Origin of the sequence: Pseudomonas sp. NPDC090233, from assembly GCF_044772285.1 — a bacterium.
GTDB lineage: Bacteria > Pseudomonadota > Gammaproteobacteria > Pseudomonadales > Pseudomonadaceae > Aquipseudomonas.
In genome coordinates this window covers 455,808-512,386 of record NZ_JBIVYQ010000006.1, presented here as the reverse complement: position 1 = coordinate 512,386, position 56,579 = coordinate 455,808, and the positions used below count along the sequence as shown (strand labels likewise).

Genomic DNA, 56,579 nt, shown 5'->3' with positions numbered 1-56,579 from the left:
CTTCACTTTGCTGGTGGGCTACCAGGGCTGCGCCGACAAGGGCCTGTGCTATCCGCCGGAAACCGAACGTCTGAGCATCGATGGCGTGGGTGGCGCTGCGAACAACGCACCCGGTTGGGACTGGAAATCGCTGCTGCTGTTCTTCCTCGCCGGCGTCGGCCTGACCTTCACCCCCTGCGTGCTGCCGATGCTGCCCATCCTCTCCGGCGTGGTCCTGCGTGGGCAGGTGGGCGGCCTTCGCGGCCTCTCTCTGTCGCTGGCTTACGTCATTCCGATGGCCGCCAGCTTCGCCGTGCTGGGCGCGCTAATGGGCCTGTTCGGCGCTGGCCTGAACCTGCAGGCGCGTCTGCAATCGGCCTGGGTGCTGGTGCCGTTCGCGCTGTTCTTCGTGCTGTTTGCGCTGGCCATGTTCGGCCTGTTCGAACTGAAGCTGCCGCAAGCCCTGAACAGTCGCCTGGACAAGCTGGCCCTCCGCACCAAGGGCGGCTCGCTGTTGGGTGCGGCGATACTCGGCGTGCTCTCCAGCCTGCTGGTGTCGCCGTGCGTGTCAGCACCGCTGGCTGGGGCGCTGCTGTACATCAGCGCCAGTGGCGATGCCCTGGGAGGCGCGCTCAAGCTGTTTGCCCTGGGCCTGGGCATGGGCGCGCCGCTGTTGCTGGTAGCCACGGGCGGTGCGGCCTGGTTGCCGAAAAGCGGCCCCTGGATGAACACTGTGAAGAACGCCATTGGCGTGCTGCTGCTGGGCCTGTCGATCGGTTTGCTCAGCCGCGTGCTGCCGGGGCCGGCGACCTTGCTGCTGGTCGGTTTCCTGAGCGCTGGCGTAGCGCTGTTCCTTGGTGCTCTAGAGTTCGTGGTCAAAGCCCCACGCCAGCGCCTGGCGCAACTGCTCGGCCTGGCGCTGCTGGTCTACGCCCTGGCCTGCTGGTACGGCGCGCTGAACGGCCAAGGCGACCCGCTGCGCCCTTTGCCCCCGCCAACGCTGGCTGCCGGCAGCGCCAGCCCCGCAGCCAAGGCAGATGCCTGGCAGACCGTCACCTCCCCGGCAGCGCTGGACGCCGCCCTGGCACAGGCCAAGGCGGCCGGCCAACCGGTGCTGCTGGACTGGTACGCCGACTGGTGCATCAGCTGCAAGGTCATCGAGCATGAGGTGCTCAACGCACCGCAGGTCCAACCCCAGTTGGGCGCATTCAAGCTGCTGCGTTTCGACATCACCGAAAGCAATACCGAGCAACGCACCCTGCTCGACCGTTACCAGCTGTTCGGCCCGCCAGCGCTGCTGTTCTTTTCGGCGAACGGCAGCGAAATGACCACCGATCGGGTGATTGGCGAGATAAACGCCGTCGAATTTGCGAGCATTCTTACGCGCGTGCGCGGCCAACTCGGTCTATAACTTCCCGCGTGCCGGGAAAATTCTCCATTTGAGTGACCGGATTTAATCATTCGGTCACATCTTTCGCGCGAACCTCGGACATCGTGCTGGCTATTGCCGGGAACTGGACACTTGCCGTCGCTTTACGGCACACTCGCCGCGCTGTGTCGAATTGCCCTACAAATCCAAGGAATCCGCAGATGGCAACGCTACTGGTCCTTCATGGCCCCAACCTGAACCTGCTCGGTACTCGGGAACCAGGCCACTACGGCGCCATGACCCTGGCCCAGATCAACCAGGACCTGGAGCAACGTGCCCGCGCCGCAGGCCACCATCTGCAATACCTGCAGAGCAATGCCGAGTACGAACTGATCGACCGTATTCATGCCGCACGCAACGAGGGTGTGGACTTCATCCTGATCAATCCGGCTGCTTTCACCCACACAAGCGTCGCATTACGTGACGCATTGCTTGCGGTGAGCATCCCATTCATCGAAGTGCACCTGTCCAACGTGCACAAACGCGAACCGTTCCGTCACCACTCCTACTTCTCCGATGTCGCCGTAGGAGTGATCTGCGGCCTGGGCGCCAGCGGTTATCGCCTGGCCCTGGAGTCCGCCCTGGAACAACTGGCTGCCAACGCACAGCCCTGATGATTGAGACCCTGGTCCACGTGGGCCGGGGTTCGAGAGAAACGTATCGATACGTTTTTAAATTTACGCCCCCTGACCGAACCCTTTGGGAGTTGATGATTAATGGATATCCGTAAAGTCAAGAAACTGATCGAGCTGCTGGAAGAGTCTGGCATCGACGAGCTGGAGATCAAGGAAGGCGAAGAGTCGGTCCGTATCAGCCGTAACAGCAAGACCCCAGCCGCCCAGCAGTTCTACGCACCAGCACCGATGGCTACCGCCCCGGTTGCTGCTCCAGCCGCCGCCGCTGCCCCGGTTGCCGAAGCCGCCGCCGCTGCACCTGCGCTGAAAGGCACCGTGGTTCGCTCGCCGATGGTCGGTACCTTCTACCGCAAGCCGTCGCCGACTTCGCCAAACTTCGCTGAAGTTGGCCAGTCCGTGAAGAAGGGCGACACCCTGTGCATCGTCGAAGCGATGAAGATGATGAACCACATCGAAGCCGATGTCGGCGGTGTCATCGACGCCATCCTGGTGGAAGACGGTCAGCCGGTTGAGTTCGACCAGCCGCTGTTCACCATCGTTTGATTCGCGGAGAGCCAACGATGACTGGGAAGCTGGAAAAAGTCCTGATCGCCAACCGCGGGGAAATTGCCCTGCGGATCCTGCGTGCCTGCAAAGAGCTGGGCATCAAGACCGTCGCCGTGCACTCCACGGCCGACCGCGAACTGATGCACCTGGGCCTGGCAGACGAGTCGGTCTGCATTGGTCCTGCTTCGTCCAAAGATTCGTACCTGCACATCCCGGCGATCATCGCCGCGGCTGAAGTGACAGGCGCCACCGCCATTCACCCCGGTTACGGCTTCCTGGCGGAAAACGCCGACTTCGCCGAGCAGGTGGAGAAATCCGGTTTCGCCTTCATCGGCCCGAAAGCCGACACCATTCGCCTGATGGGCGACAAGGTTTCGGCCAAGGACGCGATGATCAAGACCGGCGTACCTACCGTACCGGGCTCCGATGGCCCACTGCCGGAAGACGAAGAGGTCGCCCTGGCGATTGCCCGTGACGTCGGCTACCCGGTGATCATCAAGGCCGCTGGCGGCGGCGGTGGTCGCGGCATGCGCGTGGTGCACAAGGAAGAGGACCTGATCGCCTCGGCCAAGCTCACCCGTACCGAAGCCGGTGCAGCCTTCGGCAACCCGATGGTCTACCTGGAGAAGTTCCTGACCAACCCACGTCACGTGGAAGTTCAGGTACTGTCCGACGGGCAGGGCAACGCCATCCACCTGGGCGACCGCGACTGCTCGCTGCAGCGTCGTCACCAGAAGGTTCTGGAAGAAGCGCCGGCACCAGGCATCGATGAGAAGGCTCGTCAGGAAGTCTTCAAGCGTTGCGTCGATGCGTGCGTCGAAATCGGCTACCGCGGTGCCGGTACTTTCGAGTTCCTGTACGAGAATGGCCGCTTCTACTTCATCGAAATGAACACCCGCGTGCAGGTCGAGCACCCGGTGTCGGAGATGGTTACCGGCATCGACATCGTCAAGGAGATGCTCAGCATCGCCGCTGGCAACAAGCTGTCGATCCGTCAGGAAGACGTGGTGATCCGCGGCCACTCGCTGGAGTGCCGGATCAACGCCGAAGACCCGAAGAAGTTCATCCCGAGCCCAGGCAAGGTCAAGCACTTCCACGCCCCAGGCGGCAACGGAGTTCGCGTCGATTCGCACCTGTACAGCGGTTATTCGGTGCCGCCAAACTACGACTCGCTGATCGGCAAGCTGATCACCTACGGCAAAGACCGCGACGAAGCCATGGCGCGCATGCGCAATGCCCTGGACGAGATCGTCGTCGATGGCATCAAGACCAACATCCCGCTGCACCGCGACCTGGTGCGTGATGAAGGTTTCTGCAAAGGCGGCATCAACATCCACTACCTCGAGCACAAACTGGCCAACCAGGAGTGATCGCGTTAGCGTGATGAACAAGAACCCCGGCCATGTGCCGGGGTTTTTCTTTTGTGGACACCGCGGTCTTCCAGCCCTCCTCTACAAACCCCCCGCACTCGCGTAAACTTGCAGCCTTTCGCGCAGCCTCGGGCTGCCCCTGTCGATTTACCAAAGGTGCCCGCCATGCCCTGGCTGCAAGTACGCCTGGCCATCAGCCCGGAACAAGCCGAAACCTACGAAGACGCCCTGCTCGAAGTCGGCGCCGTCTCGGTCACGTTCATGGATGCCGAAGATCAGCCGATCTTCGAACCCGACCTCAACACCACCCCGCTGTGGTCGCACACCCACCTGCTGGCGCTGTTCGAGGCCGACGCCGAGCCCGAAGCGGTATTCGCCCACCTGCAGTTGCTGACCGGCGCCGATTTGCCCGAGCACCAGGCCGAGGTCATCGAGGACCAGGACTGGGAACGCAGCTGGATGGACGGCTTCCAGCCGATGCGTTTCGGCCAGCGCCTGTGGATCGTGCCAAGCTGGCACGAAGCGCCCGAGAAGGATGCGGTGAATCTGCTGCTCGACCCGGGCCTTGCCTTTGGCACCGGCACCCACCCGACCACCGCACTGTGCCTGGAATGGCTCGACGGCCAGCAGCTCGAAGGCACCCAGGTGCTGGACTTCGGCTGCGGCTCGGGCATCCTGGCCATCGCCGCGCTGCTGTTGGGCGCGCGTGAAGCAGTCGGTACCGACATCGACGTGCAGGCCATCGAAGCCTCGCGTGACAATGCCCAGCGCAACGGCATCGCCGATGAAAAGCTGGCCCTGTACCTGCCCGAAGCCATGCCGGCCATGCAGGCCGACGTGCTGGTCGCCAACATCCTGGCCGGCCCGCTGGTCTCGCTGGCGCCACAATTGTCCGGACTGGTCCGCCCCGGCGGCCTGCTGGCATTGTCGGGCATCCTTGCCGAACAGGGCGAGGAAGTGGCCGCCGCCTACGCCGCCGATTTCGATCTGGACCCGATCGTCGTGCGCGACGGCTGGGTACGCATCAGTGGTCGCCGCCGCTGAGCGGGCCTAGAATACTTTTCTGTACAGCTCCCGGATCGCCGCATGACCGACAGTTTCGTCACCCAGTGCCCGCATTGCCAGACCAGCTTTCGCGTCACCCATCACCAGTTGAGCGTGGCACGCGGCGTCGTGCGCTGTGGCCATTGCCTGCAGGTGTTCAATGCGGCGAAGCAGTTGCTTGAGCAGAACCGCGCGGGCGCGGCGCCTGTGGTGCCACCGATACCGGTGGTCGAGCCGGTCATCGCGCCCGAGCCGCCAGCCAGCGTACGCCCCCTCGCCGAACCTGAAGACTGGGCGGCCACCGCCCAGGCCCTGGATGAGCTTGACCTGGACCAGGAGCTGGCCCGCCTCGAACGTCGCGGCAAACCTGACGAGCCTCGCCCCGTAGCACCGGCGGATGCGCTGCAGGCACGACGCGACGAGCCCGCCGCCGATTCCCATGGTGAGGAGCTGTTCGGTAACGCGACCGACGATCATCATGAGCCGCTGGAGGTTGTCGAACCTGCACCTGTCCTGCTGGAACAGGAGCCACTGGACCTTGAACCGGCCCCCGGTGATCGTACCGAACCCACGCTGGGCGGCAATCTGGACCTGGACTTCGATGAAGAACCTGCCGTACATCGGCCCGCCGAGCACCACGAGCCGGACGACTATCCCGAGCCTCTGCCTACGGATGACGAACTCGTCCATGAGAAAGGCCTGAGTGCCCGGGATGACGACGAAGACGATATCCATCTGTCGGCACGTGACGACGACACTGTCGAACCGTTGCCTGGCGAACGCCTGGAGCCAGCCTTTGCCGCCAGGGCCGAGCGCCCGTCACGCAAGGAACCGCTGGTCGACGTGGTCGACGACCCGCTGCAACTGGGCTGGGAGAAGCCCAAACCGAACTGGGGCAAGCGGTTGCTGTGGGGTGTGCTGACCCTGCTGGCCGCTGGCCTGCTGGCGTTCCAGTACGTGTGGTTCCATTTCGACGAAATGGCCCGCCAGGACCAGTACCGCCCGATCTTCCAGCAGCTGTGCCCGATGCTGGGCTGCGAGGTGCCCACCCGCGTCGACATCGGCCGCATCAAAAGCAGCAACCTGGTGGTGCGCAGCCACCCGGACTTCAAGGGCGCACTGATCGTCGACGCGATCATCTACAACCGCGCACCGTTCGCCCAACCCTTCCCGCTGCTGGAGCTGCGCTTCGCCGACCTCAATGGCCAACTGATCGCCAGCCGTCGGTTCAAGCCCAGCGAGTACCTTTCCGGTGAATTGGCCGGGCGCGGCGAAATGCCCAGCCAGACGCCAATCCACATTGCCCTGGACATCCTCGACCCGGGGCCCAAGGCCGTGAACTACAGCCTCAGCTTCCGCTCGCCGGAGTGACCGACCGTGGCTGGCCGCCGTGTTTGCGGCGCCAGCCTGCTGTCGCTAACCATCGGGCATAAGGCCGCAGCTGTTCAGATTTTATCCAAATCCATCTTTATCCGGTCACCGAGAGCGGGTATCATGCCAACCCTTTTTCGAACTCCAATGATTCGGCCCCACAACAGGGAACACCTATGTCGGCGGTACGCATCGGCCCATATACACTACGCAACAATCTGATCCTCGCGCCCATGGCCGGGGTCACGGACCAGCCTTTCCGTACACTTTGCCAGCGCCTTGGCGCGGGCATGGTGGTGTCGGAGATGGTCAGCAGCGACATGAGCCTGTGGAACAGCCGCAAGTCGAGCCTGCGCCGCATCCACGAAGGTGATCCCGAGCCGCGCTCGGTACAGATCGCCGGGGGCGATGCGCAGATGATGGCGGCGGCGGCACGGGCCAACGTCGAAGCGGGCGCCCAGATCATCGATATCAACATGGGCTGCCCGGCAAAAAAAGTCTGCAACAAAGCTGCAGGCTCTGCTTTATTGAGAGATGAAGCATTGGTCAACGAGATCCTCCATGCCGTCGTCGGCGCGGTGGACGTACCCGTGACCCTGAAGATCCGCACCGGCTGGGACCGGGCGAACAAGAACGGCCTGAACGTGGCGAAGATCGCCGAACAGGCCGGCATCCAGGCGCTGGCGGTGCATGGCCGCACACGCGCCGACCTGTACACCGGCGACGCCGAATACGACACCATCGCTGCCATCAAGCAGGTGGTGTCCATTCCGGTGTTTGCCAACGGCGATATCACCTCGCCAGAAAAGGCGCGGGCGGTGCTGGACGCCACCGGGGTCGACGGCCTGCTGATTGGCCGGGCTGCCCAGGGGCGGCCCTGGATCTTTCGCGAGATCGAACATTTTTTAGGGACCGGCCAGCATTTGCCGGCCCCGCAGTTGGACGAAGTGGAACGCATCCTGCTGGAGCACCTGGCCGCGCTGCATGCCTTCTATGGCGATGTGATGGGCGTACGTATCGCCCGCAAGCACGTTGGCTGGTACCTGGCGACACGACCCGGCGGCAAGGAGTTTCGCTCCCGGTTCAACGCTTTGGAAGACACACAAGCGCAGTGCGCCAACGTTCGCGCGTATTTCAGCGAACGTCGACAGAGCCTTGAGACAGAGGACGGACAAGGGGTGGCCGCATGACGATGATGACCGAGACATTAGTGAGTGGAACAACGCCCGTGAGCGACAACGCCAACCTCAAACAGCACCTCAACACGCCGAGCGAAGAGGGCCAGACCCTTCGCGACAGCGTCGAGAAGGCGCTGCACAACTACTTCGCACACCTGGAAGGCGCGACCGTCACTGACGTGTACAACCTGGTGCTCTCCGAAGTCGAGGCGCCCCTGCTCGAATGCGTGATGAATTACGTCAAGGGCAACCAGACCAAGGCCAGCGAGATGCTCGGGCTCAACCGAGGCACCCTGCGCAAGAAGCTCAAGCAGTACGACTTGTTGTAAGCCAGAATCCCAATCAGAAAAGGCGGCCTCTGCGAAGAGACGCCTTTTTTGCTGACTCCACCGCGTTATTGGAACCCGAAATGACCGACCAGACTACCCGCCTGCCAGTCCGCCGCGCCCTGATCAGCGTCTCCGACAAGACCGGTATCCTCGAATTCGCTCGTGAGCTGCAGCAGCTCGGGGTCGAGATCCTGTCCACCGGCGGCACCTACAAGCTGCTCAAGGACAACGGCGTGAACGCGGTGGAAGTGGCCGACTACACTGGCTTCGCCGAAATGATGGACGGCCGGGTCAAGACCCTGCACCCGAAAATCCACGGCGGCATTCTCGGCCGTCGCGGCACCGACGACTCCATCATGAACGAGCACGGCATCAAGCCGATCGACCTGGTTGCCGTCAACCTGTACCCGTTCGAGGCCACCATCGCCAAGCCTGGCTGTGACCTGCCGACTGCCATCGAGAACATCGACATCGGCGGCCCGACCATGGTCCGCTCGGCTGCCAAGAACCACAAGGACGTGGCCATCGTGGTCAATGCCGGCGACTACGCCAACGTCCTCGAAGGCCTCAAGGCCGGTGGCCTGACCTACGCCCAGCGCTTCGACCTGATGCTCAAGGCATTCGAGCACACTGCCGCCTACGACGGCATGATCGCCAACTACATGGGCACCATCGACCAGGCCAAAGAGACCCTGTCGACCGAGGGCCGCAGCGAGTTCCCGCGCACCTTCAACAGCCAGTTCGTCAAAGCCCAGGAAATGCGCTACGGCGAGAACCCGCACCAGAGCGCGGCGTTCTACGTTGAAGCCAACAAGGGCGAAGCCAGCATCTCCAGCGCCGTACAGCTGCAGGGCAAGGAACTGTCGTTCAACAACGTGGCCGACACCGACGCCGCGCTGGAGTGCGTGAAGAGCTTCGTCAAGCCGGCCTGCGTCATCGTCAAGCACGCCAACCCATGCGGCGTGGCCGTCGTCCCTGAAGACGAAGGTGGCATCCGCAAGGCCTACGACCTGGCCTACGCCACCGACACCGAGTCGGCATTCGGCGGCATCATCGCCTTCAACCGCGAGCTGGACGGCGAAACCGCCAAGGCCATCGTCGAGCGTCAGTTCGTCGAAGTGATCATCGCCCCGAAAATCTCCCAGGCGGCCCGCGACGTGGTGGCGGCCAAGCAGAACGTGCGCTTGCTGGAATGCGGCGAATGGCCAGCCGAGCGTGCCGCCGGCTGGGACTTCAAGCGGGTCAACGGTGGCCTGCTGGTGCAGAGCCGCGATATCGGCATGATCAGCGCCGATGACCTGAAGATCGTCACCAAGCGTGCGCCGACCGAGCAGGAAATCCACGACCTGGTGTTCGCCTGGAAAGTGGCCAAGTTCGTCAAGTCCAACGCCATCGTCTACGCCAAGCAGCGCCAGACCATCGGCGTCGGCGCCGGCCAGATGAGCCGCGTCAACTCCGCGCGCATCGCTGCCATCAAGGCTGAGCATGCTGGCCTGCAGGTGCAGGGTGCGGTGATGGCATCGGACGCGTTCTTCCCGTTCCGTGATGGCATCGACAATGCGGCTAAAGTGGGTATCAGCGCCGTGATCCAACCGGGTGGTTCGATGCGTGATGCCGAGGTGATTGCTGCCGCTGATGAAGCCGGCATCGCCATGGTGTTCACCGGCATGCGCCACTTCCGCCACTGATTTACGGCAATCGGCCGCACTGAAGCAGGCATCTGCTGCGTTGGGGCCGGTTCCGCTGATGCTCATTGCCAGAAGGCAACTCCGCTCATCGGAACCGGCCCCGCCTTGCATCTACCTGCTTCATTGCGACCTCGTACAGCGAGAGGCTCTGTCTCTCGTTCGACAGATTTCGAGGTTTTGACATGAAAGTTTTGATCATTGGCAGCGGCGGCCGTGAGCACGCCCTGGCCTGGAAAGTCGCCCAGGACCCACGCGTCGAAAAAGTCTTCGTCGCCCCAGGCAACGCCGGCACCGCCATTGAAGCCAAGTGCGAGAACGTCGCCATCGACGTCACCGCCCTGGAACAACTGGCCGACTTCGCCGAAAAGAACGTCGACCTGACCATCGTCGGCCCTGAAGCGCCACTGGTCATCGGCGTGGTCGACCTGTTCCGCAGCCGCGGCCTGGATTGCTTCGGCCCGACCAAGGGCGCGGCCCAGCTGGAAGGCTCCAAGGCCTTCACCAAGGATTTCCTGGCTCGCCACAAGATCCCGACCGCCGACTACCAGAACTTCACCGAGATCGAGCCGGCCCTCGCCTACCTGCAGGAAAAGGGCGCGCCGATCGTCATCAAGGCCGATGGCCTGGCCGCAGGCAAAGGCGTGATCGTCGCCATGACTCTGCAGGAAGCCGAAGACGCCGTGCGCGACATGCTCGCCGGCAATGCCTTCGGTGACGCCGGTTCGCGCGTGGTCATCGAAGAGTTCCTCGACGGCGAGGAAGCCAGCTTCATCGTCATGGTCGACGGCCACAACGTGCTGCCAATGGCCACCAGCCAGGACCACAAGCGCGTCGGCGACCAGGACAGCGGCCCGAACACCGGCGGCATGGGTGCCTATTCCCCTGCCCCCGTGGTCACCGCCGACGTGCACCAGCGCGTGATGGACCAGGTGATCTGGCCGACCGTGCGCGGCATGGCCGAAGAAGGCAACGTCTACACCGGGTTCCTGTATGCCGGCCTGATGATCGACAAGGCGGGCAACCCCAAGGTCATCGAGTTCAACTGCCGCTTCGGCGACCCGGAAACCCAACCGGTCATGCTGCGTCTGGAATCGAGCCTGGTGCTGCTGATCGAAGCCGCGTTTGCCAAGGCCCTGGACAAAGTCGAAGCGCAGTGGGACCCGCGCCCGAGCCTGGGCGTGGTACTGGCAGCTGGCGGTTACCCGGGCGACTACGCCAAGGGCGACGCGATCAGCGGCCTGGAGGCGGCAGCCAAGATCGAAGGCAAGGTGTTCCATGCCGGCACTTCGCTCAAGGATGGCCAGGTCGTCACCAACGGCGGCCGTGTGCTCTGCGCCACCGCTATGGGCAGCACCGTCGCCGACGCTCAGCAGCAGGCCTACCGCCTGGCCAAGGAAGTCAGCTGGAACGGTAGTTTCTACCGTACCGACATCGGCTACCGAGCCATTGCTCGCGAGCGCGGTGAACACTAGAAGTAACCTTTCTCAGATGGTCGCGGCGCATCGTTTATGCGACATTCGGCTCGTCGACAGGGCCCCACCGGGGCCTTGCCTTCGACTTGGCGCGCCGCGCATAGTTAGTACACGGCACATCGGCTAGGAAGGGATCTCGTAGTGCGTCGGCTTCGGATTGCCACAGCTCTGATCGTCAGCTTGCTGACTCTGCTCTGCCTTTTCCCGGCTTCGGCCGATCAAGGCGGAGGCTGGTCGGTTTTGCTCGATGAGCAGGCCAACCTGCAACTGAGCGACGTGCGCTCCGATCGCTACCGCAGCCAGTTCAGCCCGACCACCCTGGGTGACCTGGATGCCGCCCCGGCTGAACAAGCCCTCTGGCTGCACTATCGCCTGGAGCCGGGCGATCAAGAGCAACTGCTGCGGGTCTTCGCGCCCGACCTTTCGCGCCTGGACCTCTACGCCCTCGACGGTGACAAGCTGCTACGCCAGCTGCACCACGGGCGCCAAGCCGGCAATGGCAGTAGCCCGACCCTGCGCGGCAGCGACCATGTGATGCCCTTGCCCAATAGTTCGCAAGCGCTGGACATCTACTTGCGCCTGGTTTCCGAGCATCAGCTGCGCCCGGCCATCAGCCTGGAACCCGCAGCCGAGGCTGCCTCCAACCACAGCCAGCCGTTGCTGTTCGGCATGTTGTTCGGCGGCCTGGTCATGCTCATTCTGCACAACCTGATCCGCTTTCTGTATACCCGCTCCACGACTACCCTGATTCTCGCCCTGTACCACGGGCTGATGCTGCTCAGCGGCCTGATCCTGCTCAACCTCAGCGGTCCCTGGTGGCACCTGTGGCACAGCGCGCAAACCCCGGCTGCCTACCTGACCCTGGTGCTGGCAGGTATGGCCGGGCTGTATTTCACCCAGCATTTCTTCGCGGTCTGCAATTCACCTCAGCTCAACCGCTTACTGCAGGCCGAGATACTGATCGCTGCGGTCAGCGGGCTGATCCTGCTGTTCGTCGACACGCTTCCACTCAACCTGATGACTTACGCCCTGATGGCTCTGGGCAGCATGAGCATGCTGCTGGTCAGCAGCTACCACTGGTACAAGGGGTATGCGCCGGCACGGCTGTTCAGCCTGGCGATGGTGGTGTTCAACCTTGGCGGCCTGGTGCTGCTACCCGCCCTGCTCGGCCTGACACGTACGTCGACGCCCTGGCTTTTGTGCATCCTGCTCGGCTTGGCAGTGGCCAGCGGCCTGCTGCTGAACCTTGCGGTCAGCGAACGCCTGCGCAGGATGAGCGAAGAGCGCTTCAGCGCCAGCCGCGCGCTGGCCGCCAGTGACGCGGAAATCAACGCCAAAGCCGAATTCCTGGCAAAGATCAGCCACGAAATCCGTACCCCCATGAACGGCGTGCTGGGCATGACCGAGCTGTTGCTGGGCACCCCGCTGTCGGTCAAACAGCGTGACTACGTGCAGACCATTCACAGCGCGGGCAACGAACTGCTCACGCTGATCAACGAAATCCTCGATATTTCCAAGCTCGAATCGCGGCAGATCGAACTGGACGATGTGCAGTTCGACCTTAACGCCCTGATCGAAGACTGCCTGAACATCTTCCGCGCCAAGGCCGAACAGCAGAACATCGAACTGATCAGCTTCACCCAGCCACAAGTGCCGCGGGTTGTCAGTGGCGACCCTACGCGTCTGCGCCAGGCGCTCTCCAGCTTGCTGGAAAACGCCCTGAAAAATACCGGCCAGGGGGAAATCCTGCTGGTGGTGGCGCTGGACCAGCGCGGCGAAATCCCGCGCCTGCGCATCGCCGTGCAAGACAGCGGCGAACCCTTGCCGGCCGCAGAGCGCGAAGCGCTGCTGCAGGCCGAGCTGCATAGCCACCAGTTCCTCTCCAGCAACAAGCTCGGTGGCCACCTCGGGCTGATCATCGCCAAGCAGCTGATCGGCCTCATGCAAGGTGAGTTCGGGATCAAGAGCAGCACCAGCATGGGCAATACCCTGTGGCTCACCCTGCCACTCGACCCATCACGGCTGGAACAACCGCTGGCCGACCTCGACGGCCCGTTGCGCGATGCCCGGGTACTGGTAGTGGATGACAATGACACCTGCCGCAAGGTGCTGGTGCAGCAGTGCAGCGCCTGGGGCATGAATGTCAGCGCGGTGCCGTCCGGCAAGGAAGCCCTGGCGCTGCTGCGCACCAAGGCACACCTGCGCGACTATTTCGATGCAGTGCTGCTGGACCAGAACATGCCGGGCATGACCGGCATGCAACTGGCGGCGAAAATCAAGGAAGACCCCAGCCTGAACCACGACATCCTGGTGGTGATGCTGACCGGTATCAGCAATGCGCCGAGCAAGGTCATCGCGCGCAATGCCGGGGTCAAGCGCATCCTGGCCAAACCGGTCGCCGGCTATACGCTCAAGACGACCCTGGCCGAAGAACTGGCCCAGCGAGGCCGCGAACAGACCGTCACCATGCCATCGTCGGGCATCCCGCCCAGCCACGAGCTGCCCGATGATTTCCGCGTGCTGGTCGCCGAAGACAACAGCATCTCGACCAAGGTCATCCGTGGCATGCTCGGCAAGCTCAACCTCGAACCGGACACCGCCAGCAACGGCGAAGAAGCCCTGCAGGCCATGAAAGCCCAGCGCTACGACCTGGTGCTGATGGACTGCGAAATGCCGGTGCTCGATGGTTTCTCCGCCACCCAGCAACTGCGCGCCTGGGAGATCGCCAACCAGCGCCAGCGTACGCCGGTGGTGGCACTGACCGCGCACATCCTTGCCGAACACAAGGAACGCGCACGCCTGGCCGGCATGGATGGGCACATGGCCAAGCCGGTGGAGCTGTCGCAATTGCGCGAGTTGATCCAGTATTGGGCGAACCAGCGCGAGGCCAAGACCGATCCGCTGCATACCTCGTAGCCGACAACGTTTCTACAAGGATCCAGCCTCATGCTCCATGAGTTGTTCAGTGTCTACCTGAAGATGCTGGTGCTCTACAGCCCGTTCTTCGTGCTGTCGTGCTTCATCAGCCTGACCCGTGGCCACTCCAGCAAGGAGCGCAAGCAGCTGGCCTGGAAGGTCGCCTTCGCTGCGTTGGTCGCCAGCGTGCTGCTGTACCTGTTTGGGCGCGCGATCTTTGGCATCTTCGGTATCACCGCTGATGCCTTCCGTATCGGTGCCGGCAGCGTGCTGTTCATCTCGGCGCTGGGCATGGCCCAGGGCAAACCTGCGGTGCAAGCCGACAACGTGCAGCAGGACGTGACCATCGTGCCGCTGACCATCCCACTGACGGTAGGCCCCGGTACCATCGGCGCCTTGCTGGTGATGGGCGTGGGCCAGCCGCACTGGGATGACAAGGCGCTGGCCATCGTCAGCATCGCGCTGGCCAGCTTCACCGTGGGCCTGGTGTTGTACCTCTCGCACGGGATCGAGCGGCTTCTCGGCGAACAGGGCCTGCAGATCGTCAGCCGCCTGATGGGGCTGTTCGTCTGCGCCCTGGCGGCGCAGATCATTTTTACCGGGATCAGGGGCTACCTGGTTGGCTAGCCCCGCTCCTCACGGCGCGACCGGATACCAGCGAGGGGTGTAGACCCATTGCCCACCCTCGGCACGGGCGAACGTGCGGGTGGTAGACGAACCGATCAGGACCATGGTGCGCATGTCGACCATTTCCGCTGTCAATTCACCCAAGGTAACGACGTTGAGCGTTTGCCCAGGCCGGCCGATATCGCGCCCCAGCACCACAGGAGTAGCCCCCACCCGATGCTGGCGCACGATTTCCAGCGCACGCCCCAACTGCCAGGGCCGCGAGCGTGAGATCGGGTTGTAGAAGGCCAGCACCAGGTCGGCCTGGGCAGCGAGGTCGAGGCGCTGCTCGATGGTCGCCCAAGGCTTGAGGTTGTCGGACAGCGACATTACGCAGAAGTCATGCCCCAGCGGTGCACCGGCCTGTGCGGCCGTTGCCAGCGAAGCCGAAACGCCAGGCAAAATCTCCAGATCGACACGGTGCCAGGCGGGGTCCGTCGACCCGTGCAGCGCCTCCAGCACGGCAGAGGCCATGGCAAACACCCCAGGGTCACCCGACGACACCACCACCACCGACCGCCCTTGGGCCGCCAGTTCAAAGGCATGACGGGCACGCTGCATTTCTTCGCGATTGTCTGTGCAATGTTGCACCTGGTCGTCGCGGAACGGCCCGGCCATGCGCACGTATGTCTCATAGCCGAGGATGTCCTGCGCACGTGCAAGCTCTGCCTTCACTGCCGGCACCATCAGCTCGGCGGCACCAGGGCCCAGACCAATCACTGCCAGGCGACCGCGCTTGCGGCCAAGCTGCGCAACATCGACCGGTGTCGCGGCTACCGCGATGACCAGGCCTGAGTGTTCGATCAGGCGGGCATCCGGCAGGGCATCGGCTGCCATGCCCACTAGCGTACTGTCCTTGACAGCGAAACGCAGCTCGACAGCCAGCGCCAGGGCGGCATCCTGTAAAGATGGCTCGGCCATCGCCTGCTCGGCGACCAGCAAGCCGGCCAGCGATGCCTCGGCGATGCCCGCTGCAGAGAGTGCATCACGTATCCGCTCGACCAGACCGGGGCCGCAATCATCCAGAGCGACCACCACCGAGCGAGGGTGAATCAGCAACTCGTCACGGCGGGCAGGTCGCGCCTCACAACTCACATGAATGGTGTGCTGGGCAGATTCACTGGCCGGTAGCTGAGCCTGCGCCAGCCAAGGCGCATCCCCTTCGATACGCAGGGCCTCGCCGGCCAGCAGGTCGGAAACGAAGCGCTTGCCCTGCTCGATATCCGCAAGGGCGTAACCCTCAGGTGGGTTCAGCAGGCAGGTGCCGAATCGCAGCTCCCCACTGGTGGTGATTGCCGCCGCCACACCCAGCGCCGCGCCGATCTCGCGGGCCATGACGTTGACGCCACTCAGCCCACCAAGCAGCGGCACCACCGCGCTGCCGTCTTCGGCCACTGCCAGCACCGGCGGTTCTGCGCCTTTCTCGCTGAGCAGGCCGGCCAGGCTGCGGATGACGATACCTGCCGCGCACAGCGCGATGATCGGCGTGTCCTGCTGGTACAGCGCGCGCAGCGTGTCGCCGAACGCCTCATACAACCGGTCGGCCTGCTCGACCCGCCCGGCCAGGCCGTGGATCATCGCCTGCGGATACTGCTGCTGGATGCGCTGCGCGGTAGCCAGGCTGCCAGCGCCGAGCACAATGATTGCCGGTGCCTTGTGCATGCTTACCCCTGCCATTTTTCACCCGGCACAATGATCAGCGAGAAGTACGGCGACGACTGCGGGTCGACCGCGTCCAGCGCAACGATCTTCTGGTTGGCCATGGTTGCCCGCTCGACGTACAGCGCACGCCCGTCCAGGCCCAGCTCGCCGAGCACCTGCCGTACCTTGGGGAAGTTGCGGCCAAGCTTCATGATCACGGCCGCATCGGCATCGGCCAGGCGGCGCTTGAGCTCTTCGGCCGGCAGTACGCCGGACAGCACCGACAGGCTCTGGTTGCGGTACACCAGCGGTGCGCCCAGTACCGAAGCGCCACCGAGCATCGAGCAGACACCGGGTATCACTTGCGCGTCATAGCGCTGCGCCAGGCGGTCATGCAGATACATGTAGGAGCCATAGAAGAACGGGTCACCCTCGCAGATCACCGCCACATCGCGGCCGGCGTCGAGGTGTTCGGCCACCTGCACGCTGGCTTCGTCGTAGAAGTCGCTGATCACCTGCTCGTACGACAAAGGGGCCGGCAGCGCTTCGGTGGTCACCGGGTAGACCAGCGGCAGCAGCGTTTGCGCAGGCTGCAGGTGCGCCTCGATGATGCCGAAGGCATTGCCGCGCTTGCCCTTGGCCACGAAGTAGGCGACCACGGGAGCCTCGCGCAGCAGGCGCAGGGCCTTGAGGGTGATCAGTTCAGGGTCGCCAGGGCCAACGCCCAAGCCCAGCAAGCGGCCGCGCGGCGTCATCATTCCACCTCCGTGGCGAGGGCGTTTACTGCGGCGGCTGCCATCGCGCTGCCGCCCAGGCGGCCTTGCATGATCACGAACTGCACGCCACGGCTGTCGGCGGCGAGCATCGCCTTGGACTCGGCAGCGCCGACGAAGCCGACCGGGAAGCCGAGGATCAACGCAGGCTTTGGCGCGCCTGCGTCGATCATTTCCAGCAGGTAGAACAACGCAGTAGGTGCATTGCCGATCACCACCACGCTGCCTTCCAAATACGGCCGCCACAGCTCAAGCGCTACGGCCGAGCGCGTGTTGCCGGCATCCTTGGCCAGCCCAGGCACGCTCGGGTCGCGCAGGGTGCAAATGACTTTGTTGTCCGCGGGCAGGCGTGCGCGGGTGATGCCTTCGGCGACCATGTGCGCGTCGCAGAGAATCGGCGCACCCTTGGCCAGGGCTTCGCGCCCAGCGCGGCCAGCTCCTTCGGAGAACTGCAGACTGTCGATGGCCTCGACCATGCCGCAGGCGTGGATCACGCGCACCGCAAGCTTTTCAAGGTCTGCGGGAATCCGTTCAAGTCGGGCTTCCTCACGGATGATCCGGAAGGAATTGCGATAGATCTCCTGACCATCGCGGATGTAATCAATCATCAAGGTGCTCCGTCGGCAGGGCGAGCATGGCGCCTGCTTCTTTCAAGGTGAGGTTGGCCGCGCGCAGGGCTCCGAAGCCCGGCAAGCGCGCGTCACGCAAATAGAGGTCATAACGGCCCGACGAGCGGGCCAGCAGGGTGGCCGGGGCGACATGGGCCACGGCGCAGGATCGTTGGCAGCCGGACAGGTGCACGCTGGCAGGGGCGCCAGCGGGCAACATGGCGGCCAGGGTCACGGCATCGGCCTTGGTTTCGCCGTGCGCCTTGGCGCAACCGCTGCTGCCGGTACAAGCGACCAGCCGGGCCAAAGGTTCATGGTTGTGGCAAAGCAGGCCCAAGGCCGACAAATCACGTTGCGCCTCGGCGATGCTGGCGCCAGCGATATTGGGCAGGACCAGGCTCTGCCAAGGGCTCAACCGCAGGCTGCCATCGCCCTGTTCACGGGCGACTCGCGCAGCGCCGCGGAGCATGTCGGCCGTCAGCCTGCCCAGCGGCGGAGCGATGCCTAGCGCCATGCCCTGCTGTTGCTCCAGTGCACCCAGCCATGGACTGTTGCCGGCTTCGCGTCGCCAATCGAGGACGGCGGCATCGCGGCGGATATTCAGCCCCAACCCTTCGACGAAACGGTTCACCGGGCAGCCTTCAAGCAACTGGCGCATACGCGCCTGTTCCGGGGTGGCCAGGTCGAGAAAGCGTTCAAGCACTGCACGCACCAGCGCCAGGCCCTGCTCCACCGGCACCGCACCCAGTACCTGCCCATCGGCTGGGCAGCCGGCCAGGCCGAACGCAAGCCAGGTGCGCTGCTCCAGGCGCAATGCCGAGAGCCACAGATCGTGGGGGTGATCGAGCATCGCCAAGCCTTCGCCACCGTCCAATTGCAAAGCGAACTTGGCGGACAACTGGTGAAAGCGCGTTGTGCCTTGCAGCAGTTCGAGAATCTGTGCGGCCAATGGCCGCACATCCAGCACCATCGCCGGGTCATGGCCGGCCAGGGGGCTGAGCATCAGGTTGCGCACATCGTCGCTGGCGGCTTCGCGCGGGCCGAGGCCGGCGGCCAACAGGCTGTCGATCAGGCCCTGGTGATCGTTACCGATGCCACGGATTTGCAGGTTGCCGCGGTTGGTCGCCTCGATCACGCCGCTGGCGAATCGCTCGGCAGCGCCCGCCACCGCATCGGCCTGGTCGGCCAGCAGCAGGCCACCGGGCAGCTTGATCCGGCAGATCCCGCCATCACGGGCGCTGACGATGCGCCACAACCCCGGGCAAGCCGAGGGACGGGGCGATACGGTTGGGGTTTGGACCTGCTTCAATGGGGCGTCCGGCAATCGCTGAAAATGCGCTTGAGTGTAGAAGGCGCGGTATTATGCCTGCTTTGTCCGGCGGCATGAAAAACCGGTGGTCGAGCATTCATCACCACGGCCCCCAAAATGACGGATCCGAAACACATGACACCCTGGCTGACAGTAGTAGGCATCGGCGAAGACGGCTTCAGCGGCTTGGGCAAACAGGCCCGGCGCGCGTTGCTTGGCGCCTCGCGGATCATCGGCAGCCCGCGCCAGCTGGCCTTGCTGCCGCGCTGTGTAACTGCCGCCAAGCATGACTGGCCGAGCCCGTTCTCCCTGGCCCCGGTCCTGGCCCTGCGCGGTGAGCCGGTGTGCGTGCTGGCCAGCGGTGACCCGATGTTCTACGGCGTCGGCGCCAGCCTGGCGCGGCAGGTGCCAGCTGAAGAAATGCAGGTGCTGTCGATGCCCTCCTCCTGCGCCTTGGCCGCCGCGCGTCTGGGCTGGCCGCTGCAGGATGTGCAGGTGGTGTCGGTGGTCGCGCGCCCCTTGGCCACACTCAATGCCCACCTGTACAGCGGCCTGCGCCTGCTGGTGCTGAGCAACGACGGCGACAGCCCTGCCGCCATTGCCGCGCTGCTGCGCGAGCGAGGCTTCGGGCCAAGTCGGCTGCAGGTGTTCGAGCACCTCGGCGGTGCAGCCGAACGCCAGCTGGCGGGCAGTGCCGATGACTGGCCCCGCTGCGAGATTGCCGCACTGAACCTGGTCGCCATCGAGTGCCAGGCCACAGCAGACGCCCCTCGCCTTGCTCGTACCCCCGGCCTGCCAGATGACGCCTTCCGCCACGACGGCCAGCTGACCAAACGTGACGTGCGCGCCATCACCCTGGCCCGCCTTGCCCCTGAGCCCGGCGAATTGTTGTGGGACGTTGGCGCGGGCTGTGGCTCGATCGGCATCGAATGGATGCGCGCCCACCCGGCCTGCCGAACGCTGGCAGTCGAAGCTGACGAAGGCCGTCAGGGTTTCATCGAGTACAACCGCGATGCCCTCGGCGTCCCCGGCCTGCAACTGGTTCGCGGCAAGGCGCCACAAGCGCTGGCCGAGCTGGAAAGACCGGATGCCATTTTCATCGGCGGCGGCGTTACCCGCGAAGGTGTGCTGCCCCTGTGCTGGGAGCGTCTGCGCCCTGGCGGGCGGCTGGTGGCCAATGCGGTGACCCTGCAGAGCGAGCTCGCCCTGGCGCATTTCCGCGAGCAGCATGGCGGCGAACTGACCCGCATCCATGTCGCCCAGGCCCAGCCGCTCGGCGCCTTCGACACCTGGCGCCAGGCGTTACCAATCACCTTGCTCGACGTGGTGAAACCCTTCGATGCGTGAGGAAACCCGCGAACAACCCGCGCCCCTGCGCAGCGGCCTGACCACCGGCAGCTGCGCCACCGCCACCAGCCTGGCGGCCGCGCGTCTGCTGCTCACCGGCCAGGTGGATGACGCCGTCAGCATCACCCTGCCCAAAGGCAAGGTGGTGCAGATGCGCCTGGAATTCTGCCGCCGCAACGGCGAGCACGCCGAGGCCGGCACGCTCAAGGATGCCGGCGACGACCCGGATGTCACCCACGGCGCGCTGCTCTACAGCCAGGTGCGCCTGCTGGCCGCGCCTGGCGTACGCTTTGTCGCAGGCGTTGGCGTCGGTACCGTCACCCGCCCGGGGCTGGTACTGGCGGTTGGCGAACCGGCGATCAACCCGGTGCCACGGCGCATGATCGGCGAGCACTTGCAGCAGTTGGCCGACAACTGCAATTACCGGGGCGGCTTCGAGGTCACGGTGAACGTGCAGGGCGGCGAGGAACTGGCGCTGAAAACCATGAACCCGCGCCTGGGCATCCTCGGCGGGTTGTCGATCCTGGGCACCAGCGGCATCGTCCGCCCGTTCTCCTGCGCGGCCTACATCGCCTCGATCCACCAGGGCATCGACGTTGCTCACACCAATGGCTACACCCATATCGCCGCCTGCACCGGCAATGCCAGCGAAGACACCATGCGCCGGGTCTACGGCCTGCCGGAAATCGCGCTGATCGAGATGGGCGACTTCGTCGGCGCCGTGCTCAAGCACCTGCGCAAAGTGCCGGTCCCCCGTCTGACCCTGTGCGGTGGTTTCGGCAAGATCAGCAAACTGGCGGCCGGGCACATGGACCTGCACAGCCGCCATTCGAGCATCGACCTGCCGCAACTGGCCGGCTGGGCCGCAGACATCGGCGCCGATGCCGACCTGCAGGCCGCGATCATGGCCGCCAACACCAGTCAGCAAGCTCTGGCCCTGGCCCACGCTGCCGGTATCGCCTTGGGCGACGCGGTCTGCGCCCATGCCCTGGCCTTTGCCCGCAGCGTGGTGCCGACACAGGTCCAGGTAGAAGTGTTCGCCATCGACCGCCAGGGCGGCATCGTCGGCAAGGCCGGTGTGCAATGAGCCGGCGCATCCTGCTGCTGGGCGGGGTCACCGAAGCCCTGGCCATCGCCCGCCAGCTCGGGCCTGAGCATGTCTACAGCCTGGCAGGCATTGGCCGCGTGCCACAGGACCTGGCCTGCCAGGTGCGGGTTGGCGGTTATGGTGGCGCCGAAGGCCTGGCCAGTTACCTGCGCGAAGCCGGCATCACGCTGCTGATCGATGCCACCCACCCCTATGCCGCACAGATCAGCCGCAATGCCGCTATCGCCGCTCAAGCCGTCGGCATCCCTTGCTGGGCCTTGCACCGCCCGGCCTGGGTGGCGCAAGCGGGTGACGATTGGCGCGAGGTGGACGACTGGGCCGGGCTGATGGAAGCGCTCAAGCCGTTTCGGCGGCCGCTGTTCACCCTCGGGCGCGAACCGCTGCAGCACCTGGAGGAGATTCCACTGGAACAGTTCTGGACGCTGCGGGCGCTTGAGGCCTACCCTGGCAACGATCGCTGCGAAGTGATCGGTGCACGTGGGCCGTTTCATCTTGAAGATGAGCGGGCGTTGTTCTCACGGCGCAACATCGATGTGTTAGTGAGCAAGAACAGCGGCAGCGCGGCGACGGAGCCCAAGCTGGAAATAGCGCGCGAGCGCGGCGTGCCAGTGCTTATTTTGAAACGGCCAACGCTTGTGCCGGTGGACCTGGAGTTCGTGACGGCAACACAACTTCTTTCTGCACTCGATCTCCCGTAGCTTGCCGCCGGCCCTACATTCTTTTCAGAAATTTCCCTACGGCCAACAAATGGCCTAGTGCCGCCTTGCTGCCGTAAACTCGACGCCTCCCCCTTGGAAGGCGTCACCCATATGGAAATGCAATGGTGGATCTGGCTGGTCTTCGGTATCGCGCTGATCCTGCTCGAACTGGTCCTGCCCACGTTCTTCATCATCTGGTTCGGCATCGGTGCCGTGCTGGTTTCACTCATCTCGCTCGCCGCCCCCAACCTGCAACTGGATATGCAGGTACTCATGTGGGTGCTGTTTTCCTCCGTCACCACCGCCCTGTGGTTCAAGCTGTTCCGGCGCAAGCAGCCGGACGTGCGCTGGACCGCTGACAGCGTGATCGGCGAAGTCGGGCTGTTGATCAGCAGCGTTTCGCAATTCCAGAAAGGCCGCGTGCGTTTTCAGAAGCCAATCCTCGGCAACGAGGAATGGGTCTGCGTGGCCGACAGTGACATCCCGTCCGGCGAGCGCGTGCGTCTCGTCGCCATCGAAGGCAATACCGCCCGGGTCATTCGCGCCTGACCTGCACTAAAAGGAAGTTCTCAGCATGACAAGTCTCATCGTCGTCGGCACCCTTGCCGTGTTTGTTTTGATCACCGTATTCAAGGGGGTGCGCATCGTGCCCCAGGGCGAGGAATGGATCGTCGAGCGCCTGGGCCGCTACCACAGCACGCTCAAGCCCGGCCTGAACATCGTCATTCCGTACATGGACGTGGTCGCCTACCGCCTGCCGACCAAAGACATCATCCTCGACGTGCAGCAGCAGGAGATCATCACCCGCGACAACGCGGTGATCGTCGCCAATGCCCTGTGCTTCGCCAAAGTGGTCGACCCGCAGAAGGCCTCTTATGGCGTGCAGAACTTCTCGTTCGCCGTCACCAGCCTGACCATGACCTCGCTGCGCGCCATCGTTGGCGCCATGGACCTGGACGAAGCACTGTCGAGCCGCGAGCAGATCAAGGCGCGCTTGCGTGAAGCGATGTCCGAGCAGACCGAGGACTGGGGCGTGACCGTGCGCTCGGTGGAGATCCAGGACATCAAGCCGTCCGAGAACATGCAGATGGCCATGGAACGTCAGGCAGCTGCCGAGCGTGAGCGTAAAGCCGACGTGACCCGTGCCGAAGGTGCCAAGCAGGCAGCGATCCTCGAAGCCGAGGCGCGCCTGCAATCGGCCAAACTGGACGCCGAGGCGCAGATCAACCTGGCCGAAGCTTCGGCGCGGGCGATTTCGCTGGTCAAGGAAGCCGTGGGCAGCGAAACGGTACCGGCCATGTACCTGTTGGGTGAGCGTTATGTCGGCGCCATGGAAAATCTGGCGAGCAGCAACAATGCCAAGGTGGTGGTATTGCCCGCCGACCTGCAAGAGACCGTTCGAGGCCTGATGGGCCGCAACAAGGCTTGATACTGCCGCGATCAACTATGAGGCAAGCACAACCCCAGTGGGAGCGGCTTCAGCCGCGAACACCGGCAACGCCGGTGCCATCCACCGCGTCGCTCGCTTCGCGGCTGAAGCCGCTCCCACTGGGTATGCGGCGCGCCCGCCGCCTGCGTCACTTCACCGCACCCCGCTTTTTTACCTATACTCCGCCGTACAATACCCACCACGATTCCTGACCGGATCTCTCCATGCCCCCACGTCGGCACATCGCCTGGATAGCCTGCCTTGCAGTGCTGTTCAACTTGCTGGCCATGCCGCTGTCTTCTGTCGCGCCCAAAGGCCCGACCGAACAGCTGCTGTGGGGGGCTTTCTGTTCGAGCGTGGCGGGCAAGGCCAAAGTCGATGTCCAGGCCCTGGCCAAGATCGACCTCGGCACGCAAAGCGACGACCATTCCAACATGCAGCACTGCTGGTGCTGTTCCGGCGCCGCGCCGCTGCTGGCCTTGCCAGGCTACCCTCCCCAGCTGCACAACCCGCCCACGCTGTTGGCCGGGCACCCACCGCCGCTCGCCACCTACCAACCGACGCCGCGCCAGCTATGGCCCGCGCTCAATCCCCGTGCCTCTCCGCTGGTCTGAGTTCATCACGCTGTCTGCCTGAACCTGAACAGAACGGAGATTCACACCATGCTCAAGCAAGCTCTTATCGCGGCCGCCTTGCTGCTGCCCGGCGCCTTCGCCAATGCCCATGAATACATCGTGGGCGACCTGCATATCGCCCACCCCTGGTCGCTGGCGCTGCCGCCGAACGCGCCCAACGTCGCGGCCTACTTCGTCGTGCACAACAACGGCAAGGCCGATGACCGCCTGCTGAGCGTCGACACCCCGATCACCGCCGATGCCCAGCTGCACGAGCATGTGATGAGCGACAACGGCGCCATGAAGATGCAGCAAGTGCCGAGCGTGGCCGTACCGGCCGGCAAGGACCTGGTCTTCGCCCCCAGCGCCTATCATGTGATGCTCATGCAACCCAAGGACCGCAGCCTGCTGGTCGACGGCAAGCGCTTCCCACTGACCCTGCATTTTGAAAAGGCCGGCGACATCACCGTCGACGTCGCCGTGCAGAAGCAGCCGCCGGCGGAGCAACCGCAAGGTCACGAACACGCGCACTGATCCCTAGCTGACCGGCGCTCGCCAGCATGGGCCTGCCACGCTACAGCCGCAGCCGTACTACCCGCCCTGAACGCAGGCGCGTCGGTGGCGGCTGGCTGAGCCTGTTCGCCATGTGGATGATCTTCATCGGCCCGCTGGTTTCCCAGTCGATGCCGATGGATCACCACGCCGGCATGAACATGCCGATGGACATGAACATGTCCATGGAGCATCAGCATGGCGAGGCAGCTGAATGCCACACCGGCGATGGCCAGCTGCATGTCATGTGGGAAAAGTGCGGTTACTGCAGCCTGCTGTTCAACTGCCCCGCCCTTCCGCAAACACTTAGCCCGCTCAGCGCCGGCCACATCACCCCCACCTCCCTCAACGCTTTCCCAACGCACCAGGGCCATGCCCGGCAGGCCTTCTTCCCCGGTGCGCGCAGCCGCGCGCCGCCGCTTTCGATCAGCGTCTGACATCACCTTTTGTTGCACGGAGCCTGGAGGCTTCGCGCCCACCCATGACTGATCGACTGGAATCACTATGTCTGGCTGCACCCCTGTTTTCACCACCGCCCTGCGCGGGACATTCGCCGCGTTGTGCGGCTCGCTGCTCGCACCCGTGGCCCTGGCCGCCGACCCCGGCCACGAAGGCCACGAACCAACGCCGCCCGAGCTGAGCCCGACGGTGATCACCGCCATTGCGCCGAGTTCGCCGCTGACCGTGGTCACCAACCCGAAGTACCCGCGCCAGCCGGTACCGGCCAGCGATGGAGCCGATTACCTGAAGACCATCCCCGGCTTCTCAGCCATCCGAGCTGGTGGTACCAACGGTGACCCGGTGCTGCGCGGCATGTTCGGCTCACGCCTGAACATCCTCACCAACGGCGGCGTGATGCTCGGCGCCTGCCCCAACCGCATGGACGCACCGACCTCGTACATCGCCCCGGAAACCTACGACCGCCTTACCGTGATCAAAGGCCCGCAAAGTGTGATCTGGGGCCCGGGCGGCTCGGCGGGCACCATCCTCTTCGAGCGTGAACCAGAGAAATTCGGCACCCTCGGCAGCCGCGTCAACGCCAGCCTCTTGGCCGGTTCCAATGGTCGCTTCGACAAAGTGCTCGATGCCGCCGCCGGCAACAGCCAGGCCTACGCCCGTTTCGTCGGCAACCAGTCGCGCTCGGACGACTACCAGGACGGCAACGGCGACACCGTGCCGTCGCGCTGGGACAAATGGAACGGCGACGTGACCCTGGGCTGGACGCCAGACGCGGACACCCTACTGGAGCTCACTGCCGGCAAGGGCGACGGCGAGGCCCGCTACGCCGGGCGTGGCATGGACGGCTCGCAGTTCAAGCGCGAAAGCCTGGGCCTGCGTTTCGAAAAGTCCAACCTCGGCGAGGTACTCGACAAGGTCGAGGCGCAGGTCTACTACAACTATGCCGACCACGTGATGGACAACTACAGCCTGCGCACGCCCTCGGGCAGCGGCATGATGGGCATGCCCATGATCAGCAACGTCGACCGTCGCACCCTGGGTGCGCGTATCAAGGCGACCTGGCGCTGGGCCGACGTGCAGCTGATCAGCGGCATCGACGCGCAGACCAACGAACACCGACAGCGTGGTGGCATGGGCGTGGACGCGCACAAGGGCCAGCCCTGGACCAAGGACGCCGACTTCCACAACTACGGTGCCTTTGGCGAGCTGACCTGGTACGCCACCGGCGAGGACCGGCTGATCACCGGCGCTCGCCTCGACCGCGCCTCGGCCCGCGACTTCCGCTCCGGCAGTGCCACCGAAGGCGACACCCGCGCCGACACCCTGCCCAGCGGCTTCGTGCGTTACGAGCATGACCTGGCGGCCATCCCCGCCACCACCTACGTCGGCCTCGGCCATGCCCAGCGCTTCCCGGACTACTGGGAGCTGTTCTCGCCGAAAATGGCGCCACCCGGCAGCGCCAATGCCTTCGACGGCATCAAGCCGGAGAAGACCACCCAGCTCGACTTCGGCATCCAGTACCGCGATGAGCGCCTGGAAGCCTGGGCCTCAGGTTACTTCGGGCAGATTCGCGACTACATCCTGTTCGACTACCGCACCGGCATGATGGGCATGAGCACCTCCCAGGCGCAAAACATCGATGCGCGCATCATGGGCGGCGAACTGGGCGCGGCCTACAAGCTGACCGAAAACTGGAAGGCCGACGCGACGCTGGCCTACGCCTGGGGCAAGAACAGCAGCGACGGCAAGGCACTGCCACAGATGCCGCCGCTGGAAAGCCGCCTGGGCCTGACCTACAGCCGCGACACCTGGAGCGCCGGTGCCTTGTGGCGCCTGGTATCCGCGCAGAACCGCATTGCCGAGAACCAGGGCAACGTGGTGGGCAAGGACTACGAAAAAAGCGCCGGCTTCGGCGTGTTCTCGCTCAACGGCGCCTACAAGGTGAACAAAAACCTCAAGCTCAGCGCGGGGGTCGACAACCTGTTCGACAAAGCCTACGCCGAGCACTTGAACCTGGCTGGGAATGCCGGGTTCGGCTACCCGGCCAGCGATCCACAGCCGGTCAACGAGCCAGGCAGGACCTTCTGGACCAAGGTCGATGTGAGCTTCTGACAACAACAATGGGCGCGGCCACGGTTGCGCCCCTCAGCTGGTCAAACAGGAGGTTCCCATGAGCGGAACACGCGTGTCCTTCTATAACCTGGCCTGGCGCTGGCACTTCTATGCCGGGCTGTTCGTTGCCCCTTTCATGATCCTGCTGGCGATCACCGGGATCATCTACCTGTTCAAGCCGCAGCTGGACCCACTGCTTTACCGTGACCTGATGGTGGTCGAAGCCGGGCACCACCGGCAGGGCGCCGACCTGATGCTGGACGAAGTGCGCCAGGCCTACCCCAAGGGCCATGTCGCGCAGTATTTACCGCCCATCGACGCTGAGCGCAGCGCCCAGTTCGTGGTGCATGACGGCGGGCGCGAGCTGAATGTCTTCGTCGACCCGTACAGCGGCAAGATCCTCGGCCAACAGGACGCCAAGCAGAACCTGCAGGCCATCGCCCGCGCCCTGCATGGCGAACTGATGGTCGGCACGCTCGGTGACCGCCTGGTGGAACTGGCCGCCGGCTGGGGCATCGTGCTAGTGGTGTCCGGCCTGTACCTGTGGTGGCCGCGCGGGCGCAACGGTGCCGGCGTGTTGTGGCCGCGCATGAACGCGCGCGGTCGCCTGTTCTGGCGCGACCTGCATGCGGTGACCGGTTTCTGGGGTTCGGCGCTGCTGTTGCTGATGCTGCTCAGCGGCATGACCTGGACGGGCCTTTGGGGCAAACAGTACGCCGACCTGTGGAACCGCTTCCCGGCAGCCATGTGGAACGACGTACCCAAGTCCGACCAACAGGCCGGTGAACTGAACAGCGCCCACCGCCAGACCGTGCCCTGGGCGATGGAGAACACGCCGATGCCACAGTCCGGCGCGCACGCCGAACATGCCGGGCATCACATGATGAGCAGTGCGCCAGCAGCGCCTCAGGTGAGCCTGCAACAGGTCGAAGACATCGCCACCACGCGCCAGGTTGAACCGGGCTACAGCATCACCGCGCCCACCACAGCCGAGGGCGTCTACACCATCGCCGTGTTCGCCGACGACCCGCGCAACGACGCCACCCTACACGTCGACCAATACACCGGCAAAGTCCTGGCCGACGTGCGCTGGCAGGACTACAGCCCGGTCGCCCGCGCGACCGAAGTGGGCGTCATGCTGCATGAAGGCAAGATGTTCGGGGCGTTCAATCAGCTCATCATTCTGCTGGTGTGCCTGATGATCCTGCTGGGCTCGGTGAGCGGGCTGGTGATGTGGTGGAAGCGCCGACCAGCCGGTGGGCTGGGGGTGCCGCCGCTGCGCCATGACCTGCCACGGTGGAAGGCGGCGGTCGGGGTGATGCTGGTGCTGGGGGTGATGTTCCCGTTGGTGGGGGTGTCGATGGTGGTGATGTGGGTGGTGGATAGCCTGGTGGTGCGGCGTCGTCGGGTAATGGCTAGCGCCTGACCCTTGGAGTGATCTCACCGGCCTCATCGCGGCTGAAGCCGCTCCTACACCCGCGAAGAGGCCGGGACTGCACCGGGAAAGTCGTGTCGATCTGTCGCGCCCCGAATTGGGACGCCCGTGTTAGCCTTGTCGGCTTTCACAAAAAGACTGACCCGAAATGGAATGCAGCCAATGACCCGGACCTCTTCCCCCCCTGCTGATGACCAGCACCTGCAGCGCAACCTGACCAACCGCCACATCCAGCTGATCGCCATCGGTGGCGCCATCGGCACCGGCCTGTTCATGGGCTCGGGCAAAACCATCAGCCTGGCGGGGCCGTCGATCATCTTCGTCTACATGATCATCGGCTTCATGCTGTTCTTCGTCATGCGCGCCATGGGCGAACTGCTGCTGTCGAACCTCAACTACAAGTCGTTCATCGATTTCTCCGCCGACCTGCTCGGCCCCTGGGCCGGTTACTTCACCGGCTGGACCTACTGGTTCTGCTGGGTGGTCACCGGGATCGCCGACGTGGTGGCGATCGCCGCCTACACGCAATTCTGGTTCCCCGACCTGCCGCAGTGGATACCCGCGCTGACCTGCGTGGGGCTGCTGCTGTCGCTGAACCTGGTGACCGTGAAAATGTTCGGCGAGATGGAGTTCTGGTTCGCCCTGATCAAGATCGTCGCCATCCTCGGCCTGGTCGCGACCGGCCTGTACATGGTCGTTACCGGCTTCGATTCGCCGAGCGGGCGCACCGCGCAGCTGGCCAACCTGTGGAATGACGGCGGCATGTTCCCCAACGGCCTGATGGGCTTCTTCGCCGGCTTCCAGATCGCCGTGTTCGCCTTCGTCGGCATCGAGCTGGTCGGCACCACCGCCGCCGAAGCGAAGAACCCCGAGCGCACCCTGCCACGGGCGATCAACTCGATCCCGATCCGCATCATCGTGTTCTACGTGCTGGCGCTGATCGCGATCATGGCCGTGACCCCATGGCGCGACGTGGTGCCGGGCAAGAGCCCGTTCGTCGAGCTGTTCGTGCTGGCCGGCCTGCCGGCGGCGGCGAGCATCATCAACTTCGTGGTGCTGACTTCGGCAGCCTCGTCGGCCAACAGTGGCGTGTTCTCCACCAGCCGCATGCTGTTCGGCCTGGCCCAGGAAGGCGATGCGCCGCGCGCTTTCGAAAAACTTTCGCACCGTGCGGTGCCGGCCAACGGCCTGTACTTCTCCTGCGCCTGCCTTCTGCTCGGCGCCGTGCTGATCTACCTGGTGCCGAATGTGGTCGAGGCCTTCACGTTGGTCACCACCGTTTCGGCGGTGCTGTTCATGTTCGTCTGGACGCTGATTTTGCTGTCATACCTGAAGTACCGCAAAACACGTGCGGCGCTGCACCAGGCTTCGAACTACAAGATGCCGGGCGGGCGCTTCATGTGCTACGTGTGCCTGGTGTTCTTTGCCTTCATCCTGGTACTGCTTAGCCTGGAGGCGGATACCCGCTCGGCCTTGATCGTCACGCCGATCTGGTTCGTGCTGTTGGCGGCGACCTACCAGTTCGTGCGCAGCCGGCGCCATCCGCGCAGTGCTGTTCGCGAAAACTGATCAACCTTGGGGCCGCACAGCGGCCCCATTGCTGTGCACATGACACTTCCAGGCACCATCCTGGATCCGCTCAACGCCCTAATACCTCGCACACCCCCTCTATTACGCGCCTTACGTCATTCGGCACACCCCTTGCAACGCCCCTCCTCGCTTGGCCAACACGATAAAAACTCAGCGGAGAGAGCACATGAAGCGTCGCAGTCTGATCAAGGCCTTTACCCTCAGCGCATCGATTGCGGCGATGGGCCTTAGCTGGAGCATCCAGGCCGCCGAGACCATCAAGGTCGGCATCCTGCATTCGCTGTCGGGGACCATGGCGATTTCCGAAACGTCGCTCAAGGACATGGCCTTGATGACCATCGACGAGATCAATGCCAAAGGTGGGGTCAACGGCAAGATGCTCGAACCGGTGGTGGTCGATCCGGCCTCCAACTGGCCGCTGTTCGCCGAAAAGAGCCGTCAACTGCTGACCCAGGACAAGGTCGCGGTGGTGTTCGGCTGCTGGACTTCGGTATCGCGCAAATCGGTGCTGCCGGTGTTCGAGGAGTTGAATGGCCTGCTGTTCTACCCGGTGCAATACGAAGGTGAAGAGATGTCGCCGAACGTGTTCTACACCGGTGCCGCGCCGAACCAGCAGGCCATTCCGGCCGTGGAATACCTGATGAGTGAAGACGGCGGCAGCGCCAAGCGCTTCTTCCTGCTGGGCACCGACTACGTCTACCCGCGCACCACCAACAAGATCCTGCGCGCCTTCCTGCACAGCAAGGGCGTGGCCGACAAGGACATCGAAGAGGTCTACACGCCGTTCGGCCACGCCGACTATCAAACCATCGTCGCCAACATCAAGAAGTTCTCCGCCGGTGGCAAGACGGCGGTGATCTCCACGGTCAATGGTGACTCCAACGTGCCGTTCTACAAGGAACTGGCCAACCAGGGCCTGAAGGCCACCGACGTGCCGGTGGTAGCGTTCTCGGTGGGCGAAGAAGAGCTGCGCGGCATCGACACCAAGCCGCTGGTGGGGCACCTGGCGGCGTGGAACTACTTCGAGTCGGTGGATAACCCGGTCAACCAGAAGTTCGTTGCCGACTGGAAGGCTTACGCCAAGGCCAAGGGGTTGCCGGGCGCGGACAAGGCCGTGAACAACGACCCGATGGAAGCCACGTATGTGGGCATCCACATGTGGGCGCAGGCGGCCGAAAAAGCCAAGTCCACCGATGTCGACAAGGTGCGTGAGGCGTTGGCCGGGCAGAGCTTCAAGGCCCCGTCCGGCTTTACCCTGACCATGGACAAGACCAACCACCACCTGCACAAGCCGGTGATGATTGGCGAGATTCAGGATGACGGGCAGTTCAGTGTGGTCTGGGAGACCGAGCAGCCGTTGCGGGCGCAGCCTTGGAGCCCGTTCATTCCGGGGAATGACAAACGGCCTGATTATGCGGTGAAGGGTAACTGAGGGTATTTGGGCTGCTTTGCAGCCCATCGCGGATGAATCCGCTCCTACGGGCCTGTAGGAGCGGATTCATCCGCGATGAACTCACCGCCGACTCCTAGGATTGCCCGCATGCTCAGACTCCTGCTCACCCTCCTGCTCCTGCTTCCCCTGGCAACCCAGGCCAGCGAGGGCGAATTCTTCCTCACCGCCAAGCCCGCCGAACAGGCTCGCCTGCTCGAAGGTTGGGCGGCGCAACCCGATGCCGCGCGCCTGCCGCTGCTGGAAAACCTGCGCCAGGGCCGCATCGCCGAAGGCGACACGCGCAAAGTGCGCCTGAACAACCGCCTGCGCGGCCTGATCGACAACACCCTGGCCAGCCACCAGTTGCTCAGCGCCAGCACCGACACCCGCCTGGTCGCCGCCCAGCAACTGCAGAAAAGCGCGCAACCGGCGCAGATGGCTTTCCTCGACCGTCGCTTCGCCAGCGAACCCGACACCGCCGTGCACGCCGCCCTTGGCCTGGCACTGGCCAACCTGCAACTAGGCGCCAGCGAGCCGACTGTGCGCCTGGCAGCCGTGCGCCTGCTCGGTGAAACGGGCGACCCGGTGGCGCGCACGCGCCTGGAAGCCCTGCTGCAACCCGACGCAGAAACCGACGCCGCCGTGCGCACGGCCGCTGAAACCAGCCTGGCCCAGGTCAAGCGCAAACTGCTGGTCGGCGAATTGCTCGGGCAAGCCTTCAGCGGCCTGTCGCTGGGCTCGATCCTGCTGCTCGCGGCCCTGGGCCTGGCGATCACCTTCGGCCTGCTCGGGGTGATCAACATGGCCCACGGCGAGATGCTCATGCTCGGCGCCTACAGCACCTACATGGTCCAGGTGCTACTGCAGCGCTACGCGCCAGGCGCCATCGAGTTCTACCCGCTGATCGCCCTGCCGGTGGCGTTCGCCGTCAGTGCCGGGGTCGGCATGGCGCTGGAGCGCACGATCATCCGTCACCTCTATGGGCGCCCGCTGGAAACCCTGCTGGCGACCTGGGGCATCAGCCTGATCCTGATCCAGGCCATCCGCCTGCTGTTCGGCGCGCAGAACGTCGAGGTCAGCAATCCGGCCTGGCTGTCCGGCGGCATCCAGCTACTGCCCAACCTGGTACTGCCCTACAACCGCCTGGTGATCATCGCCTTCGCCCTGGCCGTGGTGCTGCTGACCTGGCTGCTGCTCAACCGCACACGGCTGGGCCTGAACGTACGCGCGGTGACCCAGAACCGCAACATGGCCGCCTGCTGCGGCGTGTCCACCGGGCGTGTCGACATGCTCGCCTTTGGCCTTGGCTCGGGCATCGCCGGGCTCGGTGGCGTGGCCCTGAGCCAGGTCGGCAACGTCGGCCCGGACCTCGGCCAGAGCTACATCATCGACTCGTTCCTGGTGGTGGTGCTCGGCGGGGTCGGGCAACTGGCCGGCAGCCTCTGGGCGGCCTTTGGCCTTGGCATCGCCAACAAGCTGCTGGAGCCGCAGATCGGCGCCGTGCTTGGCAAGATCCTCATCCTTGCGTTGATCATTCTGTTCATCCAGAAGCGCCCGCAAGGCCTGTTCGCCCTCAAGGGACGGGTAATCGACTGATGAACCAGCCACTGCTTGTCACCGCTTCGCAAAAAGCCGGGCCGCGTCTGTCGCTGGCCATCGGCGCTGTCGTCGTGCTGTTGCTGTTGGCCTTGCCATTGCTGTCGTTGCTGCCGACGGACCATTCATTGCAGGTCTCGGCCTACACCTTGACGCTGGTCGGCAAGATCCTCTGCTACGCCATCGTCGCCCTGGCCCTGGACCTGGTCTGGGGCTACGCCGGGCTGCTGTCGCTCGGCCACGGGTTGTTCTTCGCCCTGGGCGGCTACGCCATGGGCATGTACCTGATGCGCCAGGCGGCCGGTGACGGCCTGCCAGGGTTCATGACCTTCCTGTCCTGGACCGAACTGCCCTGGTACTGGGCCGGCACCCAGCACTTTGCCTGGGCGTTGTGCCTGGTGGTGCTGGCGCCCGGCCTGCTGGCGCTGGTGTTCGGCTTCTTCGCCTTCCGCTCGCGGATCAAGGGCGTGTACTTCTCGATCATGACCCAGGCCCTGACCTTCGCCGGCATGCTGCTGTTCTTCCGCAACGAGACCGGCTTCGGCGGCAACAACGGCTTCACCAGCTTCCGCACCATCCTCGGTTTCGACATCGCCGCGCAAGGCACCCGAGCGGTACTGTTCCTGCTCACCGTCGGCCTGCTGCTGGCCAGCCTGTACCTGTGCTGGCGCCTGACCCAGAGCAAGTTCGGCCGCCTGCTCACCGCTGTGCGCGATGCGGAAAACCGCCTGATGTTCTGCGGCTACGACCCACGCGGCTTCAAGCTGCTGGTGTGGGTGCTCAGCGCCGTGCTGTGTGGCCTGGCCGGTGCCTTGTACGTGCCGCAGGTAGGCATCATCAACCCCAGCGAAATGTCACCGACCAACTCCATCGAGGCCGCGGTATGGGTCGCTCTGGGCGGGCGCGGCACGCTGATCGGCCCGCTGGTCGGCGCTGGCCTGGTCAATGGCATGAAGAGCTGGTTCACCGTGGCCTTCCCGGAATTCTGGCTGTTCTTCCTGGGCGCCTTGTTCATCCTCGTCACCCTGTACTTGCCCAAAGGCGTGGTGGGCCTGCTGAAGAAAAGGAGCCAGCCATGAAAGGCGTATTGAGCCTGGAAGATATCAGCGTCAGCTTCGACGGCTTCAAAGCCCTCAATGCCTTGACCTTGTACATCGGCGTCGGTGAGTTGCGTTGCATCATCGGCCCCAACGGCGCCGGCAAGACCACGATGATGGACGTGATCACCGGCAAGACGCGCCCTGACAGCGGCAGCGCATTCTTCGGCGACACCCTCGACCTGACCCGCATGAGCGAATACCAGATCGCCCAGGCCGGGATTGGTCGCAAGTTCCAGAAGCCGACGGTATTCGAGGCGCTGACCGTGTTCGAGAACCTGGAGCTGGCGCTGAAGGCCGACAAGTCGGTATGGGCCAGCCTGGCTGCGCGCTTGAGCGGCGAGCAACGCCAGCGCATCGAGGAGGTGTTGACCACCTTGCGTCTGCTGCCTCTGGCCCAGCGCCAGGCGGGCTTGCTGTCGCACGGGCAGAAGCAGTTTCTGGAAATCGGCATGCTGCTGGTGCAGGAGCCGCAACTGTTGTTGCTCGACGAACCGGTGGCGGGCATGACCGACGCCGAGACCGAGTTCACCGCCGAGCTGTTCAAAGGCCTGGCCCGCACGCATTCGCTGATGGTGGTGGAGCATGACATGGGTTTTGTCGGCAGCATTGCCGACCATGTCACCGTGCTGCACCAGGGCAGCGTGCTGGCGGAGGGGTCGCTTGCGCAGGTGCAGGCAGATGAGCGGGTGGTCGAGGTTTATTTAGGGCGATGATTCTCCGGTGTATGTGCCGGCCACTTCGCGGCTGAAGCCGCTCCCACATGTCTGGCGCTGTACCTGTAGGAGCGGCTTCAGCCGCGAAGTGGTCAGCACAAGCACTGCAACACTTCAGGAATTCCACATGCTGAAAATCGACACCCTGCACCAGTTCTACGGCGGCAGCCACATCCTGCGCGGCCTGTCCTTCGAAGCCAAGGTCGGCGAAGTCACCTGCCTCCTGGGACGCAACGGCGTGGGCAAGACCACCTTGCTGCGCTGCCTGATGGGCCTGGTGCAGGCCCGCGAAGGCAGCGTCGAATGGGAGGGCAAGCCGATCACCACGCTCAAGCCGCAGCAACGGGTTCACGCCGGTATCGCCTACGTCCCCCAGGGCCGCGAGATCTTCCCGCGCCTGACGGTCGAAGAAAACCTGCTGATGGGCCTGTCGCGCTTTTCCGCCCGCGAGGCGCGGGAAGTACCGGCCTTCATCTACGAGCTGTTCCCAGTGCTGGAGCAGATGAAACAGCGCCGCGGCGGCGACCTGTCCGGCGGCCAGCAGCAACAGCTGGCCATCGGCCGTGCCCTGGCCAGCCGGCCGCGCCTGCTGATCCTCGACGAGCCCACCGAAGGCATCCAGCCCTCGGTGATCAAAGAGATCGGCGCGGTGATCCGGCGCCTGGCCGCGCGCGGCGACATGGCCATCCTGCTGGTCGAGCAGTTCTACGACTTTGCCGAAGAACTGGCCGACCAGTATCTGGTCATGGCCCGTGGTGAAATCATCCAACGCGGGCGTGGCGAAAACATGCAGGCCGAGGGTGTGCGCGGGCTGGTAACCATTTAATCTGCGCCCATCGACCTTGTGAGACGCTGCAATGAGCCACGAAATCCGCGACGCCCTGCCCGCCGACGTGCCGGGCATTCTCGACATCTACAACGACGCGGTGCGCAACACCACGGCGATCTGGAACGAAACGCCGGTGGACCTGGGCAATCGCCAGGCCTGGTTCGAGGCTCGGGCGCAACAGGGTTATCCGATCCTGGTGGCGGTGGATGACACCGGCGTGCTCGGCTATGCCTCGTTTGGCGACTGGCGGCCGTTCGAAGGGTTTCGCCAGACCGTGGAGCATTCGGTGTATATCCGGGGCGATCAACGCGGCAAGGGGCTGGGGCCGCAGTTGATGGCGGCGCTGATCGAGCGGGCGCGAGGGTGCGGCAAGCACGTCATGGTCGCGGCCATCGAGAGCGGGAATGAGGCGTCGGTGCGCCTGCATGAGCGGCTGGGGTTCGTGGTGACCGGGCAGATGCCGCAGGTGGGGGTCAAGTTTGGGCGGTGGCTGGATTTGACCTTCATGCAGTTGGTGTTGAATCCGGGGGGTGAGCCGGCCTGAGGTAGGCAGTGCCGGCCTCTCGCGGATGAATCCGCTCCTACAGGTAGGAGCGGATTCATCCGCGAGAGGCCCTAACAGACAAACACAATCACATCTGAGTAAACCGCCCCAACCGCTGCTTCAACATGCTGTTCTCACTGCGCAACTGCTGCACTTCCTGCAGCAGCTCCAGCGCCAGCGCCACCCCTTCCCATTCCAGTTCCAGCTCGTTGTGCAGCTTCGCCGCGCGCCTGGCCAGCAGCGGCGCCTGATCGTCGAACAGCCAGTCCTCCGGCGTTCGTCCCTGCGGTTCAACGATGCCGTGTTCGACAATCTCGATCACGTAATCCGTGGTGATGTCGGCCTCCTGGCAGAGGGTGCGCATGTCCAGTTGAACGATCAGGGTGCTGCTCATGGTCACTTACTCCATTGAGTCCTCGGATTGAACGCGGCCTTTTCGGAAAGCTTGGCCCACAGTTCACGGGTTGCGTCGTTGGATGCTGGTGGCATCACCACCTTGAGCTGCGCGTAAAGATTGCCGCGCTCGCCTTGCTTGTTCGCGAGGCCTTTGCCCGGCACGCGCAGGCGCTGGCCGCTCTGGCTGTCGGGGCGGATGGTCAGGTTGATCTTGCCGTCCAGGGTCGGCACCGCCACCTTGGTGCCCAGCGCCGCTTCCCACGGCGCCAGTGGCACGGTGATGATCAGATCCTGGCCTTCGACATCGAACAGCGGGTGCGGCGCCATGCGGATGGTCAGGAACAGGTCGCCATTGGCGCCGCCACCGCTGCCCGGCGCGCCCTGGCCCTTCAGGCGGATGCGCTCGCCGTCGGTCACGCCGGCGGGGATCTTCACGTTCAGGGTCTTGGTGGTGAACCCGGTGCGCTGGCCGGCGGCATTGGTTTGCGGTACCTGGAAGCTGATCTGCTTGGATTCCTTGCTCAGGGTTTCTTCAAGGAAGATCGCCAGTTCCAGTTCCACGTCCTGCCCTCGCCTGCCTGCACTGCGCTGTTGCTGCCGGGCGCCGCCAAACGGGTTACCGCCCCGTGCGCCGAAGATCGAGCTGAAGAAATCGGAAAAATCCCCGCCCTCGAAACCACCGCCCGCGCCACCCGCGCCGCCACGGCTCTGCCAGCCAGGCGGGGCCTGGAAGGGCCGGCCGTGCTGGCCGCCGTACTTGCGGATCTCGTCGAATTCGGCGCGTTTCTGGGCATCACCAAGCACTTCGTAGGCCTCGTTGGCCTCCTTGAACTTGTCCTCGGCGTCGCGCTCCTTGCTGACGTCAGGGTGATACTTGCGCGCCAGCTTGCGGTACGCGGCCTTGATCGCCTTGTCGTCCGCCGTGGGCTCTACGCCGAGTATCTTGTAATAGTCTTTGAAGTCCATCTATGGATCACCAGTGAGAAGTTTCGTGTTGCATCTGAAGATAGGGTCCAAGCATAGCCTTTCAAGGTTCGCTTGGCTTTGCTCCATGGCAGACGACCGGTCTTGATTCTTCAGCCAAGTGGCATAAACTGCGCGGCCGTTTTGCCTCCGGAAGCCCTTTTCCCATGTCTGACGTATCCCCGGCCCGTGCCCTTGGCATCGACTTTGGCACCTCCAACTCCACGGTCGGCTGGCACCGCCCTGGCGTCGAGTCGCTGATCGCCCTGGAAGACGGCAAGATTACCTTGCCCTCGGTGGTCTTCTTCAATATCGAAGAACGTCGCCCGGTGTACGGCCGGCTGGCGCTGCACGAATACCTGGAAGGCTACGAAGGCCGCCTGATGCGCTCGCTCAAGAGCCTGCTGGGTTCCAAGCTGATCAAGCACGACACCAGCGTGCTGGGCAGCGCCCTGCCGTTCAAGGACCTGCTGGGGATGTTCATCGGCGAGCTGAAAACGCGCGCCGAAACCGCCGCCGAGCGCAGCTTCGACCAAGTGGTGCTGGGCCGCCCGGTGTTCTTCGTCGACGAAGACCCGGCCGCCGACCAGGAGGCCGAAGACACCCTGGCCGACGTGGCGCGCAAGATCGGCTTCAAGGACGTGTCGTTCCAGTACGAACCGATCGCCGCGGCGTTTGACTACGAGTCGGGCATCAGCCGTGAAGAGCTGGTGCTCATCGTCGATATCGGCGGTGGTACGTCGGACTTTACCCTGATCCGCCTGTCGCCCGAGCGTCACCAGGTCGCCGAGCGCCAGAGCGACATCCTTGCCACCGGCGGCGTGCACATCGGCGGTACCGACTTCGACAAGCAGCTGAGCCTGCAGGGCGTGATGCCGCTGTTCGGTTATGGCAGCCGGATGAAGAGCGGCGCGCTGATGCCCACCAGCTACCACCTCAACCTGGCCACCTGGCACACCATCAACGCCCTGTACTCGCAGAAGTCGCAGCTGGCCCTGGGCAACATGCGCTACGACATCGAGGACACCCTGGGCATCGACCGCCTGTTCAAACTGATCGAGCAGCGTGCGGGCCACTGGCTGGCGATGGAAGTGGAGGCCAGCAAGATCGAGCTGACCGATCAGCAAAGCCGCCGTGTCGACCTTGGCCGGGTCGAGCGAGAATTGGGCGTGGACCTGACCCGGGCGGTGTTCGAAGGTGCTATCGAAGGACTGTTGGAGCGGGTGCGCGGCAGCGTGAGCGAACTCCTGGCCAAGGCTGGAGTGAAGGAAGGCCAAGTCGACACGGTGTTCTTCACCGGGGGTTCCAGCGGGATCCCGGCGCTGCGTAACAGCGTGGCGGCGATGCTGCCGAATGCACGGCATGTGGAAGGCAATATCTTTGGCAGCATTGGTAGCGGGTTGGCGATCGAGGCGCGTAAGCGTTACGGCTCGATCTGATAGAGTTCTGGGGCCGCAAAACGGCCCCGGCAACCTGTCAAACCAGCTCCGCCCGCCGCAACTCACTCTTCAGGTAGGCATAGTAGACCGGCCCCGCCACCACCCCCGGCAGGCCGAACGCCGCCTCGAACACCAGCATCGCCAGCAACAGCTCCCAGGCCTTGGCACTGATCTGCCCGCCGACGATCCGCGCGTTGAGGAAGTACTCGACCTTGTGGATGACGATCAGGTAACCCAACGCCGCCGCCGCCACCCAGATCGACAGCGACAGGCCGACGATGGTGATCAGAGTGTTGGACATCAGGTTGCCGATCACCGGCAGCAGCCCCAGCAGGAAGGTCAGCACGATCAGCGTCTTGGTCAGCGGCAGGTGCACCCCGAACATGGGCAGCACCACGGCGAGAAAGACCCCTGTGAAAGCGGTGTTCAACAGCGAAATCTTGATCTGCGCGAAAACGATGTTGCGAAACGCCTGCACCAGCAGGCTCAGGCGCTCGAACAACGCTGCGGCCAGCGGCTTGCGCCGGGAAATGTCGGGTATGCGCTGCAAGGCGATGATGGCGCCGAGGATCATGCCGATCAGCAGCGTCACGAACATGTGCGCCATGCCCTTGCCGACCAGCTGCAGGTCGCTCAGGTGGCTCTTGATCCAGTCACCAATCGCCACCTTGAACTCGGCGGCACTGGCCGGCAGGTAGCCTTCGATGAACGGCGGCAGCTGGCCTCTGGCACGTTCGACCAGCCCCATGAACTTGTCCAGCGAGGCGCCGGGGTTCTCGGCCTCGTGCAGCAGGAAGCTGAACGCCCCCGCGATCAGCAGTGCCAGCGTGGTGACCACCAGGGTGCCGAGCAGCGCCACCGCCAGCCAGCGTGCGCGTTGGCCGGCGAGCAGTGGTTGCAGGCGCGGGGTGAGCATGTTGACCAGCTCGAACACCAACAGCCCGGCGAGTAGGCTGGGGAGCAGCTTCAGCGGCAGGGCCAGCAGCAACCCCGCCATGACGATGATCAGGCTGGCAAGGGTAATCTGGCGGGGGGTGAAGGTCATACAGCCTCGGCGGCAGACAGCGGAAAGTCCCGCAGTCTGCCAGCCTTCGACCTACAGGCATAGGCGCAGGTCATTTCTTCTTCAGGCAGTCGCTCATGTAGGCCTTGCGCTCGTCGCCCTTGAGTGCCTTGGTGGTGGCGTCGGCATTACAGGTTTTCATTTTTTCCTGCTGGGTTTGCGGCACATCTTTCTTCAGGCAGGTGCTCATGAAGGCCTTGCGCTCATCACCCTTGAGCGCCTTGGTGGTGGCGTCGGCGTTGCAGGTTTTCATCTTTTCCTGCTGCGCGGTGGCGGCAAACCCTTGCGCGCTGAACAACACGGCCAACACCAGCAACGGCATGTGCAGCATCTTCATGGAGTGATCTCCTTGGCTCCGTGCCCGATGCACGGACATGCGCCTGAGTGTAGACAAGATTTTTTACATTCTGCCCGGGCGTGGACCTTCATAATGGTCAGCCAAGGCGTCCGCGCCAAACGAAAGAGTCTGTTGTTGCATGAATTACGCGTTCCCCCTCTTCGCCATCCTTATCTGGGCCGGCAATACCGTGGTCACCAAGATGTCGGCCGGCGCTATCCAGCCTGCCGAAATCGGCTTTTACCGCTGGCTGCTGGCCGGCCTGTTGTTCACCCCCTTCCTGTTGCCCGCCGTATGGCGTAACCGCGCGGCCATCCGCCCACACATGGGCAAGATTGTCGTACTTGGCGTGCTGGGCATGGCCGTTTACCAAAGCCTGGCCTATTTCGCCGCGAGCATCACCAGTGCTACCAACATGGGCATCATCCTTTCGCTGATGCCACTGATGTCGCTGGCGCTGTCCATCGCCTGGCTGGGCCAGCGCCTGAGCTACGGGGCATTGTTGGGCGCCGTGGTGTCGTTCTTCGGCGTGCTCGAAGTGGTGTCCGCCGGCCAGCCAGGCATCCTGCTGGAACAAGGCCTGAACAGCGGCGACTTGCTGATGCTGATCGCCACCCTGGCCTACGCGCTGTACAGCTTCCTGCTGAAGAAATGGCAGCTGCGCCTGCCGCCCTTGCAGTTGCTGTACCTGCAAGTGCTGGTGGCCATTGTCGTGTTGTTGCCGCTGTTCCTGCTGTCGGACAAGACCGGCTTGAACATCCACAACATCGGCCTGGTGCTGTACGCCTGCGTGCTCGCCTCGATGATAGCGCCACTGCTGTGGATGCAGGCCGTACACCGCCTGGGGCCAAGCCGCACCACGCTGTTCTTCAACCTGCTGCCGCTGGTGACTGCGTTGATCGCTGCTGCAGTACTGGACGAACAACTGGCCAGCTATCACCTGATCGGCGGCCTGTTGACCCTGGCCGGGGTAATCCTGGCCGAACGCTGGACCACCCCCGTGCGCCGCTAAAGCCCCGCTGCCTTGAGCCGGGCGGCGTGTTCGGTGAACAGGCGCACCGGCTCGGCGCCCTTGCCCACGGCGCCGAGCGACTGGTTGACGATGTCCAGGTGGTCGAGCGGGTAGTCATCGCCGATCACCTGCCCCAGGTGCGAACTGAAGCGCCCGACCATGCCGTCGCAATGGCCCTTTTCCTTGACGAAACTGCGGGCAAAAAGACGGCAGAAGCGGTTGCTGCCGTCGAAGCGGTTGCGCCCCTGATCGGTCAGCCCCGGCTGCAAGGTGCCGGACCAGGAGTAGTAGCGCACACCGTTCACCTCATAAGCCCCTTCCCCGCCCCAGGTGTCCGGCAGCCCCTGTGGATAAGCCTGGTTGAACAGCGCCACCCCGGCGCTGGTCAGCGACTGGTGAGAGGCATGCACATCAACTGGCAGCGGATCGCGGCGCCAGCCGGTCTCCAGCCACACCAGCAACACCGCCAGGCCGTGCAGCAAGGCTTTGAGGATGCGCCCCTGGGGTGACTCGCCCGGCGCTGTGCGCTCAAGATGGTCGGCCAGTTCCGAACCCTGGTTGGGGCCGGCCACAGAGGTGACCGACGCTACCCGATCAGGCCGCTTGGCAGCGGCATAGCGCGCGCTCAGGGCGCCCTGGCTATGGCCGATCAGGTTGACCTTGTCGGCCCCCGTGCGCTGGCAGATATCTTCGATGATCGCCAACAGCTGCTCCCCCCGCACTTCACTGGAATGCAGCGGCGAGACCTGCACCGGGAACACCTGCGCGCCGCCCTTGCGCAGCGCTGCGACGATACCGAACCAGTAGGGATACAGCAGCACCCGGACGAAGCCGAGCATGCCCGGCACCAGCACCAACGGGTATCTCGTGGCCAATTCCTGTTGCATAGCCCTAGCCCTTCTCCGTGGACGACCGGCCAACACTACAGCGGCTTGGATGACCATCGCAATCGAACTCCTGACGCGCCGCGCGGTTCCAAACCAAACAGACCCTGAGCAAGGAGCGGGACCATGTACAAGCAGACCCTGGCAATCCTTCTAGCAAGCGCCACCCTCGCCGCCTGCGGCAGCCACCCGGAAAACCCGGTGGATTACGTCACCTACCGCGACGAGCCGCTGGTAAAGCAGGTCGAGAACGGCATGACCATGCAGAAGGTCATCGCCATCGGCGGCAGCCCGTCCAATGTGATCGACCTGCCGCACGGGGGCACCTGCAACGACTACATCCTCAACCGCGATGGCCAGCAACAGCCGTACTACGTGCGTTTCGACGCCACCGGCCATGTCGATGCCAAGGGCTTCAAGACCTGCAAGCAACGAGAAGAGGACAGCCAGGCCGTTAAAGGCGCGTAAGCCTCTCTTTCATTCTGACCTACCGTCCTGATCTGTTTGGAGATGACCATGAGCAACGTTGAACTGACCGATGTGCAAACCCTGCGCCAGCGTGCCCGCCAACACGTCGAACAAGGCGCGGTGACCGAGGGTTACCATGCCGACCGCCAAGAAATCCTGCGCCTGCTCAATGAGTCGCTGGCCACCGAACTGGTCTGCGTGCTGCGCTACAAGCGCCACTACTTCATGGCCAGCGGAATCAAGGCGAGCGTTGCGGCCGCAGAATTTCTGGAGCACGCCAACCAGGAAGCCGAGCACGCCGACAAGCTGGCCGAACGCATTGTGCAGCTGGGTGGCGAGCCAGACTTCAATCCGGACAACCTGACCAAGAATTCCCATGCCCAGTACGTGGCAGGTAATTCGCTGAAAGAAATGGTGCTGGAAGACCTGGTGGCCGAGCGTATTGCGATCGACAGCTACCGCGAGATCATTCAGTACATTGGTGACAAGGACCCGACCACGCGCCGCATCTTCGAGGACATCCTGGCCCAGGAAGAAGAGCACGCGGACGATATGTCGGATCTGCTGCAAGGTTTGTGATCGCACGGGGCTGCTTTGCAGCCCATTCGCGGGCGGTCCGCGAATGGGCCGCGAAGCGGCCCCATATATTCACTTCTTGCCCTTCACCGCAGCCGGCGCCTTGCCGGCTTTCATCTGCTGCAGCAACGGGGTGCACTGGTTGGGCGCATCGCCACTGCTCGGCGCTATCAGCGCCAACAGCCCCGCTGCCGGCCCCGCGACCACACCCAAGGCCACCATTCCCGCCCCCCGCAACGCCAGCGGCACCGCCTGCACGCCAGCGCTGGGCTTGGCAAACGGCCCACGGACATACAGCGGCGAGCGCAGCGAGAACAGGCGCAGGCCTTTCGATTCCGGGGTGATCTTCAGGTCCAGCTGCTCGCTGGCGAAGTTGGCGGTGCCATTGATGTAGATGATCGCGTTCTCGGTATCGAAGATGAACAGCCGCGTGGTCGCCAAGCCATCCTTGATGCCGACATCCGCCGCTGCGCAGTTGATCTTCACATCTTCGTCGCCGAACAGTTTGCCGACCACATAGTTGCCCACGTTCAGCCCAGCGATCTCCATCAGGCTGCGGCTGACAGCGCCATCGTTGATCAGCATGCGCAGGTCGCCATTGGCCGTGCCCAGCAACGCCGCTACCGAGTTGCCGCGGCCACTGATATCGGCATCGCCGTTCAGCTCGCCAAAGCTGGTCTGCATCGGCGCGAACGTAGGGAACAACTGCTTGAGCTTGAAGCCACGCGCGGTCAGCTGGGCGCGGCCTTGCAACGGCACGCTGCGCCCGTCCAGGCGGATCTTCGAGGCCAGGTTGCCACCGGCCACGCCAAAGCGCAGCGGCTCCAGGCGCAGCAGGCCGTCTTCGAGGATGACGTGGGCGGACAGGTCGTTGAACGGCAGCTTTTCACTGTGGACGATGCGCTTGCCGGTGAACTCGACATCGGCGTCCATGGCGCGCCAGCGTTCGGTACGGAATTCTTCTACCGGCAGCACCTTGCCGGTCGGCTGCTTGCTGGCGCCACCGCGTGCTTTTTGTTCGGCGTTGGAGTCGGCGCCGATCAGCGGGGCCAGGTCCTTGAACAACAGCTGGTTGGAGACCAGCTTGCCGGAAAGCTTGGGCCGGGGCTGGCTGGCGACGAAGGCCAGGTCGCCGTGAATGTCGCTATCGCCGATCTTGCCGTTGAAGCCCTGATAGTTGAAGGTCGCGCCTTCAGCCGCATGCAGGTTGGCGGTGAGGTGGCCGTCGGTTTCGTAGGCGGGCGTGTCCGGCAGGGTCACACCGGTCAGCGGGTAGAGGTTGCCCAGGCTGGCGCCGGACAGGCGCAGGCGAAGGTCCAGGGCGCCGAGGTTGCGTGGGTCGGTCAGGGTACCGGCGAACACCACGTGGGTGTCGGCAATGCGCACGTCGGCTTGCAGCGGGAACGGCTGGCTGGCGTCCTGCAGCGCCAGCAGGCCGCCGATCTTGCCCGTACCGGAAACGGGCTGGGCTTTGTAGCGACCCTGGGCCTTAAGCCCAAACGCGTAATCCTGGGTGCCGGCCGCCTTTTCAGCGCTTGCCTTGCCGACGATGTCACTGAAGGGAATCGGCTTGCCCAGCGGGTCGATCTGCACCTTCATGGTGGTCTTCAAGGTCTGGTCGTCGAAGCTGACGTTGCCTTGGTCGAAACCGATGGCGCCGATGTCCAGCTGCCACTTGGAAGGCTCGGCGTTCTCGTCCTTGGGGCCGAAATCGAAAGTCCAGTTGGCGCGGCCATCGGCCAGCCGGGTGAGGCTGGCGGTGGGTTTGACCAGGTCGATACGGGGGATGACGATCTGCTGGAACACCAGCGGCAGCGGCGCCAGGCGGAATTCAACGCGCTCCAGGCCGACCATCTTCGGCTCCTTGAGCCACTCCGGGTTGCCCAGGGTCAGGTCTTCGGCGATGAAGTGCGGCCACGGCACCCAAGCGCGCCAGCCGCCTTCTTCCGGCTCGGTGCGCCACTGCACGGCGAGGTTGCCGTTGATTGCGAACGGCCGGTGCAAAGCTTCGGAGACTTTCTCGTTGAGCAGCGGCTTGACGCGGTTCCAGTCGAAGGTGGCGATCACCACCACCAGTATCGCCAGCAGGGTCAGCAGGCTGGTTAGGGTCCAGACGAGGATTCTGGCGGGACGCGTCATTGCGTGATTCTCCTGACGGCTTGGCATGAAACGGGTGCAGCGATGGCACTCAATATGTCGGACTGATCAAAACCCGCTGGGTTTTATCGATTACGCCCATGATAGCGAAGTTTTTTCTGGCTTCTTGCTCAACATTCGGTCGTGGTATCGCGCTGACTGGGCTCGGAAACACCAATAGCCAATAGCCATGCCACGCGGCGAAACAGCCGTCCTAGAGCCTTGTGGATCCGCTATCAATAACATCGATTGTTACCATTACCCGTATGAACTTCTCTCTGGCGTTACCGGGCGTAGCATTGGCTCCGTACCCACTTTCCAGCCCCCGAGAGGAGCACCGAATCATGAAACGCCATCTGCTGACTCTGACCCTGTCCATCCTGGCTGCCAACGCCTTCGCCCTGCCAGCTGCCGACCAGCACCTGAACGCCGAATCGCGCTCCAGCGCCGCTGAAATCGCTCAGCCGCTGAAAACCGTTGCCGAAGGCGGCGCCGAACGTCTGCAAGAACGCGCAGGCCGTGTTGCCGAGGGTGGTTCGGACCGCCTGATCGAACAAAGTGGCCGCGTTGCCGAAGGTGGCTCCGATCGCCTGATCGAAAAAAGTGGCCGCGTTGCCGAAGGTGGCTCCGATCGCCTGATCGAAAAAAGTGGCCGCGTTGCCGAAGGTGGCTCTGATCGTCTGATCGAACAAAGTGGCCGTGTTGCCGAAGGTGGCTCTGATCGCCTGATCGAACAAAGTGGTCGTGTTGCCGAAGGTGGTTCGGATCGTCTGGTCGAAATCAGCCGTGTGAGCTGATCACCATGGCCGAAAAGAACAACTTACAGCACAGCGCCTGCTCCCCTCCAAGCCCGGTCCATTGACCGGGCTTCGTTTTTTTATCTAGAGTGCCGAGTTTTCCTTTCACAGAATCCTGCACATGCTGCCGCGCGCCGAACAGAAGCTACAGACTCGCCAGGCCTTGCTCGATGCGGCTTGCCAGCTCATGGAGAGTGGCCGTGGCTTTGGCAGCATCAGCCTGCGCGAAGTGGCCAAGGCCGCCGGCATCGTGCCCACCGGTTTCTACCGGCATTTCCCGGATATGGACGCCCTGGGCCTGGCCCTGGTGGCCGAGGTCGACGACACCTTCCGCCAGACCATCCGCCTGGTGCGGCACAACGAGTTCGAACTGGGTGGCATCACCGACGCTTCGGTGCGTATTTTCCTCGACGTGGTCGCTGCTCACCGCGCGCACTTTCTGTTCCTCGCCCGCGAGCAGTACGGCGGTTCGCAAGCGGTACGCCAGGCCATCGCCCGGCTGCGCCAGGGCATCAGCAACGACCTGGCCACCGACCTGGCCCGCATGAAACGCTGGCAGCACCTGGACAGCGCGGCGCTGACGGTGATGGCCGACCTGGTGGTGAAGACCGTCTTCGCCACCCTGCCCGAGCTGATCGATGACCCGGAGCAAGGTTATCCACAGGCGCTGAGCGCGCGTGAGAAGATCACCCAGCAGTTGCGTTTCATCTTCGTCGGCGCACGGCATTGGCAAGGCCTGGGCAATCCGGGCTGAAGCGCAGTTCTGCTACCATGGCGCACTGCCCGATTGTGACGAGCGCATTCATGTCCGACCCCCGCCCCACTCCGCCCGAACTGGCCCGCTTCCAACAGCACTTCGCCGAGCGCATCGTGCCGCTGTGGCAAGGCCCGGGCTGGAACGCCGAAATGGCCCTGCCCTTTGAGGCCCTGGATGCCGAGCACCGGCCGCTGCCGGTGCAGCGCTACCGGGCGATGGCCTGCGCACGCCAGCTGTACCTGTTCAGCAGCCGCATCGAACAACCGGGCGCGGCAGAGCGGGCCGCGGCGCTGTTCCGCTCGCTGCAGCGGCACTTCCATGACGCCGAGCACGGCGGCTGGTTCTACAGCATCGATGCCGAGGGCAAGCCGCTGGACCGGTGCAAGGACCTCTACACCCATGCATTCATCGTGTTTGCCTGCGCGCATTACTGGGGCAAGGTTCGCGAAGGCCTGGTGGAGTCCGCGTTGAATGCAGCTCTGGAGATCGTCAGCGAGCAGTTCAGCCGTGATGATGGGCTGTACGAGGCGAGCCTTGGTGAAGACTGGGCCGACCTGGGCAGTGGACCACTGCAGAACCCGCAGATGCACCTGGCAGAGGCGTTCCTGCAGGTCCTCGCCGTGCGTGAAGATCAAGACGTGCAACAGGCGCTATTGGGCTTGTGCGAGGCGCTACAGGCGCACTTCATCGATCCAAAACACGGGCTGATGCTGGAGAAACAGCGCGGTGCTGTGGATAACTGGTTCGAGCCGGGGCATCAGTTCGAGTGGTTTTACCTGCTGGATACATCACCGGTGTTGCGGGGTACCCCGCTGCATGCCTCGATCGACCGCGCTTTTGGCTACGCCGAACAATGCGGGGTGAAGGATGCCGCCGTGCTGGCGATGCTGGATGTGGATGGCAAGGTGATCGATGCGACCCAGCGGGTCTGGGCGCAGGCGGAATATCTGCGGGCTTTGGCATTGCGTCCGGGCAGTGAAGCGAAGCTGGCTGAGCAGTTGCAGGCGATGGAGCAGCGGTTTCTGCATGACGGCGGGTGGTATGAGTGCCGGGATGGTGAGGGGGCCGTCAGTCGGCATGACATGCCTTCGACCACACCCTATCACCTGGCGACCTGCCTGGAAGGCCTGCAGCGCCTGAGCTGACCCGTGGGAGCGGCTTCAGCCGCGAACACCGGCGAAGCCGGTGCCATTCACCGCGTCGCTTGCTTCGCGGCTGAAGCCGCGCCCACAGACTGAGCGGAGGCCCTCGGATCAGCCCTTGTTCGTGCGGTTGATCGACATCCCCGCCCAGTCCTGGCTCACTGGCATCAGCTCCAGGCTGTTGATGTTGATGTGCGCCGGCTGGTTGAGGATCCAGAAGATGGTCTCGGCGATATCCTCTGGCTGGATCGGCTCCGCACCGGCATAGGTCGCGTCATACTTGGCCTGATCACCACCGTGGCGCACCAGCGAGAACTCGCTCTCGCACAGCCCCGGCTCGATGTTGCTGACACGCACGCCAGTACCACGCAGGTCGCAACGCAGGCTCAGCGAGAACTGACCGACAAACGCCTTGGTGCCGCCATACACGTTGCTGCCTGGATACGGATAATTGCCCGCCACCGACCCCACATTGAGGATCGACGCCCCACGGCCGTAGGCGATCAGGCGCGGCAGCAGCAGGCGGGTGGTGAACATCAAGCCCTTGATGTTGGTGTCGACCATGGTTTCCCAGTCATCCAGGCTGCAGTTCTGCGCCGCATCCACGCCCAGCGCCAGGCCTGCGTTGTTGACCAGGCCACGCAGCTTGTCGAAACCGGCCGGCAGGTTGGCGATGGCCTGTTCCATAGCCTTGCGGTCACGTACGTCGAGCACCAGGCCATGCACTTCGGTCTTGGCCGACAGTTCGGCGCACAGGGCGTCCAGGCGCTCCTTGCGCCGGCCAGTGAGGATCAGCTTCCAGCCGGCATCGGCGAAACGGCGCGCGCTGGCCTCGCCAAAACCGGAAGTCGCGCCAGTGATGAATACGGTGGACGTCATGCTCTGTTCCTCGCTGTGGATTGTCATCGGCAGGCAGCATGCCCGCGCCGGGCGCAGTCAGCAAGCCGCCAAAGTTACTGGTCATTTTTTGTACATTATCCGCAAAGCCCTGTCGCAGACGGCCCGGCGCCAGCTATTCGCATGTTATCCACAAGGCTTTCCCCACGGATTGGGGGCAACTTGTCCCCAGGGCGGAACCCTTTCAGCGTAATGCGGTCAGCACGTACCTGCACACTGATAGCGCAAGGCTTTCAAGCATGCCGCCTGTAGCCGTCTGTCCAAGGGTTTCCCACAGAGTTATCCACAGAAACATGGCGCACTGCCAGCCCGCCTGCACTGGGGAAAAAAGCTTTTGAATTCATCCACAACGGCGATGTGATCAAAAAACAAACAACCCTCTGAAGGCCGCGGATCCAAAGGCTTTTAGCGAAGTGCCACCATGTTTTCCACAGGCGGTTCCACATTAAACGTGGAAAAGATTCAACCTGTGGAAACAAGGGCTTGCGAGGGGAATGTCGAGTGGGTGGAGAAAGATATGCGACAAGTTGTCCACATGGGCGAAGGGGCTGCCCCGCAGCCCCGGATACCCCTCAGTGCCCGCCCAGATAGGCGTTGCGCACTTCTTCATTGACCAACAACTCCTGCCCCGTCCCGGTCATGCGAATCTGCCCGTTGACCATCACGTAGGCCCGATCCGACAGCTTCAAGGCATGGTTGGCATTCTGCTCCACCAAAAAGATGGTCATCCCAGTCTTGGCCAGCTCCCGCAGGGTCGAGAAGATCTGTTTGACCACGATCGGGGCCAGCCCCAGCGAAGGCTCATCGAGCAGGAGTAGCTTGGGCCTGCTCATCAATGCACGGGCGATGGCCAGCATCTGCTGTTCACCGCCGGACATGGTCATGGCGCGCTGGTTGCGGCGCTCCTTGAGCCGAGGGAACAGCTCGAACATGCGCTGCATGTCCTCGGTGGCATATTTGTCGCCGATGGGGATGGTGCCCATCATCAGGTTCTCCTCGACCGTCATGTCGGGGAACACCCGGCGCCCTTCCGGCGACTGGGCAATGCCATTGGACGCGATGTAGTGCGACGACTTGCGGGTGATGTCGGTGCCACGGTAGACGATGTGCCCGGAGGCCGCGCGCGGCTGGCCGAAGATCGACATGAGCAGGGTCGACTTGCCGGCACCGTTGGCGCCGATAAGGCTCACCGTCTCGCCTTCGTTGATGTGCATGGAGACTTTTTTCAGCGCCTGGATCGGCCCGTAGAACACGTCCAGGTCCTGCAGTTCGAGAATGGGTGCGGTCATACCAGTTCCTCTTCGTCGGCACCCAGGTAGGCGGCGATCACCGTCGGGTTGTGGCGGATGTCCTGCGGCGCGCCTTCGGCGATCACGTTGCCGTGGTCGAGTACGACGATGTGATCGGAGATGCTCATGACCATGCCCATGTCGTGCTCGATCAGTACCACGGTGATGTCATGCTCGTCCCGCAGCACGCGGATCATGCGGCTCAGGGCCTCGGTCTCCTGCGGGTTGAGGCCGGCGGCCGGCTCGTCCAGGCAGATGATCTTCGGCCTTGTGCACATGGCCCGGGCGATTTCCAGGCGGCGCTGCTGGCCGTACGAAAGCTCACCGGCAAGGCGGTTGGCGCAGTCGACCAGGTCGACCACCTCCAGCCAGTAGAACGCGTGGTCCAGGGCATCGCTTTCGGCCTTGCGGTAGGCCTTGGTGTTGAGCACGCCGGCTAGCAGGTTGCGGTTGACCCACATGTGCTGGGCCACCAGCAGGTTTTCCACCACCGACATTTCCTTGAACAGGCGAATGTTCTGGAAGGTGCGAGCGAGACCTGCGCGGTTGACCAGGTGGGTGCCGCCGAACATCTTGTAGTACATACGGTTGGCAAAACGCGCCGGCGACACGAAGTCCGCCGCCTGGAAGCGCTCGCCAAGCAGCTGGATGACATTGGTGTGGCTGCCGCGCACGTTCAATTCGATGCGCCCGCCGCTGGCCTTGTAGAAGCCGGTGAGGCAGTTGAACACCGTGGTCTTGCCGGCACCGTTGGGGCCGATCAGGGCGAAGATCTGGTTGCGCTTGACCTTGAGGCTGACATCGCTCAGCGCCTTGATGCCGCCGAACTGCATCATCAGGTTGTCGACCGAAAGAATGATTTCGTCGCTCATGGCGCCACTCCTTTACGCGGGACCACACCGGTACGGCTGATGCGAATCAGCCCCCGCGGTCGCCAGATCATCATCAGCACCATCAGCACGCCGAACAGCAGCACCCGGTATTCGGAGAAGCTGCGCAGCAGCTCCGGCGCCACGGTCAGCACGAACGCCGCGATCACCACGCCCACGGTCGAGCCCATGCCACCGAGCACCACGATGGCGAGGATCAGCGCCGACTCGAAGAAGGTAAACGAGGATGGGTTGACGAAGCCTTGGTAGGTGGCGAAGAACACCCCAGCCAGGCCTGCCGTAGAGGCACCAAGGGTGAACGCCGAAAGCTTGACCAGCACGTGGTTCAGGCCCATCGAGCGGCAGGCGATCTCGTCTTCGCGCAGCGCTTCCCAGGCGCGGCCGACCGGCATGCGGGTCAGGCGATGCTTGATATAGAGCACCGCCAGCACCACCAGGAACAGCACCGCGTAGATGAACACGAACTTGAGGTTGGGGTTGTAATCGAAACCGAAGAACTCATGGATCGGCACCCCGCCATCCTTGGCGCGCCGGCCAAACTCCAGGCCCAGGAAGGTCGGCGAAGGCGCCGGCATGCCGTTCGGGCCGCCGGTGAACGACAGCCAGTTGTTCAGCACCAGGCGGATGATCTCGCCAAAACCCAGGGTCACGATCGCCAGGTAGTCACCGTGCATGCGTAACACCGGGAAGCCGAGTATGCACCCCGCCAACGCTGCGGCGATGGCCGCCAGTGGCAGCACGCTCCAGAAGCCCAGGCCGAGGTACTGGTAGCCCAGCGCCAGGCCATAGGCGCCAATCGCGTAGAACGCCACGTAGCCCAGGTCGAGCAAGCCCGCCAGGCCGACCACGATGTTCAGGCCAAGGCCCAGCAACACGTAGATCAGGCCGAGGATGACCACGGTCAGCAGGTATTTGTTGGCGAAGATTGGGAAGACGATGGCGATCACCACCAGCGCCGGAATGATGTAGCGCAGCCGCGACTTGTAGTCCGGGGCGTTGACATGCACCCCCGAGCCACCGCTGTCGAAGCCTTGCAGCATGCGTTTGCCGGCAGCGGTCTGCAGGTACAGGCTGAGCAGGAAGCGGCCGAGCATCACCCCGCCGACCAGCCAGGCCACACGGCGCGGCTCGGCATTGAAGGTGTAGCCGTCGAGCACCACGCCGACCACCGGGCCGAACACGATGAGCGCCAGCAGGCCGGCGACGATGGTCTCCAGCAGGCTGCGTTTGAGATCGAAACCGTTGGTTTCGGCAACAGGAGCAGTTTTGGCAGTGGACATGTTCACACCTTAGCCACGAGCGGGCGACCCAGCAGGCCTTGTGGGCGGAAGATAAGGATCAGCACCAGCAGCGAGAAGCTGAACACATCCTTGTAGTCGGAGTTGATCAGGCCCGAGAACAGCGACTCGGAAATCCCCAGGATGATCCCGCCCAGCATGGCGCCAGGCAGCGAGCCGATGCCACCAAGCACCGCGGCGGTGAACGCCTTGATGCCGATGATGAAGCCGGCATAGAAGTCGAAGGTGCCGTAGTTCATGGTGATCAGCACGCCGGCCAGCGCGGCCATCACCGCACCGATGACGAACACGTAGGAAATCACCCGGTCGGTGTTGATACCCAGAATCGACGCCATCTTGCGGTCTTGCTGGGTGGCGCGGCACATGCGGCCGAGTTTGGTGTACTTGATCACGTAGGTCAGCAGGCCCATGCCGACGAAGGCGGCGATCAGAATGAAGATCTTGGTGTAGGTCAGCTGCACGAAGCCGGTGCCCACTTCGACGCGCAGGGCGCCTTCGAGCAGGGTCGGCACGCCTTGCTGGCGAGCGCCCTGGCTGATCTGCGCGTAGTTCTGCAGGATCAGCGAGATACCGATGGCACTGATCAGCGGTGCCAGGCGGGTGGAGTTGCGCAGGGGTTTGTAGGCGATGCGTTCGATGGTGAAGCCATAGACGCCGGTGACGACCACGGTGAACAACAGCGTGCCGAGCATCAGCAGCGGGAAGGATTCGATACCGAAATAAGCCAGCAATGCCAGGCTGATCGCCGCGAGGTACGCGGAAATCATATACACCTCGCCATGCGCGAAGTTGATCATGCCGATGATGCCATAGACCATTGTGTAGCCGATGGCGATCAGGCCATAGACCGACCCGAGGGTCAGGCCGTTGACCAGTTGCTGCAGGAAAATACCATCCATAACGCAATCTCACCTGAGCGAGACTGCACGCGCGCCGACCACCACGAGCCACGGATGAAGCGACCCCAGCAGCGCAGAACCGTGCAAGTCTCCGAAAAAGGACAGGTACCGCAGGGGCATTGGCCCGGGGCTGTGCCCGGGCTGGCAGCCGTTGTTATTTTTGTTTTTCCAGCTGGTGGTACTTGCCGTCCTTGTCCCACTGGTAGACAACGTAGTCGGAGACGGTCAGGTCGCCCTTCTGGTCCCACTTCTTCTCGCCCATGACGGTCTGCACCGGGTTGGCCTTGAGCCACTTGGCCGCGTCTTCGCCCTTGTTCGACTTGGCGCCGTTGAATGCAGCGGCCAGGGCTTGAACCGAGGCGTAGGCGTACAGGGTGTAGCCTTCAGGCTCGGTGCCGGCTTTGCGGAACTCCTCGACCACGGCCTTGCTGTCCGGCAGTAGGCGTGGGTCGGCGCCGAAGGTCATGTAGACGCCGTTGGTGTACTGGGCACCGCCCGCGGTGGCGACCAGTTCGTCGGTGACGATGCCGTCGTCGGACATGAACGCCACATCCTTCAAGCCCTGTTCACGCAGCTGACGGACCAGCGGGCCGGCCTCGGGATGCAGGCCACCGAAGTACACGACGTCGGCACCGGCGGCGCGAATCTTGGTGACCACGGCGCTGAAGTCCTTCTCGCCACGGGTCAGGCCTTCGTACAGCACAGGCTTCACGCCGCGCTTCTCCAATTGCGCCTTGGTCGCGTCGGCCAACCCCTGGCCATAGGTGTCCTTGTCGTGCAGCACCACGACTTTCTTGCCTTTGAGCACATCGACGATGTAGTTGCCGGCGACGATGCCCTGCTGGTCGTCACGGCCGCACATGCGGAACATGGCGCTGAGCCCGCGTTCGGTCACTTGTGGGTTGGTGGAGCCGGGGGTAATGGCGATCACGCCGGCTTCGTCATACACCTCGGACGCCGGGATGGTGTTGGAGGAACAGAAGTGGCCGACCACACCGATCACTTTGTCCTGATCGACCAGGCGGTTGGCCACGGCTACGGCCTGCTTCGGCTCGCAGGCGTCATCGCCTTTGACCAGGATGATCTTCTCGCCATTCACGCCACCGGCGGCATTGACCTTGTCGGCCGCTGCCTGCGCACCTTTCATGTATTGCTCGCCAAACGCTGCGTTCGCCCCTGTCATGGGGCCCGCGACACCGATCTTGACGTCGGCCTGAACATACGAAGAAACACCCAGTGCCGTAGCCACGGCAAGTGCCAGGAAACCTTTCTTGTAAAACGTCTGCGACATGAGGTGGTGCTCCTAGAGTTTTTTTTGGTTGGCACTACAACTTCTCAGCCCTGTGCTCCGAGCAAGGGCCGTGCCATTGGTTTTGTTTTCTGGGAAAACACTCTGGGCAGGAGGCTGCTAGGCGACCGGCGGCCTTTCCTTTACTGAGCGTGCAACCGTCTGCCACGCGGCAGGCGCCACCACACGTACAGACAAGGAGCAACCGTCATGTGCCATCATTGCAACCCCGGCAAGTGTTTACGTGCAACCGCCCTGTAACAGCGGACGTCACCGAACTGCACACCGCTGGTGCGCGACTGCTACAGGCAGCACCCTTTCAAGGCTAGCTGGTGCACGGAAAAACACCTGTTTTGGCCTGCACGGGCCTCATCGCGGATGAATCCGCTCCTACAGACGCCACATAACCCGTAGGAGCGGATTCATCCGCGATGAGGGCCGCACTGACACCCTAAACCCCAAAAGACTGGCACAATGGCCGCCATTCGCCGCTTCTGGAGCCACCCTTGATGAGCGAGAGCGCATTCGCCGAGCGCATCGTGCACAACCTGCTCGACACCGACTTCTACAAGCTCACCATGATGCAGGCCGTGCTGCACAACTACCCCGACGCCGACGTCGAATGGGAATTCCGCTGCCGCAACGGCGAGGACCTGCGCCCCTACCTCGGTGAGATCCGCCATCAGCTCGAACTGCTCAGCGAACTCACCCTGGGTGATGGCCAGTTGGCCTTCCTCGAACGCATCAGTTTCCTCAAACCCGATTTCCTGCGCTTCCTGCGCCTGTTCCGCTTCAACCTGCGCTACGTACGCCTCGGCATTGAAAACGACCAGCTGTGCCTGCGCCTGAAAGGCCCGTGGCTGCACGTGATCCTTTTCGAAGTGCCGCTGCTGGCAATCATCAGCGAAGTGCGCAACCGCCACCTGCACCCGCGCATGCGCCTGGCCGAAGCACGTGACCAGTTGTACCGCAAATTCGACTGGCTGCAGGCGCATGCCAGCGCCGACGAACTGGCCGAGCTGCAAGTGGCCGACTTCGGCACTCGCCGCCGCTTTTCCAGCCGTGTCCAAGAAGAGGTGGTGCGGGTGCTGCGCGACGACTTTCCGGCCCGCTTCGTCGGCACCAGCAACGTCGACCTGGCATGGAAACTGGATATCAAGCCGCTGGGCACCATGGCCCACGAATGGATCATGGCCCACCAGCAGCTCGGCCCGCGGCTGATCGACAGCCAGATCGCCGCACTCGACTGCTGGGTTCGCGAATACCGCGGCCTGCTCGGCATCGCCCTGACCGACTGCATCACCATGGATGCCTTCCTCGGCGATTTCGATCTGTACTTCGCCAAGCTGTTCGACGGCCTGCGCCATGATTCGGGCGAGCCGGTGGCCTGGGCGGAAAAGGCCATCGCCCACTACCAGAAGCTGGGTATCGACCCGATGACCAAGACCCTGGTGTTCTCCGATGGCCTCAACCTGACCCGCTCGCTGGAGATCTTCCGTGCCCTGCGCGGGCGTATCAACGTCAGTTTCGGCATCG

At 63.8% G+C, this 56,579-nt stretch carries 52 protein-coding genes and 1 pseudogene (2 of these 53 cut by a window edge); 37 read left to right on the top strand and 16 right to left on the bottom strand.

What is annotated here, in order from left to right:
- From ACIQUF_RS19550 to ACIQUF_RS19495, 12 genes are all read left to right on the top strand, one after another.
- Positions 1-1,390, top strand: partial view of a protein-disulfide reductase DsbD gene (locus tag ACIQUF_RS19550; protein WP_403134350.1) — the 3' portion only. It extends 374 nt beyond the left edge of the window; the window shows 1,390 of its 1,764 coding nt (coding positions 375-1,764); its start codon lies beyond the left edge, outside the window; it ends in the stop codon at positions 1,388-1,390.
- A 179-nt stretch (positions 1,391-1,569) separates the two neighbouring features.
- Positions 1,570-2,022, top strand: coding sequence for a type II 3-dehydroquinate dehydratase (gene aroQ, locus ACIQUF_RS19545; protein ID WP_176518061.1), 453 nt, complete (start codon positions 1,570-1,572; stop codon positions 2,020-2,022).
- 102 nt (positions 2,023-2,124) lie between these two features.
- Positions 2,125-2,586, top strand: a complete 462-nt coding sequence (accB, locus tag ACIQUF_RS19540; RefSeq protein ID WP_403134347.1) for an acetyl-CoA carboxylase biotin carboxyl carrier protein — start codon at positions 2,125-2,127, stop codon at positions 2,584-2,586.
- Positions 2,587-2,603: 17 nt separating this feature from the next.
- Entirely contained in the window at positions 2,604-3,959 is a 1,356-nt protein-coding gene (accC, locus tag ACIQUF_RS19535; protein ID WP_403134346.1) for an acetyl-CoA carboxylase biotin carboxylase subunit, read from the top strand.
- A gap of 165 nt (positions 3,960-4,124) precedes the next feature.
- Positions 4,125-5,003 (top strand): 50S ribosomal protein L11 methyltransferase, encoded by an 879-nt coding sequence (gene prmA / locus ACIQUF_RS19530; RefSeq protein WP_403134343.1) that lies wholly within the window; start codon positions 4,125-4,127, stop codon positions 5,001-5,003.
- A gap of 42 nt (positions 5,004-5,045) precedes the next feature.
- Complete coding sequence (locus ACIQUF_RS19525; protein WP_403134340.1) at positions 5,046-6,374, top strand: DUF3426 domain-containing protein; 1,329 nt, start codon at positions 5,046-5,048, stop codon at positions 6,372-6,374.
- 176 nt (positions 6,375-6,550) lie between these two features.
- Complete coding sequence (gene dusB / locus ACIQUF_RS19520; RefSeq protein ID WP_403134338.1) at positions 6,551-7,564, top strand: tRNA dihydrouridine synthase DusB; 1,014 nt, start codon at positions 6,551-6,553, stop codon at positions 7,562-7,564.
- Positions 7,561-7,881: a DNA-binding transcriptional regulator Fis gene (gene fis, locus ACIQUF_RS19515; protein WP_011535876.1), complete on the top strand. Its 321-nt coding sequence runs from the start codon at positions 7,561-7,563 to the stop codon at positions 7,879-7,881. The genes dusB and fis overlap by 4 nt, the downstream gene beginning before the upstream one ends.
- 80 nt (positions 7,882-7,961) lie before the next feature.
- Complete coding sequence (gene purH, locus ACIQUF_RS19510) at positions 7,962-9,569, top strand: bifunctional phosphoribosylaminoimidazolecarboxamide formyltransferase/IMP cyclohydrolase (protein ID WP_403134336.1); 1,608 nt, start codon at positions 7,962-7,964, stop codon at positions 9,567-9,569.
- A 182-nt stretch (positions 9,570-9,751) separates the two neighbouring features.
- Entirely contained in the window at positions 9,752-11,041 is a 1,290-nt protein-coding gene (gene purD / locus ACIQUF_RS19505) for a phosphoribosylamine--glycine ligase (RefSeq protein WP_403134335.1), read from the top strand.
- Positions 11,042-11,182: 141 nt separating this feature from the next.
- Complete coding sequence (locus ACIQUF_RS19500; protein WP_403134332.1) at positions 11,183-13,957, top strand: response regulator; 2,775 nt, start codon at positions 11,183-11,185, stop codon at positions 13,955-13,957.
- 30 nt (positions 13,958-13,987) lie between these two features.
- Positions 13,988-14,584 (top strand): MarC family protein, encoded by a 597-nt coding sequence (locus ACIQUF_RS19495; protein WP_403134330.1) that lies wholly within the window; start codon positions 13,988-13,990, stop codon positions 14,582-14,584.
- Positions 14,585-14,593: 9 nt separating this feature from the next.
- Here ACIQUF_RS19495 and cobJ read toward each other — a convergent pair whose 3' ends face one another.
- The 4 genes from cobJ to cobG are packed head-to-tail and all read right to left on the bottom strand — an operon-like array spanning position 14,594 to position 18,969.
- Positions 14,594-16,285, bottom strand: coding sequence for a precorrin-3B C(17)-methyltransferase (cobJ, locus tag ACIQUF_RS19490; protein WP_403134328.1), 1,692 nt, complete (start codon positions 16,283-16,285; stop codon positions 14,594-14,596).
- Between the two features lie 2 nt (positions 16,286-16,287).
- A complete protein-coding gene (locus tag ACIQUF_RS19485) occupies positions 16,288-17,022 on the bottom strand; it encodes a precorrin-2 C(20)-methyltransferase (RefSeq protein WP_400796970.1) in 735 nt (244 codons plus the stop codon).
- Positions 17,019-17,645, bottom strand: a complete 627-nt coding sequence (locus ACIQUF_RS19480; protein ID WP_403134325.1) for a precorrin-8X methylmutase — start codon at positions 17,643-17,645, stop codon at positions 17,019-17,021. The genes ACIQUF_RS19485 and ACIQUF_RS19480 overlap by 4 nt, the downstream gene beginning before the upstream one ends.
- Entirely contained in the window at positions 17,638-18,969 is a 1,332-nt protein-coding gene (gene cobG / locus ACIQUF_RS19475; protein WP_403134322.1) for a precorrin-3B synthase, read from the bottom strand. Before cobG ends, ACIQUF_RS19480 begins: the two co-directional genes overlap by 8 nt.
- Positions 18,970-19,089: 120 nt before the next feature.
- On the opposite strand from cobG, the gene cbiE reads away from it, so the two are divergent.
- The 17 genes and pseudogenes from cbiE to ACIQUF_RS19390 all read left to right on the top strand — a co-directional run bounded on the left by cbiE (position 19,090) and on the right by ACIQUF_RS19390 (position 36,512).
- Positions 19,090-20,301: a precorrin-6y C5,15-methyltransferase (decarboxylating) subunit CbiE gene (gene cbiE, locus ACIQUF_RS19470; protein ID WP_403134319.1), complete on the top strand. Its 1,212-nt coding sequence runs from the start codon at positions 19,090-19,092 to the stop codon at positions 20,299-20,301.
- A complete protein-coding gene (locus ACIQUF_RS19465) occupies positions 20,294-21,388 on the top strand; it encodes a cobalt-precorrin-5B (C(1))-methyltransferase (RefSeq protein WP_403134315.1) in 1,095 nt (364 codons plus the stop codon). The genes cbiE and ACIQUF_RS19465 overlap by 8 nt, the downstream gene beginning before the upstream one ends.
- A complete protein-coding gene (locus tag ACIQUF_RS19460; RefSeq protein ID WP_403134313.1) occupies positions 21,385-22,107 on the top strand; it encodes a cobalt-precorrin-6A reductase in 723 nt (240 codons plus the stop codon). The genes ACIQUF_RS19465 and ACIQUF_RS19460 overlap by 4 nt, the downstream gene beginning before the upstream one ends.
- A 111-nt stretch (positions 22,108-22,218) precedes the next feature.
- Positions 22,219-22,656, top strand: a complete 438-nt coding sequence (locus tag ACIQUF_RS19455; RefSeq protein ID WP_400796955.1) for an NfeD family protein — start codon at positions 22,219-22,221, stop codon at positions 22,654-22,656.
- 25 nt (positions 22,657-22,681) lie between these two features.
- Complete coding sequence (locus ACIQUF_RS19450) at positions 22,682-23,536, top strand: SPFH domain-containing protein (RefSeq protein WP_403134311.1); 855 nt, start codon at positions 22,682-22,684, stop codon at positions 23,534-23,536.
- A gap of 224 nt (positions 23,537-23,760) precedes the next feature.
- Positions 23,761-24,150 carry a DUF2946 domain-containing protein gene (locus ACIQUF_RS19445; protein ID WP_403134309.1) on the top strand — a complete coding sequence of 130 codons (390 nt, stop codon included), beginning with the start codon at positions 23,761-23,763 and terminating at the stop codon, positions 24,148-24,150.
- A 48-nt stretch (positions 24,151-24,198) separates the two neighbouring features.
- Positions 24,199-24,684: a copper chaperone PCu(A)C gene (locus ACIQUF_RS19440; protein WP_403134307.1), complete on the top strand. Its 486-nt coding sequence runs from the start codon at positions 24,199-24,201 to the stop codon at positions 24,682-24,684.
- Positions 24,685-24,710: 26 nt separating this feature from the next.
- Positions 24,711-25,139, top strand: a complete 429-nt coding sequence (locus ACIQUF_RS19435; RefSeq protein WP_403134305.1) for a DUF2946 domain-containing protein — start codon at positions 24,711-24,713, stop codon at positions 25,137-25,139.
- Positions 25,140-25,206: 67 nt separating this feature from the next.
- Entirely contained in the window at positions 25,207-27,273 is a 2,067-nt protein-coding gene (locus ACIQUF_RS19430; RefSeq protein WP_403134302.1) for a TonB-dependent copper receptor, read from the top strand.
- 58 nt (positions 27,274-27,331) lie between these two features.
- The gene (locus ACIQUF_RS19425) at positions 27,332-28,699 is read left to right on the top strand and encodes a PepSY-associated TM helix domain-containing protein (protein WP_403134300.1); all 1,368 of its coding nucleotides are present in this window, start codon (positions 27,332-27,334) and stop codon (positions 28,697-28,699) included.
- Between the two features lie 171 nt (positions 28,700-28,870).
- Positions 28,871-30,277: a D-serine/D-alanine/glycine transporter gene (gene cycA, locus ACIQUF_RS19420; RefSeq protein ID WP_403134297.1), complete on the top strand. Its 1,407-nt coding sequence runs from the start codon at positions 28,871-28,873 to the stop codon at positions 30,275-30,277.
- A 187-nt stretch (positions 30,278-30,464) separates the two neighbouring features.
- Positions 30,465-31,730 (top strand): urea ABC transporter substrate-binding protein, encoded by a 1,266-nt coding sequence (urtA, locus tag ACIQUF_RS19415; RefSeq protein ID WP_403134295.1) that lies wholly within the window; start codon positions 30,465-30,467, stop codon positions 31,728-31,730.
- Between the two features lie 108 nt (positions 31,731-31,838).
- On the top strand, positions 31,839-33,326 hold the full coding sequence (gene urtB / locus ACIQUF_RS19410; protein WP_403134293.1) for an urea ABC transporter permease subunit UrtB: 1,488 nt from the start codon (positions 31,839-31,841) through the stop codon (positions 33,324-33,326).
- Complete coding sequence (gene urtC / locus ACIQUF_RS19405) at positions 33,326-34,405, top strand: urea ABC transporter permease subunit UrtC (RefSeq protein WP_403134290.1); 1,080 nt, start codon at positions 33,326-33,328, stop codon at positions 34,403-34,405. The genes urtB and urtC overlap by 1 nt, the downstream gene beginning before the upstream one ends.
- 5 nt (positions 34,406-34,410) lie before the next feature.
- A pseudogene (gene urtD / locus ACIQUF_RS19400) lies at positions 34,411-35,139 on the top strand (urea ABC transporter ATP-binding protein UrtD); the annotation flags it as partial.
- Between the two features lie 127 nt (positions 35,140-35,266).
- Positions 35,267-35,965 (top strand): urea ABC transporter ATP-binding subunit UrtE, encoded by a 699-nt coding sequence (gene urtE / locus ACIQUF_RS19395; protein ID WP_403134288.1) that lies wholly within the window; start codon positions 35,267-35,269, stop codon positions 35,963-35,965.
- Between the two features lie 31 nt (positions 35,966-35,996).
- Complete coding sequence (locus ACIQUF_RS19390; RefSeq protein WP_403134286.1) at positions 35,997-36,512, top strand: GNAT family N-acetyltransferase; 516 nt, start codon at positions 35,997-35,999, stop codon at positions 36,510-36,512.
- An 88-nt stretch (positions 36,513-36,600) separates the two neighbouring features.
- Here ACIQUF_RS19390 and ACIQUF_RS19385 read toward each other — a convergent pair whose 3' ends face one another.
- Together ACIQUF_RS19385 and cbpA are read right to left on the bottom strand one after the other, a co-directional pair.
- Entirely contained in the window at positions 36,601-36,906 is a 306-nt protein-coding gene (locus ACIQUF_RS19385) for a chaperone modulator CbpM (RefSeq protein ID WP_403134284.1), read from the bottom strand.
- 2 nt (positions 36,907-36,908) lie between these two features.
- Positions 36,909-37,874 carry a curved DNA-binding protein gene (gene cbpA / locus ACIQUF_RS19380; RefSeq protein WP_403134282.1) on the bottom strand — a complete coding sequence of 322 codons (966 nt, stop codon included), beginning with the start codon at positions 37,872-37,874 and terminating at the stop codon, positions 36,909-36,911.
- A 164-nt stretch (positions 37,875-38,038) separates the two neighbouring features.
- On the opposite strand from cbpA, the gene ACIQUF_RS19375 reads away from it, so the two are divergent.
- On the top strand, positions 38,039-39,310 hold the full coding sequence (locus ACIQUF_RS19375; protein ID WP_403134280.1) for an Hsp70 family protein: 1,272 nt from the start codon (positions 38,039-38,041) through the stop codon (positions 39,308-39,310).
- Positions 39,311-39,347: 37 nt separating this feature from the next.
- Here ACIQUF_RS19375 and ACIQUF_RS19370 read toward each other — a convergent pair whose 3' ends face one another.
- On the bottom strand, positions 39,348-40,355 hold the full coding sequence (locus ACIQUF_RS19370; protein ID WP_403134277.1) for an AI-2E family transporter: 1,008 nt from the start codon (positions 40,353-40,355) through the stop codon (positions 39,348-39,350).
- Positions 40,356-40,425: 70 nt separating this feature from the next.
- A complete protein-coding gene (locus ACIQUF_RS19365) occupies positions 40,426-40,710 on the bottom strand; it encodes a PsiF family protein (RefSeq protein WP_403134275.1) in 285 nt (94 codons plus the stop codon).
- Between the two features lie 139 nt (positions 40,711-40,849).
- Between ACIQUF_RS19365 and ACIQUF_RS19360 the strand changes: the two genes are divergently transcribed.
- Positions 40,850-41,722, top strand: a complete 873-nt coding sequence (locus ACIQUF_RS19360) for a DMT family transporter (RefSeq protein ID WP_403134273.1) — start codon at positions 40,850-40,852, stop codon at positions 41,720-41,722.
- On the opposite strand, the gene ACIQUF_RS19355 is transcribed toward ACIQUF_RS19360, so the two are convergent.
- Positions 41,719-42,609 carry an alpha/beta fold hydrolase gene (locus ACIQUF_RS19355; protein WP_403134271.1) on the bottom strand — a complete coding sequence of 297 codons (891 nt, stop codon included), beginning with the start codon at positions 42,607-42,609 and terminating at the stop codon, positions 41,719-41,721. The two genes, ACIQUF_RS19360 and ACIQUF_RS19355, sit on opposite strands and share 4 nt — an antisense overlap.
- A 123-nt stretch (positions 42,610-42,732) precedes the next feature.
- On the opposite strand from ACIQUF_RS19355, the gene osmE reads away from it, so the two are divergent.
- Both osmE and ACIQUF_RS19345 read left to right on the top strand, forming a co-directional pair.
- Positions 42,733-43,074, top strand: a complete 342-nt coding sequence (gene osmE / locus ACIQUF_RS19350) for an osmotically-inducible lipoprotein OsmE (protein ID WP_403134268.1) — start codon at positions 42,733-42,735, stop codon at positions 43,072-43,074.
- Positions 43,075-43,122: 48 nt separating this feature from the next.
- Positions 43,123-43,653 (top strand): bacterioferritin, encoded by a 531-nt coding sequence (locus tag ACIQUF_RS19345; protein WP_403134266.1) that lies wholly within the window; start codon positions 43,123-43,125, stop codon positions 43,651-43,653.
- 69 nt (positions 43,654-43,722) lie between these two features.
- Here ACIQUF_RS19345 and ACIQUF_RS19340 read toward each other — a convergent pair whose 3' ends face one another.
- On the bottom strand, positions 43,723-45,789 hold the full coding sequence (locus ACIQUF_RS19340) for an AsmA family protein (protein ID WP_403134265.1): 2,067 nt from the start codon (positions 45,787-45,789) through the stop codon (positions 43,723-43,725).
- A gap of 341 nt (positions 45,790-46,130) precedes the next feature.
- Between ACIQUF_RS19340 and ACIQUF_RS19335 the strand changes: the two genes are divergently transcribed.
- The 3 genes from ACIQUF_RS19335 (at position 46,131) to ACIQUF_RS19325 (ending at position 48,485) form a co-directional block, all read left to right on the top strand.
- Entirely contained in the window at positions 46,131-46,583 is a 453-nt protein-coding gene (locus tag ACIQUF_RS19335) for a phage infection protein (protein ID WP_403134264.1), read from the top strand.
- A 121-nt stretch (positions 46,584-46,704) separates the two neighbouring features.
- Positions 46,705-47,337 (top strand): TetR family transcriptional regulator, encoded by a 633-nt coding sequence (locus ACIQUF_RS19330; protein ID WP_403134261.1) that lies wholly within the window; start codon positions 46,705-46,707, stop codon positions 47,335-47,337.
- Positions 47,338-47,387: 50 nt separating this feature from the next.
- Positions 47,388-48,485, top strand: coding sequence for an AGE family epimerase/isomerase (locus ACIQUF_RS19325; RefSeq protein ID WP_403134260.1), 1,098 nt, complete (start codon positions 47,388-47,390; stop codon positions 48,483-48,485).
- 108 nt (positions 48,486-48,593) lie between these two features.
- Here ACIQUF_RS19325 and ACIQUF_RS19320 read toward each other — a convergent pair whose 3' ends face one another.
- The 6 genes from ACIQUF_RS19320 to ACIQUF_RS19295 form a co-directional block, all read right to left on the bottom strand.
- Positions 48,594-49,361, bottom strand: coding sequence for an SDR family oxidoreductase (locus tag ACIQUF_RS19320; RefSeq protein WP_403134258.1), 768 nt, complete (start codon positions 49,359-49,361; stop codon positions 48,594-48,596).
- 590 nt (positions 49,362-49,951) lie between these two features.
- On the bottom strand, positions 49,952-50,668 hold the full coding sequence (locus ACIQUF_RS19315) for an ABC transporter ATP-binding protein (RefSeq protein ID WP_400796885.1): 717 nt from the start codon (positions 50,666-50,668) through the stop codon (positions 49,952-49,954).
- Positions 50,665-51,540 carry an ATP-binding cassette domain-containing protein gene (locus ACIQUF_RS19310; RefSeq protein WP_400612071.1) on the bottom strand — a complete coding sequence of 292 codons (876 nt, stop codon included), beginning with the start codon at positions 51,538-51,540 and terminating at the stop codon, positions 50,665-50,667. The genes ACIQUF_RS19315 and ACIQUF_RS19310 overlap by 4 nt, the downstream gene beginning before the upstream one ends.
- Positions 51,537-52,838, bottom strand: coding sequence for a high-affinity branched-chain amino acid ABC transporter permease LivM (livM, locus tag ACIQUF_RS19305; protein ID WP_403134256.1), 1,302 nt, complete (start codon positions 52,836-52,838; stop codon positions 51,537-51,539). The genes ACIQUF_RS19310 and livM overlap by 4 nt, the downstream gene beginning before the upstream one ends.
- 2 nt (positions 52,839-52,840) lie before the next feature.
- Positions 52,841-53,755 carry a branched-chain amino acid ABC transporter permease LivH gene (locus ACIQUF_RS19300; protein ID WP_400796879.1) on the bottom strand — a complete coding sequence of 305 codons (915 nt, stop codon included), beginning with the start codon at positions 53,753-53,755 and terminating at the stop codon, positions 52,841-52,843.
- Between the two features lie 154 nt (positions 53,756-53,909).
- Positions 53,910-55,046, bottom strand: a complete 1,137-nt coding sequence (locus ACIQUF_RS19295) for a branched-chain amino acid ABC transporter substrate-binding protein (protein WP_403134254.1) — start codon at positions 55,044-55,046, stop codon at positions 53,910-53,912.
- Between the two features lie 506 nt (positions 55,047-55,552).
- Here ACIQUF_RS19295 and pncB point away from each other — a divergent pair.
- Positions 55,553-56,579: the 5' portion of a nicotinate phosphoribosyltransferase gene (gene pncB, locus ACIQUF_RS19290; RefSeq protein WP_403134253.1), read on the top strand. The gene runs 179 nt beyond the window's last position; only the first 1,027 of its 1,206 coding nucleotides appear in the window; the start codon lies at positions 55,553-55,555; its stop codon lies off the right edge, out of view.

What these genes read in the sequence shown, in the direction of transcription:
- purH (WP_403134336.1), top strand. Translation starts at nt 7,962, where the DNA reads ATGACCGACCAGACTACCCGCCTGCCAGTCCGCCGCGCCCTGATCAGC.
- urtC (WP_403134290.1), top strand. Translation starts at nt 33,326, where the DNA reads ATGAACCAGCCACTGCTTGTCACCGCTTCGCAAAAAGCCGGGCCGCGT.
- ACIQUF_RS19360 (WP_403134273.1), top strand. Translation starts at nt 40,850, where the DNA reads ATGAATTACGCGTTCCCCCTCTTCGCCATCCTTATCTGGGCCGGCAAT.
- ACIQUF_RS19295 (WP_403134254.1), bottom strand. Translation starts at nt 55,046, where the DNA reads ATGTCGCAGACGTTTTACAAGAAAGGTTTCCTGGCACTTGCCGTGGCT.
- ACIQUF_RS19495 (WP_403134330.1), top strand. Translation starts at nt 13,988, where the DNA reads ATGCTCCATGAGTTGTTCAGTGTCTACCTGAAGATGCTGGTGCTCTAC.
- ACIQUF_RS19390 (WP_403134286.1), top strand. Translation starts at nt 35,997, where the DNA reads ATGAGCCACGAAATCCGCGACGCCCTGCCCGCCGACGTGCCGGGCATT.
- dusB (WP_403134338.1), top strand. Translation starts at nt 6,551, where the DNA reads ATGTCGGCGGTACGCATCGGCCCATATACACTACGCAACAATCTGATC.
- ACIQUF_RS19340 (WP_403134265.1), bottom strand. Translation starts at nt 45,789, where the DNA reads ATGACGCGTCCCGCCAGAATCCTCGTCTGGACCCTAACCAGCCTGCTG.
- ACIQUF_RS19330 (WP_403134261.1), top strand. Translation starts at nt 46,705, where the DNA reads ATGCTGCCGCGCGCCGAACAGAAGCTACAGACTCGCCAGGCCTTGCTC.
- ACIQUF_RS19320 (WP_403134258.1), bottom strand. Translation starts at nt 49,361, where the DNA reads ATGACGTCCACCGTATTCATCACTGGCGCGACTTCCGGTTTTGGCGAG.
- ACIQUF_RS19315 (WP_400796885.1), bottom strand. Translation starts at nt 50,668, where the DNA reads ATGACCGCACCCATTCTCGAACTGCAGGACCTGGACGTGTTCTACGGG.
- ACIQUF_RS19365 (WP_403134275.1), bottom strand. Translation starts at nt 40,710, where the DNA reads ATGAAGATGCTGCACATGCCGTTGCTGGTGTTGGCCGTGTTGTTCAGC.
- ACIQUF_RS19385 (WP_403134284.1), bottom strand. Translation starts at nt 36,906, where the DNA reads ATGAGCAGCACCCTGATCGTTCAACTGGACATGCGCACCCTCTGCCAG.
- ACIQUF_RS19480 (WP_403134325.1), bottom strand. Translation starts at nt 17,645, where the DNA reads ATGATTGATTACATCCGCGATGGTCAGGAGATCTATCGCAATTCCTTC.
- osmE (WP_403134268.1), top strand. Translation starts at nt 42,733, where the DNA reads ATGTACAAGCAGACCCTGGCAATCCTTCTAGCAAGCGCCACCCTCGCC.
- ACIQUF_RS19445 (WP_403134309.1), top strand. Translation starts at nt 23,761, where the DNA reads ATGCCCCCACGTCGGCACATCGCCTGGATAGCCTGCCTTGCAGTGCTG.
- ACIQUF_RS19370 (WP_403134277.1), bottom strand. Translation starts at nt 40,355, where the DNA reads ATGACCTTCACCCCCCGCCAGATTACCCTTGCCAGCCTGATCATCGTC.
- ACIQUF_RS19435 (WP_403134305.1), top strand. Translation starts at nt 24,711, where the DNA reads ATGGGCCTGCCACGCTACAGCCGCAGCCGTACTACCCGCCCTGAACGC.
- aroQ (WP_176518061.1), top strand. Translation starts at nt 1,570, where the DNA reads ATGGCAACGCTACTGGTCCTTCATGGCCCCAACCTGAACCTGCTCGGT.
- ACIQUF_RS19450 (WP_403134311.1), top strand. Translation starts at nt 22,682, where the DNA reads ATGACAAGTCTCATCGTCGTCGGCACCCTTGCCGTGTTTGTTTTGATC.
- fis (WP_011535876.1), top strand. Translation starts at nt 7,561, where the DNA reads ATGACGATGATGACCGAGACATTAGTGAGTGGAACAACGCCCGTGAGC.
- ACIQUF_RS19310 (WP_400612071.1), bottom strand. Translation starts at nt 51,540, where the DNA reads ATGAGCGACGAAATCATTCTTTCGGTCGACAACCTGATGATGCAGTTC.
- cbpA (WP_403134282.1), bottom strand. Translation starts at nt 37,874, where the DNA reads ATGGACTTCAAAGACTATTACAAGATACTCGGCGTAGAGCCCACGGCG.
- purD (WP_403134335.1), top strand. Translation starts at nt 9,752, where the DNA reads ATGAAAGTTTTGATCATTGGCAGCGGCGGCCGTGAGCACGCCCTGGCC.
- ACIQUF_RS19375 (WP_403134280.1), top strand. Translation starts at nt 38,039, where the DNA reads ATGTCTGACGTATCCCCGGCCCGTGCCCTTGGCATCGACTTTGGCACC.
- ACIQUF_RS19355 (WP_403134271.1), bottom strand. Translation starts at nt 42,609, where the DNA reads ATGCAACAGGAATTGGCCACGAGATACCCGTTGGTGCTGGTGCCGGGC.
- ACIQUF_RS19430 (WP_403134302.1), top strand. Translation starts at nt 25,207, where the DNA reads ATGTCTGGCTGCACCCCTGTTTTCACCACCGCCCTGCGCGGGACATTC.
- ACIQUF_RS19525 (WP_403134340.1), top strand. Translation starts at nt 5,046, where the DNA reads ATGACCGACAGTTTCGTCACCCAGTGCCCGCATTGCCAGACCAGCTTT.
- ACIQUF_RS19460 (WP_403134313.1), top strand. Translation starts at nt 21,385, where the DNA reads ATGAGCCGGCGCATCCTGCTGCTGGGCGGGGTCACCGAAGCCCTGGCC.
- cycA (WP_403134297.1), top strand. Translation starts at nt 28,871, where the DNA reads ATGACCCGGACCTCTTCCCCCCCTGCTGATGACCAGCACCTGCAGCGC.
- urtE (WP_403134288.1), top strand. Translation starts at nt 35,267, where the DNA reads ATGCTGAAAATCGACACCCTGCACCAGTTCTACGGCGGCAGCCACATC.
- cbiE (WP_403134319.1), top strand. Translation starts at nt 19,090, where the DNA reads ATGACACCCTGGCTGACAGTAGTAGGCATCGGCGAAGACGGCTTCAGC.
- prmA (WP_403134343.1), top strand. Translation starts at nt 4,125, where the DNA reads ATGCCCTGGCTGCAAGTACGCCTGGCCATCAGCCCGGAACAAGCCGAA.
- ACIQUF_RS19440 (WP_403134307.1), top strand. Translation starts at nt 24,199, where the DNA reads ATGCTCAAGCAAGCTCTTATCGCGGCCGCCTTGCTGCTGCCCGGCGCC.
- urtB (WP_403134293.1), top strand. Translation starts at nt 31,839, where the DNA reads ATGCTCAGACTCCTGCTCACCCTCCTGCTCCTGCTTCCCCTGGCAACC.
- ACIQUF_RS19425 (WP_403134300.1), top strand. Translation starts at nt 27,332, where the DNA reads ATGAGCGGAACACGCGTGTCCTTCTATAACCTGGCCTGGCGCTGGCAC.
- accC (WP_403134346.1), top strand. Translation starts at nt 2,604, where the DNA reads ATGACTGGGAAGCTGGAAAAAGTCCTGATCGCCAACCGCGGGGAAATT.
- ACIQUF_RS19455 (WP_400796955.1), top strand. Translation starts at nt 22,219, where the DNA reads ATGGAAATGCAATGGTGGATCTGGCTGGTCTTCGGTATCGCGCTGATC.
- ACIQUF_RS19485 (WP_400796970.1), bottom strand. Translation starts at nt 17,022, where the DNA reads ATGATGACGCCGCGCGGCCGCTTGCTGGGCTTGGGCGTTGGCCCTGGC.
- ACIQUF_RS19325 (WP_403134260.1), top strand. Translation starts at nt 47,388, where the DNA reads ATGTCCGACCCCCGCCCCACTCCGCCCGAACTGGCCCGCTTCCAACAG.
- ACIQUF_RS19300 (WP_400796879.1), bottom strand. Translation starts at nt 53,755, where the DNA reads ATGGATGGTATTTTCCTGCAGCAACTGGTCAACGGCCTGACCCTCGGG.
- accB (WP_403134347.1), top strand. Translation starts at nt 2,125, where the DNA reads ATGGATATCCGTAAAGTCAAGAAACTGATCGAGCTGCTGGAAGAGTCT.
- urtA (WP_403134295.1), top strand. Translation starts at nt 30,465, where the DNA reads ATGAAGCGTCGCAGTCTGATCAAGGCCTTTACCCTCAGCGCATCGATT.
- cobJ (WP_403134328.1), bottom strand. Translation starts at nt 16,285, where the DNA reads ATGCACAAGGCACCGGCAATCATTGTGCTCGGCGCTGGCAGCCTGGCT.
- ACIQUF_RS19345 (WP_403134266.1), top strand. Translation starts at nt 43,123, where the DNA reads ATGAGCAACGTTGAACTGACCGATGTGCAAACCCTGCGCCAGCGTGCC.
- ACIQUF_RS19465 (WP_403134315.1), top strand. Translation starts at nt 20,294, where the DNA reads ATGCGTGAGGAAACCCGCGAACAACCCGCGCCCCTGCGCAGCGGCCTG.
- ACIQUF_RS19335 (WP_403134264.1), top strand. Translation starts at nt 46,131, where the DNA reads ATGAAACGCCATCTGCTGACTCTGACCCTGTCCATCCTGGCTGCCAAC.
- livM (WP_403134256.1), bottom strand. Translation starts at nt 52,838, where the DNA reads ATGTCCACTGCCAAAACTGCTCCTGTTGCCGAAACCAACGGTTTCGAT.